31 protein-coding genes and 3 tRNA genes are annotated in these 43,383 nt (G+C 57.0%); 23 read left to right on the top strand and 11 right to left on the bottom strand.

What is annotated here, in order from left to right:
- From ABG996_RS03105 to ABG996_RS03090, 4 genes are all read left to right on the top strand, one after another.
- The coding region (locus ABG996_RS03105; RefSeq protein ID WP_347500966.1) for an IS3 family transposase at positions 1–227 on the top strand (227 nt) is incomplete at its 5' end.
- Positions 228–734: 507 nt separating this feature from the next.
- The gene (gene rho, locus ABG996_RS03100) at positions 735–3,290 is read left to right on the top strand and encodes a transcription termination factor Rho (protein ID WP_347479439.1); all 2,556 of its coding nucleotides are present in this window, start codon (positions 735–737) and stop codon (positions 3,288–3,290) included.
- 313 nt (positions 3,291–3,603) lie between these two features.
- The gene (locus ABG996_RS03095) at positions 3,604–5,004 is read left to right on the top strand and encodes a hypothetical protein (RefSeq protein ID WP_347479437.1); all 1,401 of its coding nucleotides are present in this window, start codon (positions 3,604–3,606) and stop codon (positions 5,002–5,004) included.
- Between the two features lie 7 nt (positions 5,005–5,011).
- Positions 5,012–5,461 (top strand): VanZ family protein, encoded by a 450-nt coding sequence (locus ABG996_RS03090; RefSeq protein WP_347479435.1) that lies wholly within the window; start codon positions 5,012–5,014, stop codon positions 5,459–5,461.
- Between the two features lie 114 nt (positions 5,462–5,575).
- Here ABG996_RS03090 and ABG996_RS03085 read toward each other — a convergent pair whose 3' ends face one another.
- A complete protein-coding gene (locus ABG996_RS03085; RefSeq protein WP_117746673.1) occupies positions 5,576–6,466 on the bottom strand; it encodes an ROK family protein in 891 nt (296 codons plus the stop codon).
- A 141-nt stretch (positions 6,467–6,607) separates the two neighbouring features.
- The gene (locus ABG996_RS03080) at positions 6,608–7,789 is read right to left on the bottom strand and encodes a pyridoxal phosphate-dependent aminotransferase (protein WP_347479431.1); all 1,182 of its coding nucleotides are present in this window, start codon (positions 7,787–7,789) and stop codon (positions 6,608–6,610) included.
- Positions 7,790–7,954: 165 nt separating this feature from the next.
- On the opposite strand from ABG996_RS03080, the gene ABG996_RS03075 reads away from it, so the two are divergent.
- The 3 genes from ABG996_RS03075 to ABG996_RS03065 all read left to right on the top strand — a co-directional run bounded on the left by ABG996_RS03075 (position 7,955) and on the right by ABG996_RS03065 (position 8,248).
- Positions 7,955–8,031: transfer RNA gene (locus ABG996_RS03075), tRNA-His, on the top strand.
- Between the two features lie 22 nt (positions 8,032–8,053).
- Positions 8,054–8,129 (top strand) — tRNA-Lys (locus tag ABG996_RS03070).
- A 43-nt stretch (positions 8,130–8,172) separates the two neighbouring features.
- Positions 8,173–8,248: transfer RNA gene (locus ABG996_RS03065), tRNA-Lys, on the top strand.
- A gap of 391 nt (positions 8,249–8,639) precedes the next feature.
- Here ABG996_RS03065 and ABG996_RS03060 read toward each other — a convergent pair.
- The 3 genes from ABG996_RS03060 to ABG996_RS03050 form a co-directional block, all read right to left on the bottom strand.
- Entirely contained in the window at positions 8,640–10,166 is a 1,527-nt protein-coding gene (locus ABG996_RS03060; RefSeq protein ID WP_347479429.1) for an FAD-dependent oxidoreductase, read from the bottom strand.
- 256 nt (positions 10,167–10,422) lie between these two features.
- Positions 10,423–11,427 carry a GGGtGRT protein gene (locus tag ABG996_RS03055; protein WP_006235553.1) on the bottom strand — a complete coding sequence of 335 codons (1,005 nt, stop codon included), beginning with the start codon at positions 11,425–11,427 and terminating at the stop codon, positions 10,423–10,425.
- A gap of 18 nt (positions 11,428–11,445) precedes the next feature.
- On the bottom strand, positions 11,446–12,180 hold the full coding sequence (locus ABG996_RS03050; protein WP_006235554.1) for an iron-sulfur cluster assembly scaffold protein: 735 nt from the start codon (positions 12,178–12,180) through the stop codon (positions 11,446–11,448).
- A gap of 404 nt (positions 12,181–12,584) precedes the next feature.
- Between ABG996_RS03050 and ABG996_RS03045 the strand changes: the two genes are divergently transcribed.
- On the top strand, positions 12,585–13,397 hold the full coding sequence (locus ABG996_RS03045) for a transposase (protein WP_347479426.1): 813 nt from the start codon (positions 12,585–12,587) through the stop codon (positions 13,395–13,397).
- A gap of 660 nt (positions 13,398–14,057) precedes the next feature.
- Here the strand turns inward: ABG996_RS03045 and sufU are convergent.
- From sufU to sufC, 5 genes are read right to left on the bottom strand one after another with little or no spacing between them, the layout of a single operon-like run.
- On the bottom strand, positions 14,058–14,492 hold the full coding sequence (gene sufU, locus ABG996_RS03040) for a Fe-S cluster assembly sulfur transfer protein SufU (RefSeq protein ID WP_347479424.1): 435 nt from the start codon (positions 14,490–14,492) through the stop codon (positions 14,058–14,060).
- The gene (locus ABG996_RS03035; protein ID WP_347479422.1) at positions 14,485–15,810 is read right to left on the bottom strand and encodes an aminotransferase class V-fold PLP-dependent enzyme; all 1,326 of its coding nucleotides are present in this window, start codon (positions 15,808–15,810) and stop codon (positions 14,485–14,487) included. Before ABG996_RS03035 ends, sufU begins: the two co-directional genes overlap by 8 nt.
- Positions 15,807–17,078: a SufB/SufD family protein gene (locus tag ABG996_RS03030; protein WP_347479421.1), complete on the bottom strand. Its 1,272-nt coding sequence runs from the start codon at positions 17,076–17,078 to the stop codon at positions 15,807–15,809. Before ABG996_RS03030 ends, ABG996_RS03035 begins: the two co-directional genes overlap by 4 nt.
- Positions 17,078–18,490, bottom strand: a complete 1,413-nt coding sequence (sufB, locus tag ABG996_RS03025; protein ID WP_022094821.1) for a Fe-S cluster assembly protein SufB — start codon at positions 18,488–18,490, stop codon at positions 17,078–17,080. Before sufB ends, ABG996_RS03030 begins: the two co-directional genes overlap by 1 nt.
- Positions 18,491–18,502: 12 nt before the next feature.
- Positions 18,503–19,303 carry a Fe-S cluster assembly ATPase SufC gene (gene sufC, locus ABG996_RS03020; protein ID WP_347479419.1) on the bottom strand — a complete coding sequence of 267 codons (801 nt, stop codon included), beginning with the start codon at positions 19,301–19,303 and terminating at the stop codon, positions 18,503–18,505.
- Positions 19,304–19,525: 222 nt separating this feature from the next.
- Between sufC and ABG996_RS03015 the strand changes: the two genes are divergently transcribed.
- From ABG996_RS03015 to ABG996_RS03005, 3 genes are all read left to right on the top strand, one after another.
- Positions 19,526–19,957, top strand: a complete 432-nt coding sequence (locus ABG996_RS03015; protein ID WP_022094822.1) for an RrF2 family transcriptional regulator — start codon at positions 19,526–19,528, stop codon at positions 19,955–19,957.
- A gap of 139 nt (positions 19,958–20,096) precedes the next feature.
- A complete protein-coding gene (locus ABG996_RS03010; protein WP_347479417.1) occupies positions 20,097–21,884 on the top strand; it encodes a VgrG-related protein in 1,788 nt (595 codons plus the stop codon).
- A 202-nt stretch (positions 21,885–22,086) separates the two neighbouring features.
- Positions 22,087–23,883: an AAA family ATPase gene (locus ABG996_RS03005; protein WP_347479416.1), complete on the top strand. Its 1,797-nt coding sequence runs from the start codon at positions 22,087–22,089 to the stop codon at positions 23,881–23,883.
- Positions 23,884–23,907: 24 nt separating this feature from the next.
- Here the strand turns inward: ABG996_RS03005 and ABG996_RS03000 are convergent, their stop codons facing one another.
- Positions 23,908–24,927: a glycosyltransferase gene (locus tag ABG996_RS03000; RefSeq protein WP_347479415.1), complete on the bottom strand. Its 1,020-nt coding sequence runs from the start codon at positions 24,925–24,927 to the stop codon at positions 23,908–23,910.
- 256 nt (positions 24,928–25,183) lie between these two features.
- Between ABG996_RS03000 and ABG996_RS02995 the strand changes: the two genes are divergently transcribed.
- The 12 genes from ABG996_RS02995 to ABG996_RS02935 all read left to right on the top strand — a co-directional run.
- Positions 25,184–26,287, top strand: a complete 1,104-nt coding sequence (locus ABG996_RS02995) for a glycosyltransferase family 2 protein (protein ID WP_347479413.1) — start codon at positions 25,184–25,186, stop codon at positions 26,285–26,287.
- A 6-nt stretch (positions 26,288–26,293) separates the two neighbouring features.
- Entirely contained in the window at positions 26,294–27,334 is a 1,041-nt protein-coding gene (locus ABG996_RS02990) for a glycosyltransferase family 2 protein (protein ID WP_347479412.1), read from the top strand.
- Positions 27,335–27,408: 74 nt separating this feature from the next.
- Positions 27,409–28,527, top strand: coding sequence for a glycosyltransferase family 2 protein (locus ABG996_RS02985; RefSeq protein WP_347479410.1), 1,119 nt, complete (start codon positions 27,409–27,411; stop codon positions 28,525–28,527).
- 12 nt (positions 28,528–28,539) lie between these two features.
- A complete protein-coding gene (locus ABG996_RS02980; protein WP_347479408.1) occupies positions 28,540–29,607 on the top strand; it encodes a glycosyltransferase family 2 protein in 1,068 nt (355 codons plus the stop codon).
- Positions 29,608–32,094 carry a glycosyltransferase family 2 protein gene (locus tag ABG996_RS02975; RefSeq protein ID WP_347479407.1) on the top strand — a complete coding sequence of 829 codons (2,487 nt, stop codon included), beginning with the start codon at positions 29,608–29,610 and terminating at the stop codon, positions 32,092–32,094.
- Positions 32,095–32,303: 209 nt separating this feature from the next.
- Positions 32,304–33,407 (top strand): ATP-binding protein, encoded by a 1,104-nt coding sequence (locus ABG996_RS02970; RefSeq protein ID WP_347479405.1) that lies wholly within the window; start codon positions 32,304–32,306, stop codon positions 33,405–33,407.
- Between the two features lie 1,356 nt (positions 33,408–34,763).
- Positions 34,764–35,609, top strand: coding sequence for a DUF2971 domain-containing protein (locus ABG996_RS02965; protein ID WP_347479403.1), 846 nt, complete (start codon positions 34,764–34,766; stop codon positions 35,607–35,609).
- Positions 35,610–35,752: 143 nt separating this feature from the next.
- Positions 35,753–36,394 carry a hypothetical protein gene (locus ABG996_RS02960; protein ID WP_022094837.1) on the top strand — a complete coding sequence of 214 codons (642 nt, stop codon included), beginning with the start codon at positions 35,753–35,755 and terminating at the stop codon, positions 36,392–36,394.
- 615 nt (positions 36,395–37,009) lie between these two features.
- A complete protein-coding gene (locus ABG996_RS02955; RefSeq protein WP_347479401.1) occupies positions 37,010–37,936 on the top strand; it encodes a DUF4365 domain-containing protein in 927 nt (308 codons plus the stop codon).
- A gap of 578 nt (positions 37,937–38,514) precedes the next feature.
- Entirely contained in the window at positions 38,515–39,825 is a 1,311-nt protein-coding gene (locus ABG996_RS10815; protein WP_430733164.1) for a hypothetical protein, read from the top strand.
- 59 nt (positions 39,826–39,884) lie between these two features.
- Positions 39,885–42,116 (top strand): N-acetylmuramoyl-L-alanine amidase family protein, encoded by a 2,232-nt coding sequence (locus ABG996_RS02940; protein WP_347479399.1) that lies wholly within the window; start codon positions 39,885–39,887, stop codon positions 42,114–42,116.
- Positions 42,117–42,380: 264 nt separating this feature from the next.
- On the top strand, positions 42,381–43,383 hold a 1,003-nt coding region (locus ABG996_RS02935), incomplete at its 3' end, for a glycoside hydrolase family 25 protein (protein ID WP_347483873.1).

Genomic DNA, 43,383 nt, shown 5'->3' with positions numbered 1-43,383 from the left:
TCGTCCAGAGCATGTCCAGGAAGGCGAACTGCATCGACAATGCCGCCACCGAGCAGCTCTTCGGCCACGTCAAGGACGAGTTCTACAGGGGCCGCGAGTGGAAGACGTTCGAGGATTTCAAACGCGACCTGGAGGAATACATAGTCCACTGGAACACGAGCCGGAGGCAGGTAAGATTGAAGGGCCTGACCCCGGAGGAGTTCCGGAATCAGGCCCTCGCGGCCTAGTCGCTATTTAGGGCGTCCAAGATTTGGGACGTAGTTCACACGGAGGTCGGGCTTTTTGCAAACGCCGACGTATTGACGAATTTGGAACTGCTGGAAATACGAAACTATGCCGGTTTACTACGATGAAATGAGAAATTCCAACTACGCCGGCTTTTCGCAAAAAAGTGCAAGGCATCTACCTGCGGTTTTAGTTCAACAAGTTTCGGAGTGATCGCGGTTGAGCGATTCATCGTAGTAAACCGCCACAGTTTTGGCGGAGGCAGTCAGATTTGTGGGTGTTAAACCAAAGATTGTCCCTTTTGACTAGTCGTTTAAGAACGTCCTCAATGACTAAGTTGCAGGTGGTTGCGGTTGTGTTACACTAACGCTGCGTATATGACGCAAATATCTCGATACAGATCAATGATGTCCGTCGGTATTTGACGGAGCTAGACTGTTTAGCCGCCCTGAAGGTTTATGCAGGGAGCATGTGATCACAGGGCTTGAAAAGAAAGTTGAGCAAACACTGTGTCTGATCAACAGCAAGAAAACGAAATAACGACGACGCAAGCCGCTCCCGCTGCACCGGTTGCGTTGGACCAGGTCGCGGCGCCCGCGCAAGCCTCGGCTCCTGAGACGCCTAAGGCTGCTTCGACGCCTACGCCTTCAGCGGCTGAGAAGGCCGTGCCTGCAACTGGTGAGGAGGCTGCTCCGGCAAAGCCCAAGCGTACGCGCCGCACGGCCAAGTCTGCTGCTGACGGCGAGGAGGTCACCAAGCCCAAGCGCCGTACCACGCGCACGACGCGCGTCAAGCGCACCGTTGCAGCTGACTCCTCGGAGCCGATTTCCGATGAGGTCGCGCAGGCGCGTGCGTTGGCGCAGATTAGCGAGGCTCAGGTGGTGCGCGCCCGCCGTCGTGCTGCCGAGCGCGAGGCCGCGGCTCTGACCGAGCTTGCAGCTCCGTCTGTGCCCGAGACACCTGCCGCCGACCTGCCGACCGAGAAGCCGGCAACGCGCACACGCCGTCGCACGGCTGTTAAGGCCGAGCAGGTTGCTGAACAGGTAACCCCCGAGCTCACTGAGGCTTCGTTCCGTTCCACGGCAGGGGAGGGCGCATCGCCTGCTGAGCACGCTGCGTCTGTCGAGGCCAGCGAAGTTCCCGTTGTCGATCCGGCTTTGCGCCCGCACCGTCGCGGTCGCAAGCCCAAGGCCTTCGTCGAGGCAGAGAAGGCCGCAGCCGCAGCCGCAGCTGCTCGGGATGCTGCGGCGACCGCCGAGTCTGCAACTGCTGCCGATGCACCCGTTCAGGATGCTACGACTTCCGAGGCCGCTCCCGCCGATGCCGAGCCCGCCGACGTCCGTCCTGGTCGCAGCCATCGTACTGCTGCTAAGCGCACGTCCAAGGCCAAGGCTGCCAAGAAGGGTGCGTCCGAGGATTCCGCCGAGACGACCGCCGATGCATCGACTGATGCCGCCGAGCCCCAAGACGTCGAACAGTCTGCGTTCGAGAAGCCCAAGCGCGGTCGTAAGAAGTCCGTTAAGGCCAAGGCGTCCGAGCAGCAGGCTGATGCCGAGCTGCAGGGCGATTCCAAGGCCGAGGCCAGCGATGATACTGCGGCTAACGCCGATGCCGCCGCAAACGATGGCGCCGCGCCCGCCGAGGGCGAAGACGGCACTCGTCCCAACCGTCGCCAGCACAAGCGCAACGACGTGCGCAATGAGCGCAAGGACGAGCGCAACAACGACCGTCGCAACCGCCAGCGCGATCGCAAACAGCGCAACAAGGAGCGCAACGCCGCTCCCACCGAACCCACGCTTTCGCGTGAGGAGCTCGCTGCCATGAAGGTCGCCGAACTGCGCGAGAAGGCCAAGGAGTTCGAGATCGAGACGACCGGCAAGAAGAAAGCCGAGCTCGTCGAGGAGATCTACGTCACCGCCGCGAAGGCCGAGGGCTTCCGCGATATCAAGGGCATTCTGCAGATTCGCCCGGACAGCTCCGGCATCATCCATGCCCACGGCTACATGAAGTCCAGCGACGACGCCTTTGTTCCCGCCTACCTCATCCGCTCCGCGCGTCTGCGCACGGGCGACGTCATCGAGGGCTCGCTGCGTCCTTCGCGCGGCGGCGACAAGCGCGCCGGCCTCGCCAAAATTACGACCGTCAACGGTCTGGACCCCGAGCAGATTCGCAACCGCCCCAAGTTCGGCGATCTCACCCCGGTCTATCCCAACGAGCCGCTGCGCATGGAGCACGGCAAGGACTCCATTACCGGTCGCGCCATCGACATCGTGTCGCCGATCGGCAAGGGTCAGCGTGGCCTGATCGTGTCTCCGCCCAAGGCCGGCAAGACCACGATCCTCAAGAAGATCTGCCAGTCTATCTCGATTAACAACCCCGAGGTGCATCTCATCTGCCTGCTCGTCGACGAGCGCCCCGAAGAGGTCACCGATATGCAGCGTTCCATCAAGGGCGAGGTTGTGGCGTCGACCTTCGATATGCCCGCCGACAACCACACTCGCGTGGCAGAGCTCGTCATCGAGCGCGCCAAGCGCATCGTGGAGCTGGGCGGCGATGTCGTGGTGGTGCTCGACTCCATCACGCGTCTTGCCCGCGCCTACAACTTGGCGGCGCCCGCCTCGGGCCGCATCCTTTCGGGCGGCGTCGATTCGGCGGCCCTGTATCCGCCCAAGCGCTTCCTGGGCGCAGCCCGTAATATCGAGAACGGTGGCTCGCTCACCATCCTGGCCTCTGCCCTCATCGACACCGGTTCCAAGATGGACGAGGTCATCTTTGAGGAGTTCAAGGGCACCGGCAACATGGAACTTAAGCTCGACCGCGACCTGGCCGATCGTCGCATCTTCCCGGCTATCGACCCCGTTGCCTCCGGTACGCGTAACGAGGACCTGTTGGTCGACGAGCAGATGCGTCCGTTTGTTTTTGGCCTGCGTCGCATTCTTGCCGGCATGAACAACACCGAGCGCGCAGCCGCATCGTTTATCAAGGGTCTTAAGGGCACCAACACCAACCAAGAGTTCCTGGTGCGTTCGGCCAAAAAGCACAGTGACTACGAGCAGACGTTCTAGGTTGTCATCCACGCGCAGCGATAGTCATCAATTCGATAAAGGGTCGGGGCTTTGAGCCTCGGCCCTTTTTCATATCGTCGCTCCGCGCTTATTTTTAACCATAAGACCGACGAGCAGCAGGTTTCCCGTTTCAATCCGACATCGTCGCTTGCAATCGACGGGGCGGTTTCGCATAATAGCTTTTAAGCTTCGCGACGGAAAACGCAGATGAAACGAACCATATACCGTTGCTTTGGGGCATAGCCCCGCTTCATCTTCTCTCGCGCAGCCAACTGAATGATGCGATTTGGGTGCTGGAAGATGGGGAGAGCTCATGGCTTCTTCTGATGCAACACAACGAGCAGTCCTTGCCGGACTTTCGTGCGGGATCGGCCTTGCCGCTCCCGTGGTTATGTATGCCGCGACGCTGCCGTTTTCGTCTGTGAACGAGACGGTCGTGGCGGGTGCGGTTCCCTTCGCCGTGGGCGCGGTGGCGGGCGTGGGTATCTATGCCGCCTCGCTGGGTATCTCCGAGTATCGTGCGCAGCGTGAAGAGCGTCTGTTCCAGCCCGATGCCATGGGCGGTGCCGCCAATCTCAATCAGCATCAAAGTGAGTTCAAGACCGCCTCGATTCCAGCTCAGCAGCAGGATGCGACTCCTTACGCTGTGGCTTCCGCTTCTCAGGCTCAGGCGGAGCAGTCTACCTCGGCATTCCTTTCCGGCCTGACTGGTGCGTTCCAGCGCCGTCATGCCGATGATGGTGTCCCTACCATCGCTCGAGCCGCAGATGCTATGGACGAGGCCGAGGCTTGGTCCATGATCGACAGTATGCTCGACGACGATTCGCCGGTGAGCTGCGACCCTGCACACTCGCGCGACGTCTATCAAGTCGCCATCGACGAGCTCACCAACGGCGGGCAGACCGGCTCCTTCAATCGCGACGACATCGCCGCCGCGGCACGCGCCGTGTCTGGCTCCCAGGCCGCCCCTGCGGGCAGCACGGCGGCTTTCGTGGCACTCGTCGCCAACGCGGCAGCCAATAACGCCTACAGCGCTACCTCGGCGGACGCGAACGCTTCTGCCGATAATTCGTACGTTGATGAAGCCATTACTGCGGACGAGGAGGCCGTTGCCGCCCGCCGTGCCGCCGAAAGCTCGCTGTGGGGCGCTCCTGCCCAGCAGCAGGCGGCTGAGGCTGCGCCGTACAATGCAAACCTCGCCAGCATGCCTATCATCTCCGGTGCCGCGGACATCGATCTCGATGACCTCGATGAGCCTGCAGCCATCACCGCATCTATTGAAGCCCAGGATCGCATCGACACCGGCGACCTTCCGGACGCCTCGCTCGAGGTTGATGTCCCCATGGCCGATTATTCGGGCCACGAGGACATGTGGGCCGCCGCCACCGCGATTCTGGATGAGATTGACGAGCCCGCTCCTGTTGTAGCGCCCGCTCCCGTCGCTGCCCCTCAGCCTGCTGCCCCCGCCTATGTCGGCCGTCACAGCGCTGTGTTCCCCGAGGATACCGCCCGCATCTCGCGCGAGAGCATCGAGCGGGCCGAGGCTATTGCCGCCGGCATTATGGAAAATCGTCGTCACGAGCGCGTCAATCAGATCCTCGAGGAAGAGATCGAGCGCCTGCAGTCCTCTACCGCCAAGCGTACGGGCCGTGCCTATCTGAGCGTTATCGAGGGCGGTACCGCCAGCTTTGCGCCGCTCCGCGCGGAGGCATAACTTCTGCATGGTTAAGATCAATCGAAAATGGGCGGTCGTGACCTGCCTGATGGCGCTCTTGATCTGGGGCAATTCGCTGGTTCCCGGCTCGGGGTCGGGCTCGCTGAGCCTAACGGTCATGGAAGCTATCCGCAGTTTCTTGCACGGCGTGGGACTTCCATATGAATGGGTGACCAATTTTGTTGTTCGCAAGTGCGCGCATTTTACCGAGTATATGGTGCTCGGCATCCTGGCAACGCACGCTTTTGATTTTGAGGGCCGGCGCACCTTTGACGTGCTGCTGCCCACGGCGGTGTTCCTGCTGCTGATTCCCTCGATCGACGAGACGATTCAGCTCTTTGTGCCGGGACGCGCCGGCATGATCACCGATGTGATGATCGACTGCTGTGGAGCGGCAACGGGCGTTGTGCTCCGATATCTCTTACGGTCGCTGATGTACGCCAAAAAAGCCGCCTAGGACGTATTGTTTGGTCCTAGGCGGCCTTTTTTATTTGAGGGCTTATATGGGGCGTGGTGGCGTCGTTCCGTAGGTTGGATTTGCCGAGCGCGCCACGCCCTGTGGGTGCGTCTGCTACTGAAGCGCCTGTGCGCCCAGGGCCAGGCAGCCCATGATGCCCTGCTTGCCCTCGAGGCTGTTGTTGACGATGTAGTTATCGATGTCGTTGACCTCGGGCGTGACGATATAGCCGTTGAGCATCTCGGCGCACTTCTTGCGTGCGAGCGGGACGATGGGGGTGTGGTCGGCCACGCCGCCGCCGATGATGATCTTTTGCGGCGCGTAGCACAGCGTGTAGGTCATGAGTGCCTGTGCCAGATAGCCGGCGAGCAGGTCCATGGCCTCCGGGTCATCGGCCATGTCTCCGGCGCTCTTGCCATCCCAGCGCTTTTTAACGCCGGGGCCGGCGATGAGGCCCTCGAGACAGTTGTCGTGGAAGGGGCAGGCGCTGTGCTCGCCAATGGTGTCGCGCGGGTCGCGCGTGACCAGGATATGGCCAGCCTCGGGATGCATCATGCCGTGCACGAGCTTACCGCCCGAGAGCACGCCGGCGCCCACGCCGGTACCGATGGTCAGGTAGACCACGTCGGTGAGGCCCTTGGCGCAACCAAACGTGACCTCGCCCAGGCAGGCGACGTTGACGTCGGTATCGTAGCCGCAGGGGATATTGAGCTCGTTTTGGATAGTGCCCAGCAGGTCAAAGTAGCGCCATGCCGTTTTGGGCGTCTCCAGGATCTTGCCGTATTGGGGCGAAGCGGGGTTGACTGCGGTGGGGCCAAATGCGCCGATGCCCAGCGCGGCGATGCCCTTGTCGGCAAACCATGCGTTGACGGCCTCAACGGTCTCCTGCGGGGTCGTGGTCGCGATCTGCTCGCGCTCTAGGACCGTACCGTCCGCATAGCCCGTGGCGCAGACCATCTTGGTGCCACCGGCCTCGAGCGCTCCGATAAGCTGCTGCTCTGCCATAGTATTCCTCTCTCTGGGACGAGTTGCTCCGTGACTAAAGTATAGAGCTCTAAACCATTTAAGAAAGCGCTATAGAAAGAAGCCTCGCAACGCGGCGGGCGGTGCGAGGCTTCTTTGGTTGCTTTAGTTGCCGGGCCGTCCTTACCCGCGCGGCTTGATTTTATCACGTAGCGACTTGAGGTTCTCCAGCGCCGCGTTAAGCGTCTCGTCTCGCTTGGCAAAGTGGAAACGAATCAGATGGTTGACGGGCTCGCGGAAGAAGCTCGAGCCGGGCACGGCGCCCACACCCACTTTAGACGCGAGGTCTTCACAGAACTCGAGGTCGCTGTCATAGCCAAACTCTGAGATGTCCATCATGACGTAGTAGGCGCCCTGCGGCACGTTGTGCTCAAGACCGATGCTGTCGAGTCCCTGGCAGAACAGGTCGCGTTTGGCGGTATAGAGGTCGAGGACCTCATCGTAATAGCTGTCGTCGAAATTGAGGGCGGTGACGACGGCTTCCTGCAGGGGGGCGGCGGCGCCCACGGTGAGAAAGTCGTGGACCTTTTTGATGCGCTCGGTGATTTCGGCAGGGGCGATAGTGTAGCCCAGACGCCAGCCGGTGATGGAGTAGGTCTTGGACAGCGAGCTGCAGCTGATGGTGCGCTCAAACATGCCGGGCAGCGTGGCCATATAGACGTGCTCGTGGGGCGCGTAGACGATGTGCTCGTAGACCTCGTCGGTGATGCAGTAGGTGTCGTACTTTTTGCAGAGATCGGCGATAAAGGTGAGCTCATCGCGTGTAAAGACCTTGCCGCAGGGGTTGGAAGGGTTGCACAGGACGATGGCCTTGGGGTCGTTGTCGCGGAAGGCCGCCTCGAGTGTCTCGCGGTCAAAGTCGAATGTGGGCGGGTTGAGCGGCACGTAGATGGGCTCGGCACCCGAAAGGATCGTGTCGGCGCCGTAGTTCTCGTAGAACGGCGAGAAGATGACGACCTTGTCGCCGGGGTTGGTGACCGTCATCATGGCGGCCATCATGGCCTCGGTGGAGCCGCAGGTGACTACGATATTCTCGTTGGGGTTCACCGGCATGCCCATAAAGTGCTCCTGTTTGGCGGCGAGCGCCTCGCGCATGGCCTGGGAGCCCCAGGTGATGGAGTACTGGTGGTAAAGCGGCTTGGGGTCGGTGGCGATGGTGCTGAGGCTATCGAGCAGCTGCGCCGGGGGATCGAAGTCGGGGAAGCCCTGCGAGAGATTGACAGCGCCGTACTTATTGGAGATGCGTGTCATGCGGCGGATGACGGAATCGGTAAACGTTGCCGTGCGATTGGAGAGTTCTTTCATGCTTGTCCTTTCGAACATCGGGGTGGGGCAAGTTTACTCCTATGAAACCGGTGGGATTTGCTCGAAATGGATCCGAAAAACTCTTTTCAAAATTCTTGAAAATTGGGGCTTGCATCGCATGGCGTTCCTTGCAATAATAGTCGAGCGCGAAGCGCACAGGACACGGTGGGTGTAGCTCAGTTGGCTAGAGCGACGGGTTGTGGTCCCGTAGGTCGAGGGTTCGAGTCCCTTTACCCACCCCAGTTCTTGCTTCGTGTTGATATCGGGTCGTTAGCTCAGTTGGTAGAGCAGGGGACTCTTAATCCCAAGGTCCAGGGTTCGACCCCCTGACGGCCCACCACACGATATCTCCTCTAAAGTCCGCCATAACGGACTTTAGCTTTGGGTCGTTAGCTCAGTTGGTAGAGCAGGGGACTCTTAATCCCAAGGTCCAGGGTTCGACCCCCTGACGGCCCACCAAAGCATGTTAAAGCGACTGGCTCAGGCTGGTCGCTTTTTTGTTGACCTCGCATGGGGTCGAACCCGAAAGGGCGCGGAGCTGAGGAAACGCGTAAGCGTTTGCCAGCGCAGCGCGCAAGGCGCAAAGCGCCGTAGCGGCCGCCTGCAAAGCAGGCTGACCCCCTGACGGCCCACCCAAAGCATGTTAAAGCGACTGGCTCAGGCTGGCCGCTTTTTTGTTGACCTTGCATGGGGCCGAACCCGAAAGGGCGCGGAGCTGAGGAAACTGCACCGTGATTCCCTTAGGGAAACACGGCTAAAGCCCCATAAACGTGCTCTCCTTATGAGAATTATGCTCACGGGGCTCGATGCATGTTGAGAAGTTGTGATCAAACTCAAAGTGAGAATCGATTTAGTCTGCTCGATAGTGCGAACCTAAGCTTGCAGTCCGCTTACGCATGGCTTTGACCATTTCCTGTGCTAGTTGAATCTGCGATTGCAGGCGGGCGAGGGCTGCGACTTCGCTGTCCTGGGCTTTCTGTGTGCTCAAGGTCGTTGCCTCTGTCTTCAAGCCCTCAAGCTCGTGTAGTGCCTCGGATAGGCCCGTCTCGGTGCGGTTGATCATGCAATAGGTGCTCATCGTGTGCTTAAGGCTGTGTGTCAGGTGTTCGGCATCTGTTGTGGCAATGCCGTAGTGGGGGAGGGCGATATCCGCCTTCAGGGCTGTCTCAGGCTCTTTCTGCGCTGCAAGGGCTGCCGATGCGCCCGCGATGCGTCCGAACACGATGCCGTTGGCGCTTGACAAGCCACCAATGCGGTCGGCGCCGTGCATGCCGCCTGTCGCCTCGCCGCAAGCGTAGAGGCCCTCAACGCCCGTGTGCGCGGTCTTATCGATCTTGATGCCGCCGTTAGCGGCGTGGGCATACATCGCAACGCGCATCTCGTCGGTCGGCGCGATGCCGTGCTCGTCTTGCAGCCAGGTGGCAAAGTTCTGCACAAACTCTGGGACATCCTCGCGGGGGAAGTCGTAGTGGAGTGCCAGGCCTTCGACACCTGCCTGATCGATGACGAGATCGATAGAGCGGGAGGCCAAGCGTGACGTGAAGGGACCATATCCAGAGCGCTGCTCGAGCAGGTCGTCCAGCTTGTCGTCGTCAATATCTACCGGCTGGTCTACGTGCACGTAGCGCCAGGTTTTCTCATTGAAGACCAAGTTACGCCTGGGCTCGATGAAGCCGGGCATCATCTGCATGAACTCTATATTAGTAAGTGTTGCGCCGTGCGCCAGTGCGATGGCCTGCGAGGAACTGAGCACATCAGCCGACGTAAGGCTGCGCTCGAACAGGCCGCCTGTGCCACCGGCTGCGATGACCGTGGCCTTGGCAGCAAAGGGCACGATTCGATTTTCGGTAAGGTCGTAGAGTACGGTTCCGGTTATTCTGCCGTTCGTGTCCTCAACAAGGTCGATAAGCTCATGGCGGGGGAGCAGGCGAATGCCGAGCGACTCGATCTGGGCCGTACACGCGTCCTCAAGGGGCTTGCGGGTGAGGCCGCGCCACATGCGCGTCTTGTGGTCAAAGCAGGGGATAAATTGCTTTTGCTGAGCACTCTCGGCGCTTTGCGGACGCTGGAGCTCAACGCCCAGGTCTTGCTCGAGCCAGTCAATCGCTTGGGGAATGCCGTGGACGAACGTTTGGACGAGTTCGGGGTCGGCAACGCCGCCGCCGACGGTCTGGATGGTGTCGATGAGGTCCTGCTCGTCGTCTTCGTCGACGGGACCGATGAGGCCGAGGCCCCAGGTACCCGGGAAGAAGCTCGATCCACTCATGGTCTTGCCGGCGCTTGCCACAGTGACGGTTGCACCCGTGCGTGCCGCTTCGATGGCGGCGCAAAGGCCCGCAATGCCAGCTCCAATTACCAGTACATCAGTCGATTCCATCGGATTCCTTTCTCGTCCGGCGCATTGTCGCACGGGTGATCGGCAATGGGGCCGCAAAGACCCGGCAAATCGGTAAAGGGCAAATATGGCAGGTGGGTGTCATGGACGCTCTGACGCTCCATCTCATCACATCTCGTATTTCGCCCCAACTGATATATCGGCATTAGCTACCCTGTGACAGCGCAAACAAAAAGAGCCGCTACCCGGGTGGGTAGCGGCTCCAAAGCTCAACTATATGAGCATCGCGCGGGCGCGATTAGGCCTTGAGAGCCTCCTCGACGGCGACAGCGCAGGCGACGGTGGCACCGACCATGGGGTTGTTGCCCATGCCGATGAGACCCATCATGTCAACGTGCGCAGGCACGGAGGAAGAACCGGCGAACTGGGCGTCGGAGTGCATACGGCCCATGGTGTCGGTCATGCCGTAAGAGGCAGGGCCGGCGCCCATGTTGTCCGGGTGCAGGGTACGACCAGTGCCGCCACCAGAAGCGACGGAGAAGTACTTCTTGCCAGCCTCGAGGCGCTCCTTCTTGTAGGTGCCAGCGACGGGGTGCTGGAAGCGCGTGGGGTTGGTGGAGTTACCGGTGATCGAGATGTCGACGTTCTCGTGCCACATGATGGCAACGCCCTCGCGGACGTCGTCGGCGCCGTAGCAGTTGACGGCGGCGCGGGGACCATCGGAGTAGGGGATGGTCTCGACGACCTTGAGCTCGCCCGTGAAGTAGTCGAACTGGGTCTTCACGTAGGTGAAGCCGTTGATGCGGGCGATGATCTGAGCAGCGTCCTTGCCCAGACCGTTGAGGATGACGCGCAGCGGCTTCTTGCGAGCCTTGTTGGCGTTCAGAGCCAGGCCGATAGCACCCTCAGCGGCAGCGAAGGACTCGTGACCGGCCAGGAAGGCGAAGCACTCGGTGTCGTCGGAGAGCAGCATAGCGCCCAGGTTGCCGTGGCCCAGACCGACCTTGCGGTCCTCGGCGACGGAGCCGGGAACGGTGAAGGCCTGGATGCCCTCGCCGATGATGGCGGCAGCCTCAGAAGCGGACTTGGCGCCACGCTTGACAGCGAGAGCGCAACCGAGGGTGTAGGCCCACTCGGCATTCTGGAAGGCGATGGACTGGGTGTTGTTGACGATCTCACGCGGGTTGAAGCCCTTGTCGGTGCAGATCTGCAGAGCTTCCTCGAGGGAGGCGATGCCGTTGTCGGCGAGGCACTTGTTGATCTTGTCAGCGCGGCGCTCGTAACCTTCGAACGTAACAGTCATAGTTATTTCCCTCCCTTTCTACTCGTGAACCGGGAACACGCTGGCGACGGAGTGAGTCTCCTCGTCGGTGCGCGGGTCGATGTACTTGGCAGCGTTCTCCCACTGACCATAGTGGCCCATAGCGCCAGCGATGGCCTCCTCGGGGGTCTTGCCGGCCTTGACGGCGTCGGTGAACTTGCCGAGGTTCAGGAACTCGAATGCGATGATCTCGTTCTTGTCGTTGAGAGCCATGCGGGTGACGTAGCCCTGAGCGAGCTCGAGGTAACGAGCGCCCTTGGCCTTGGTGCCGAACATGGTGCCGACCTGAGAGCGAAGGCCCTTGCCGAGGTCGTCGAGGGAGGCGCCCACGGGCAGGCCGCCCTCGGAGAACGCGGTCTGGCTGCGGCCGTAAACGATCTGCAGGAAGATCTCGCGCATAGCAACGTTGATGGCGTCGCAGACGAGGTCGGTGTTGAGGGCCTCGAGGATGGTCTTACCGGGAAGGATCTCGGAAGCCATGGCGGCAGAGTGGGTCATGCCCGAGCAGCCGATGGTCTCAACGAGGGCCTCCTCGATGATGCCGTCCTTGACGTTCAGCGTGAGCTTGCAGGCGCCCTGCTGAGGTGCGCACCAACCCACACCGTGCGTAAGACCGGAGATGTCGGAAATCTCCTTAGCCTGGACCCACTTGCCCTCCTCGGGGATGGGTGCGGGGCCGTGGTATGCACCCTTGGCAACGGGGCACATGTTCTCCACTTCCTGTGAGTACTGCATGCCTCTCCTCTCTATCGTGTTGGCGTCCCGTCTGGGGGCCGTGGCTGGCGATTGCCGGGCGACCCTTCGAAAGGGACATGACATGCAGCCCCTATAATACCGCGAAATGCACGGAATATTCGGCGAACGGCTCAGTTTTCGTAGCGAGAAGTCCTGAAGTTTTTAATTGAAACGGTTTAACTCTATGTTCTGTGGTCGTGAGCTTCCGTAGAGGGGGTCCGTCTTGGGCAAGCTTTTGGTCCGCTCTTGCAAGCGTTGCAGTGGTTGACCTGTTGCAACGGTGCCGTTCGCCGCCTGTTTGCTGCCTTTGGCCGCGCGAGTGTATTGTTTTGCGTGAATGTTTTGATGGCACGCTTCAATCGTGCTGTATTGGATGGTAAGCAGATCCCGGCGAAGGGAGCGCCATGCAGCGCGTTTGGAGAACGGTTACCGGCTTTTACCATGTCTGTGCTCGCGGTGTGGGCAAACAGCTCATCTTTGAGGGCGATGAAGACCGGTGGGAGTTTTTGGAGCTGATGCGCGAGTGCTGCTGCGAGGAGGGTGTGACGGTTATCGCCTGGTGCCTTATGGACAATCACGTGCATTTGGTGCTTACAGATTACGAGGACAGGATGAGCGCGGCGATGCACCGGTTGCTTTTGACGTACGCGCGGCGGTTCAATAAACGCACGGGGCGCACGGGGCATCTGTTCCAGAACCGTTTTGACCGGCGCTCGCTCGATACCGACTGGCAGGTGATGGAGGCTATTCGCTCCGTTCACGCCGATCCGCAGGAGGCGGGCATGAGCCTAATCGAGCGTTACCCCTGGAGCAGCTTTGCGGAGCATCTGCGCGCTTACGACAGTGATGCGGCAGATGCCACGAGGGGATTTTCCGATCCTTCTTGCGTGCTTGAGCTTTTTGGCTCTGCCGAGGGCTTTATTGCCTATTCGCTTTCGACGCCCGTCGGCAGTGAGTCAGCGCTGTGCGATATGAAAGAGACGAAGTGGGAACGCCACGCCTTTGCCGACAAGATGGCGAAGGAACTCGGGGTTCCGCTTCGCGGGGTTAAAGCCGCACCACCGACGCAACGCGATACCGTTATTGTTGGATTGAACAATGCCGGCTTTACGGTGCGCCAGATTGAGCGGTATACCGGGATTGGCAAAAGTACCGTCTCTCGTATCGTGCGCGCCCGCGCGCGAACGGCGATGCGGGCTGGCGGAAACGTGATGTAAGGTCGCCTGTTCACCGCAGCTGGGGTCGTCCATACGCCGCAACCAGCGTTCAAAAGCTTGGTACGATAACTGCACTTCTTAATATGCATAGAACAATCGCCATCTTGCATAAATTAACGACTCAGTCCGGGTTTGCCCGTGCCTACCCCCGTCTGCGCCGTGCAAAAAACGGAGTTTTCAGCATCGTAGTGCTGTCGGCACCGCTGCAATCTTGCAACATACGGGTTCCGAAGCTATTGATCCCCGCCGTTGCGCCCCCGAAGCACGTGCCTGCGTCCCGTCAGACCGCGATGCTTGTTCTAAAACACAATATATATGCGCCTTAAGACGTTGATTAACGCTTTCGATGCGTATACACACAGCTTGGCGTGCTGAATACTCGCAAAAATGCACGCCGCTCCCTATGGGACCCGCCTGCGGTAGGCGCGAAGCGAGTCGGAGCTTCGCAGAACGGGGCTTGGCGCATTGCTTGGCGGGCCCGGGGTCCTGCCGCAGGCCTTTGGTGCTGTGGAAAACGCCCGTGTTCGTGTCTGGCTGTGTGGCAAATGTCAGACGGGGCGCCGGACGCGCGGACTTTGTGCGTTCGCGCTCATTAGGTAAAAACAGAGCCGCCCGTATCGGGCGGCTCGGCAATCAAAAACCTTGGATTCGGGGCATAAGCTACTGGTTTGTTTGCCCCTCGAGCATGCCGTCGAGGGTGCGCCAGGCGAGCTCGGCGCATTTGACGCGGGCGGGCATGTGCGAGATGTCCTGGAGCTGGGCGGCCTCGTCCAGGTCTTCCAGGTCTTCCTCGGAGAGCTGCTCGCCACGGATCATGGCGAGGAAAAGCCCTGCCAGACGACGTGCTTCCTCGACCGTCTCGCCGGTGATGAGGTCGGCCATGATATCGGCGCTGGCCTGGCTGATAGCGCAGCCGTGACCGGTAAAGGAGGCCTCCTCGATCACGTTGTTCTCGACACGCAGCTGCAGAGTGAGCTCATCGCCGCAGCTGGGGTTGATGCCGTCGTGCTCGTGCGTGGGGGCATCCATCTCGTACTTGTAGTCGGGGTGCGAGTTGTGCTCCATAAATGTGGTGGAGGTGTACAGATTACCCATTGAACGTGCTCCAAACGTGATGCAGGCTGGCGATGAACTTGTCGATGTCGGCCTTGTCGTTGTAGAAGGCCACGCTGGCGCGGCAGCAGGCGAGGTTCTCGACGCCCAGCCAGGTGAGCAGCGGCTGTGCACAGTGGTGACCGGCGCGAATGCAGACGCCGTCCATGTCCATGATGCTCGCGACGTCGTGCGGGTGGATGCCCTTGACGTTAAAGCTCACGACGCCGTGGTGGTTATCCCAATAGATGGAGCCGATGATCTGGACAAAGTCGAGCTGCATGAGTTCGCCCATCAGATAGTGGACGAGTGCCTGCTCGCGGGCCTGGATGTTCTCGTAGCCCACCGTGTTGACCAGGTAATCAAGGGCGGCACCCGTGGCGAAGATGCCGGCGGCGTCCTGCGTGCCGGCCTCGAATTTCTCGGGAACGGGCGCCCAGACGGCGTCCTGCTCGGTAACAGAGTCGATCATCTCGCCACCGGTGAGCATGGGCGGCATGGCGTTCAGCAGGTCCATCTTGCCCCACAGCACGCCGATGCCCATGGGGCCCATGGCCTTGTGTGCGCTAAAGGCAAAGAAGTCGGCGCCCAGGTCGGCCATATCGACCGGCATGTGCGGCAGCGACTGCGCACCGTCGACGACCAGATAGCCGCCGTACTTGTGCACGAGCTTGCCGAGGTTCTTGACCGGGTTCTCGACGCCTAGCACGTTGGAGACCTGACCCACGGCCAGGATCTTGGTCTTGGGTCCCACCTTGGCCAGAACCTCCTCGGTGGTGAGCTGGCCGGTCTTGGTGGGATAGAGGTAGACGAGCTTGGCGCCGGTCTCGCGGCAGACCTGCTGCCACGGAATCAGGTTGGAGTGGTGCTCCATGATGGTGATGACGACCTCGTCACCGGGCTCGAGCACCGTGGGTACAAAGCTCTTGGCGACCAGGTTGAGCGACTCGCTCGTGTTGCGGGTGAAGACGACCTCGTTGGCCTGTGAGGCACCGATGAGGTCGGCGATCTGCTGGCGGACTTTCGCGATGGCGTCGGTGGCCTCGACAGACAGCGAGTACAGGCCACGCAGGGGGTTGGCGTTCATGCGCTGATAGAAGTCGCGCTCGGCGTCGAGCACACAGGCAGGGCGCTGCGCGGTGGCGGCGCTATCGAGGAAGGCGATCTCGGGGTGCTGCTGGAAGAGCGGGAACTGCGCCTTGTAGGGGTTGGTCTCGATGTCTACGGTGGGCCAGCCGCGCGAAGCCTCGTCGCTGGCGTCGAGCTCCATGGGCTCGGGGGCAGTGCAGGTATCGCATTTAACGTGCTCGGTGTCGATCATGCGAGCTCCTCTTCAAAGTTGTCGATCAGGTTGTTGCCCAGGCGGACGACGGCGGCGCGGGTGCGCTCGTCGGTGGCGGAAAGCGCGGCGTCGTCCAGCTTGGCGCGGATGAACAGGTCCTCGGCGGCATTTTGGTCAAGGCCGCGGCAGGCGAGGTAGAACAGCTGCTCGTCGCGGACGTGACCGATGGTGGCGCCGTGGTTGCCGGCGACGTCGTCCTCGTCGCACAGGATGACGGGGACGGTCTTGTTGTCGACCCCCTTGTTGGCCAAAAGCACGGTCTCGCGTTCGGTGCCGGTTGCGCCCTTGCAGCCGTGCACGAGGTCGATGGTGCCGCGGTAGACCTTCTTGGACGTGCCAGTCAGCACGCCGTTGGCGTCGATCTCGCACTCGGTCTTACGACCGCGGTGGCGCAGCTCGTAGTTAAAGTCGCGCACCTGTTCGCGGGCGCCCAGGTAATCGGTATCGATGGTCACCTTGGCGGTGTCGCCCAGCAGGTCGCCGGCGAGGCCGGTGGCGCTGGCACCGGCACCCAGGACGGTGTGCTGCACGTTGACGCGCGCGCCCTCGTCTAGGAATAGACCTGTGTCATCGAGTGCGATCCAGCTGTCATCGAGCGTCTGCGTGCAGGTTACGTTGACGGTGGCGTACTCGTAAGCGCACACGCGTAGCACAGAGCCCACGACGCCCTCGCCGGCAACGGGGGAGTCCAGGGCGATCTGCAGGTCGAGCGTCGACTGGGGACGGACGACGACGTCGATGGCGGCGATGGCCGCGGCGGCATCGACACCGCTCACACGCACGGTAACCGTGGCGTGCTTGTATGCGGGCACATCGATGACGATGCGCTTGGTGGCGTGGTCGGCCAAGTAGGTGTAGGCAGCCTCGCCCATGCCGGTCTCGAAGGCTTCAGCAGGGGAGAGCTCCTCCTCGAGCTTGATGGCACCGGCCTGGTAGATGGAGGTGGCGGGCACGTCAAGCTCGGTCTCGGGCGTGATGCGGGCGCGGTCGGCGGCGTCGCCGGGGGCGGAGGCGCGGCGCCCGGGGAAGCGCTCGGCCATGGCGTCCATGGCGGCGTCGAACGCGTCTGCCACGCCGGTAAACTGCTCGTCCAAGCCCTCGACCTCAATGGTCTCGGTGGGAGCGGCGGCAAGCTCGTCAGAGAGCTCGAGCTTGGTCTGATTCATCTTCAGCCAGCCCCAAGTGGCAGCCGGCATCGCGTTGACCTGCTCGAGCGTGGTAGCAGCGGTGTTGGTTTCCTGTTTCATTATCCGATCGCTCCTTCCATCTCGAGCTTAATCAGGTTGTTCATCTCGACGGCGTACTCCAGCGGCAACTCCTTGGAGACCGGGTTGGCAAAGCCGTTGACGATCATGGTGCGGGCCTCTTCCTCCGAGATGCCGCGGCTCATCAGGTAGAACACCTTGTCGTCGCCGATACGACCGATGGTGGCCTCGTGGCCGATGTCGACGTTCTTGGCGCGGATGTCCATGGCCGGAATAGTGTCGGAGCGGCTCTGGTCGTCGAGCATCAGCGACTGGCAGCTCACGGTTGCCTTGGAGCCCTCGGCCTTGGGCGTGGCCACGATAGAGCTGCGGAAGGTCTGGATGCCGCCGCTCTTGGAGATGCCCTTGGTCTCGACGGTCGCCGAGGTCTCGGGCGCGTTGAGTACGACCTTGCAGCCGGTATCGAGGTTCTGGCCGGCGCCGGCAAAGGTGATGCCGGTAAAGCTCGAACGGGCGCGGCGGCCGTTGAGCACGCTCATGGGATAGAGGTAGCCCACGTGGCTGCCGAAGGAGCCACTGATCCACTCGATGTCGCCGTCCTCGTCCACGCGCGCACGCTTGGTGTTGAGGTTGTACATGTTCTTGGACCAGTTCTCGATGGTCGAGTAGCGCAGGTGTGCGCGTTTGCCCACAAAGAGCTCGACGGCGCCGGCGTGGAGGTTGGCTACGTTGTACTTGGGCGCGGAGCAACCCTCGATAAAGTGCAGGTCGGCGTCGTCCTCGACGATGATGAGCGTGTGCTCAAACTGGCCGGCGCCCTTGGCGTTAAGACGGAAGTAGCTCTGCAGCGGGAAGTCGAGCTTGGTGCCCTTGGGCACGTAGACAAACGAGCCGCCCGACCATACGGCGCCGTGCAGGGCCGCAAACTTGTGGTCGGTGGGCGGGATGAGCGTCATAAACTTCTCGTGGATGAGCGGTTCCCACTGCGGGTCGTGCAGGGCCTCCTCGATGCCGGAGTAGACGATGCCCATCTTGGACGCGGTGTCCTGCATGTTGTGGTAGACCAGCTCGGAGTCGTACTGCGCGCCGACGCCTGCCAGGTAGCTGCGCTCGGCCTCGGGGATGCCCAGGCGCTCAAAGGTGTTCTTGATGTCGTCGGGCACCGACTCCCAGTCGTGTTTTTGGTCGGTGTTGGGCTTGACGTAGGTGACGATGTTGTCCATGTCCAAGCCCTCGATGGAGGGGCCCCACGTCGGATCCGGGAAGCGGTTGAAAATCTCGAGGGACTTGAGGCGCAGGTCGAGCATCCACTGTGGCTCGTCCTTCTTGGCGCTGATCTCGCGCACGATGTCGGGCGTGATGCCGGCGTCGAGGCGCTCGAATCCCTCCTCGCCATAGGTGAAGTCGTAGAGGCTGCGGTCGATGTCCGCGACCTCGGTGCGGTTCTTGGTCATTGCGTCGCCCCTTTACGCCTGCTGCTCGGAAGCGGCGGCTTCGGCCTGGGCGCGCTGCTCGGCGGCCTCGCGCTCGAAGGTCTCAAAACCGTTCTTGTCGATCCAGGGAATGAGCGAGGCGTCGTCCTCGCGTACGATGTGGCCCTTGACCATAACGTGGACGCGGTCGACATCCAGGTGCTCCAGGATGCGCGTGTTGTGCGTGATGATGAGCATGGAGCCGTCGCAACTCTTGCGGTAGGCGTCCATGCCGTGGCTGACGGTTGACAGGGCGTCGACGTCCAGGCCTGAGTCGGTTTCGTCCAGGATGGCGAGCTTGGGCTGCAGCAGCAAAAGCTGGAGCATCTCGACCTTCTTCTTCTCGCCGCCCGAGAAGCCCACGCCCAGCTCACGGTTGAGGTAGGCGGTATCCATGTTGAGCTCGGCCGCGAGCTCCTTGACGCGACGGCGGAACTCCTTGCCCTTCATCTCCAGGCCGGGACGGCCGGCGATGCTGGCACGCAAAAAGCTCGACAGCGGCACGCCCGGGATCTCGACCGGAGCCTGGAAGCTCAGGAACAGGCCGGCGCGCGAGCGCTTGTCGGTGGTGAGCTCGGTGATGTCCCGGCCGTCAAAGACGATGCGGCCGTCGTTGACCGTGTAGACGGGGTCGCCCATGACCAGGTGGCCGAGGGTGGACTTGCCGGCGCCGTTGGGGCCCATCAGCACGTGGGTCTCGCCGGCGGCGACGTTGAGGTTGACATTGTGGAGGATGGTCTTCTCGTCCACGGAGGCGGTCAGACCCTCGATGGAAAGCAGCGGATTTGCGCTCATGCTGTCCCTCTCTGTATATGGTGTACTCATAGGTGTACTAAACCCTAGGAATCTTCTCGGAATAAAGTTACTATGGGTTCGGCGTTAGTCAAGGGAAAACCCGACTAATTCACTCGACTTTTTAGATGCGTGACATAATAATCAGGATTGTTTGCCCCGCGCGCATAAGATTTGGGACAAACAAGCCTGGTATTTTGTCCCAGGAACAACGGGAGGGTAGGTATGCTCATTTCTTCCAAGGGCCGCTATGCCCTCCGGTTAATGATCTATATCGCGGCGCTGGGCGACGCCGAGGGCAAGATTGCCTTGCGCGAGGTTGCCGACCGCGAGCATATCTCGCAAAAGTATCTGGAGCAGCTGGTTCGTCCGCTTATGAAGGCGGGCCTGCTTAAGAGCGTGCGCGGCAAGGGCGGCGGCTACATGATGGCCAAGGACCCGGCCGAGGTGCGCGCCGGCGACATCCTGCGTGCCGTTGAGGGCAGCACGGCTCCGGTGGCGTGCGATGGCATCGACAACAGCTGCGCCCGCAGCGACCTGTGTTCCACCGTCAAGTTCTGGCGCGGCCTGGACGAGGTCATCGAGAACTATGTTGACGGCGTGACGTTGGCCGACCTGGCCGCCGTCCCCGAGATCAACTTCGACATTAAGCTGTAGGTTGACCGCAATTCCTTAAGAATTCGCGGAGGGTTGTTGCCGTTTACCGAGGGGTTGTTGTGTAACAACGGGCGAGCTGCAATACTTATTTTTATCTTTGCAAACTGCACTTTAACTACACCAATGCAGGGAGGATCTTATGCAGCCCAAGCATTCCGCGATTGTCGCGGGCCTGACGCTGGCGCTTTCGTTTGGCGCCGTTTCCGCGCCGGCACCCGCCGCTGCCGAGGAGCCCACGCCGGGCGTTGCCTCGGATGCCACCGATATCGACAAAGGTCTCTACACCCAGCAGTCTTTCTCGGGCGTGCTGAGGTCGGTCCAGGGCGTTTCGTTTGTCAACGTGACTCCCGAGATGAAGTACTTTACCAAGTACGAGAGCCATGGTAATTACAACCAGGGCTTTTCGTATGGCGACGGTTATAACGCGCTGGGCTATTACCAGTTCGACCGTCGTTGGTCGCTCATCCCGTTTATGAAGCAGGCCTACAACTACAACCCCGAAAAATACTGCATGCTCAAGGATGCGATTGATCGCGGCAGCGAGATTTCCAACACGAGCAATGCCATGTACGAGAACGGTCAGCTCACCGAGTTGGGCCGTATTGCGCAGGAGGCCTTCCAGGGCGCTCACAACATCGACCCTGCTGAGTTTTCGGCTCTGCAGGATGCGTATGCGTACAACTCGTACTATGCGGTGACCGAGGCGTGGCTCAAGAGCGGCCTGGGTATTGATATTTCGGGCCGCGCCGATTGCGTCAAGGGCATGGTGTGGAGCATTACCAACATGTGCGGCACTGGTGGCTGCAGGGACTTTTTCCGCTGGGCGAATCTTTCTAACGATATGTCCGACCGCGAGTTTGTGACGGCGCTTTCCAACAGCTTGGTCAATAACGTGGCGACCAAGTATGCAAGCCAGCCCCAGTACCACGAGGGCTGGAAGAACCGCTACCGCAACGAGCTAAAGGACTGCCTGGTCTATATCGCCGAGGACGAGGCTGCCGCTGCGAAGGACAACAAGCCCGAGCAGCCCGAGCCTACGCCGGCGCCCTCGCCGACACCTGATTCGAATGACGACTCGAGTGACGATGCCAACGATGACAGGATGGATGCGCCCTCGACCGATGCTGACGGTAATGGCTCTGCTGGTGGCACTACCAACGACGGCTCTACCTCGAACGGCTCCGATTCGAACGGCTCTGCTGCGGGCGATTTGCCTTCAAGCTCTGCCGGCAATACGGACAGCGACGCTTCTGGTTCGACCGGCGCTGACACCTCTAACTCATCTACCGGCTCGAGCGATTCGTCCGTTGACACCGGCTCTAACAACGGCTCCGGCTCTGACACGACCCCTGATTCCGATGCTTCCAAGGACGACTCGAATAAGGCGCCGGACGCTCCCGTTGCTTCGCCGGACAAGAAGCCTTCTTTCTCCGAGCAGCTTGGTTCTACGCTGGGTTCTTCGCTGATGGCTGGCGTCAATAACGGCTCGGCCCAGAACAAGGACAACTCTGATCAGGTTTCCACGGAAAAGACCGAGGCCGCAAAGGGCGACTCCAAGGACAAGGCTTCCGAGAAGACCGAATCTGATAAGGGTTCTAGCTCTGAGGAGAAGGACGACAAATCTGCTCAGAAGAAGGACGAGAGCAAGACCGAGGGCGAAAAGAAACAGCCCGAAGACGACGACAAGAGCGGTGCTGACAACCAGGCCCAAGAGCAAAATGACTCCAAGACGGTGACCACTACAACCACGACGACTACAACGACCAAGTCATCTGGCGGTAACATGCCCAAGACGGGCGACCTTATCGTTATGGCGAGCCTTGCCAGTGCAAGCTTGGCCACACTGGGCGCTACGTCTATCGTAAGTGGTAAGCATAAGCTCGATCAGCAGAAGAAAGCTTCTGGGGAGGACGGCTCGGAGGAGTAGCCTCTTGGTTGCTAGATAACTAAAGAGTTGGGACGGGGTCCGGTGCGAATACATTGGGCCCCGTTTTGTTGTGCAACGATTAGTTATGCCCCCTCATACCTCTTGTTGCTACCGTTGCCCGATATGTTCGCGCGGCGTCGTCGGTACATGCGATGCGGTCATTACAATTGGCATCGTGCTGCGATTTAGGGGGAACGTTTTGGTGTCTGAACAGGCAAATGTTGATTGTGCTGCTGGCTTTGGCGTGCGTTTGATCGGCTGTGCCGACGATGCGGCTTTGCCCATTGGCATGCACGACTATGCGGAGGCTCTTGGTTGCTGCACGCTGGTCGACAAGACCATGTTTATTGCCGATGTGTTGGACTGCGACGCGTCCGTTGTGGTGTGCTGTCGACCCGAGGGTTTTGGCAAAAGCATGAACTTGTCGACGCTCAGGGCTTTTCTGGAGCGTCCAGCGGTTGGTCGCGCTGATCAGCGTTTGTTTGCCAATGCTCAGATTTGGGATGCGGACGGTGGGCGCTATCGGGATGAATATGCTTGCTATCCGGTGATATCGCTGGACTTTTCTGGCGCTGCGAGGCGTGGTGCCGCTATTGCCGACGTCGTGCGCGATGCCCTTTCGGGCGAGTGCGCTCGCTTGTTGGCGCTCTTGGAGGCTCCTGATTTAGCTCGAGATAAGGTGCGTCACATCGAACGTGTTGCGCGTGGCGTGGCGAGCGCGGACGAGGTTGACTCGGTGCTCGGTGTGCTCATTGAGCTGCTGGAGATGGCCAGCGATGAGCAGGTTGTATTGCTCGTTGATGGGTACGATGCGGCGTGGTCTCGCCGTGCGAGCGCGAGGGACGCTTCCGACGCCGATCCGGCAGAACTACTTGACCGTGTGCTGTTTGACGCCATTGCCACTGCGCGCGATTCGTTGCGGCTGACGTGTCTGATGGGGGAGTGTCCCGGTCCTGCCGAAGCGGCGCTTTCTTCGCGCGGCTGCTCGTATTGTCTGACGACGCCGCTGTCGGCGTGGTGTGACCGATGTTTCGGTTTTTCGGATGCCGAGGTCGAGGCTCTTTTGAATCATGCTGGGCGCGAGGAATACCTGGATGATGCGCGTGAATGGCTCGAGGGGTATCGGTTTGGCAGGGCCTATTGCTCGAGTCCAGAGCGTGTGATCGGTTTTCTTGGCCGAGGCTGCACGGCGCCTGTGCGTGCCGATCTGTATGGATATGCCGATTGCCTGAGTAGGGTAGTTGCCGGGTGGAATCTCGACCGCCTTTCGGTCTTGTTTGATTTGCTCGAGGCCCATGGGTGCGCTGAGGTCTCGCTTTGTTTGGGCACTGCAGAGCCAGATGTCTCGCCTGACGATGGCATGTGGACAGCGCTGTATCTGTCCGGTTTTCTCACGACGGATATGACTGAGGAGCCAGAGCATGGCAATCGCCTCCGTGCTTTGCGATTGCCCAATAACGAGCTTCGACAGGCCTTGCGTCTAGTGATTGTTGAGTGGTTTGAGTGCGCTGCCGAAGACATTCGAGACGTCGATGCGTTTCGCGACGGGCTGTGCCGTGGGAACGAGGATACCGTGAGGCGGGCGCTAAGCCGCATCCTGGGGGATGCGGGAATCGGTGAGACCGACCCAGATAAGCCGCTGCCATATCATCTGCTCTTGCAGGGGCTCTGCTTTGGCTTACCGGGCTATGCCAATCCTGCCTCGAGGCGAAAGTGTGGCGCAGGTCGCTGGGACATCCAGGTTTTCCCTACGGGTGCTGTGTTCGACGTAGCAGATACGATTGGCATGCTGGACGAGCGCCCGCTGATAACGATTAACTTGATGTATGACCCCGGAGTGGATGCGTTGGGCCTGGAATTGCTGGCCGTGCAGGCGCTGCTCGACATAGAGCGCGACGGTATCGACGAAATCCGTGTGCCGCGACCCGGCGTTGGCCGCATGCGCTGGGGGTTTGGGTTTGATGGGCAGCATGTGGCTACGGTGTGCCAGCGGCTTTAAGCGCCGAGGTGTTTCCGGCTTCCGTTACTCGGTGTCCTTCATGGGCGGCATGGGCTTCCAGTTGGGATCCTTGATGATCTTGCGGGCGTCCTTCATGCCGCGCCGCAGCGCCGGAATGCCGGTCTTAAAGCACTTATCGACCGCAGCCAGGCGAATGAATTCCTTGCAGAAGGTCGCGGCATTGCCCAGACGGAACAGCACGGGGTGATAGTCGCCGTAGATTTGCATGTAGCGGGCCAGATAACCGCGGTTGCGCATGATGTAGTAGCGGTTGGTGTCGCTCGTGGAGTTGAGCTGGCGCTTGCCGGCAATATCCCAGTTAGAGACGGCGCGGGCGCGCTTAAGCACCACGTCGGCAACAACGGCGGCGGGGAAGTGCTGGCTGGCCACGTAGCCATAGCAGGCATCGTCGCCGTAGATAAAGAAGCGCGCGTCGGGCAGGCCAATCTTGTCGACCACGCGGCGCGAGAACATTCCGCCCTCAAAGCACAGCTGGTTCATAGTGCGGTAGCCCTCGGGACCCAGATCCCACTTGGCGATGGGGTTGGGAATGCCGAGTGAAAGGATGAGCTGGTACTGCCAAAAGAAGGCGCCGCCGTCAAAGTCCAGGCGCGAACCCTGGATGACATCGTAGCGGTCGGTCCACTTGGCAAGACGCTCGATGCCTTCGGGGATGACGAACACGTCATCGTCCATTACCCAGAACCACTGGGCGCCTAGGTCGTAGGCGCACTTGGTGCCGGCGGAGAAGCCGCCCGCACCACCGCCGTTTTCGAGCTGCGGGGCGTAGATCACACGGTCGGTGCCGCCCTTTGCGTCGGGCTGCTCGGTGTCGGTGCCCCACAGGTTGGCCAAGCGCTCGTTGAATGCGGTGCACATGGCCTCGGTCTCGCGCGAATTCTCGTTATCGACAATCACGATGCGCCAGGGCGTTGCCGTGAGCTCGGTCATAGAGTCGAACAAGTTGGCCAGGAGTTCCTGACGCTTGTACGTAACGACGACGATGGCGAGCTTATCGATGGGGGCGGGAAGGGTGGAAGACATGGGGCAATATATCCTTTCACGCGCGGCGCGCATGCGCTGCACGGAAGCTATCGAATACGTCCTTGGGACTGTCCTATTGTAAAGGCTCGGCGCACCTTGGCGGCAAGCTTTGAATAAAACGCAGGAACCTGCCATGGGCCCGCCGCATGACGTGGGGCTGCTTTGCCCGCAAGAGGCTCCATAGATTATATAAACGCCCGCTGGCGTGCTGACCCTTTGATACCATGAAACGACAGGTATTTCCTAAGGAGCACATTTGTCTACTAACGCCTCTGGCAGCCCTGTTCTGTCGCTGCTTATTCCCATTTACAATGTTCAGCGCTACCTGCGCGAGTGCCTCGATTCCGCCCTGGCGCAGACGCTCAAGGATATTGAGATCATCTGCATTAACGACGGGTCGACCGACAACTCGCCGGCGATTATCCGCGAGTATATGGAGCGCGATGGGCGCGTCAAGATGATCGACAAGGTCAACAGTGGCTACGGCGACTCGATGAACCACGGTCTGGAGATGGCGCGTGGCAAGTACGTTGGCATCTTGGAGTCCGATGACTTTATGGCGCCCGACGCACTCGAAAAGCTTGTCTCGGCCGCCGATAGCAATAATGCCGACTTTGCGAAGGCGAACTTTGATTTCTACTGGTCTAAGCCCGAGGAGCGCCGTTCGCTGCACGAGATGTTTAAGGCCAAGGACTGCGGCAAGCCGGTGCACCCGAGCGACACGACGCAGTTCTTTAAGCAAAAGCCGTCGATTTGGTCGGCCGTGTACCGTCGCGATTTTCTTGAGCGCAACGGCATTACGTTCCTGCCGACTCCGGGGGCATCCTTTCAGGACACGTCATTCGCCTTTAAGGTGATCGCGTGCGCCGATAAGGCTGTTTACCTGCATGATGCTGTTTTGTCGTATCGACAGGACAACGAGAATTCCTCGGTCAATTCTTCGGCTAAGGTCTTTTGCGTCAATACCGAGTATGCCGAGATTGAGCGTTGGATTCGAGAGGATTATGCCCGCGGCCACGCAAGCGGCGATGTCGCGCGCATGCTCAAGTTCAACCAGCTCATTAAGTACGATTCGTACATGTGGAACTACGTGCGCCTGGCGCCCAAGTTCTATAAGGAGTTCCTGGTTCAGATGGCCAAGGAATTTCAGGCGGCCTTGGACGCGGGGGAGTTTTCGCTTGACGACCTCAAGCCGTGGAAACGCGCGAATCTCGCTGCCATCCTCAAAGATCCTGAGGGCTGGGTTGACGAGCATCCGAGTTTTGCGACGGATGGTGCCTTGGGGCGTGCTAAGTATTACGCCTCGGTTGGAGGCCCGGGCGTGGTCGCCGCCTTCCTCATCGAATCGCTGAGGGGGTAGGTCGGCATGGGAGAGGCCTCGTGTCCTAAAGCTACGATTGTCGTCCCCGTTTACAACTCTGCGCGCTCCATTCAGCGATGCGTCGATTCGCTGTTGGCCCAGTCCGAGCGCTCGATTCAGGTTGTTTGCGTCAATGACGGTTCGACTGATGATTCGTTGAACGTGTTGCACCGGATCGCGCAGGCCGACGATCGCGTACTGGTGATTGACCAGGAAAACGCGGGCGTCTCGTGCGCTCGAAATGCCGGTATCGATGCCGCCGAGGGCGAGACCGTCTTCTTTGTGGACGCTGACGATTACATTGATGCCCAGACGGTCGAGCGCGTGCTGCATGCCATGGAGTCTGCAGATGCCGAGGCCGCCGTTTTTGGCGGCGTCTGTGAACCTGCCGACGCCGCCCCCAAACGCGTCCAGCAACTCATGAGCCCCAAAGCCGGTACCTTCGGCGCCCGTGATCCCCAACTGCTGTTCCATTCGAATGCGCAGCCCTATGCCTGCCGTGCGGCTTTTTCGTGCGAGCTGCTCAATCGCGAAGGCATTCGCTTCGCCCCCAGTTTGGCTTTGGGCGAGGACGTCGTCTTCCAATTTGCGGCTTATGCGCTTGCCCGCAAGACCGTCGTCATGCCGGACAGGTTCTACCACTACGTGATGGAGAGCGAATCAGCGACGCACGAGTTCAACAGTGCCGAGGCTCGCGCCAAAAAGCTTGACGCCCACATGAGGATGCTCGAGGAGGTCTTGGAGGACTGGGCGGCCTACGGTCTTTTGGACCTGTGCCCCGGCGAGCTGATAACTTGGTTTTTAGACCTAATTGTGTTCGACCTGGCGCGCTTGGATTCCGATGACTTCCATCGCGTGGCGGCTCGCGTCAACATGGACCTCACGACGTTTTTGGGAACGGAGTGGGCGGATATGCCTGCTAAGGGCGCCGTTCGCCGTGTTGCCCACAAGCTTGTTGCGGCGACCTCGGGCGTTTCGATGGCAGACGCCACACTGTTCTATCTTTCGACTCGCGGTCTCAAAGCCTGCCTGGAGCGTTTTATCTAATTCCAGGCGCTGCCGCCCGCCGCAACTCGGCTGCTAAAATAACCCTGTTACACGCTATTCAACAGGAGGTTCTCTTGCAGAACTCTGATACCCCTAAAGTTTCGCTGCTCGTCCCCATTTGCAATGTCGAACGCTACCTGCGTGAGTGCCTCGATTCCGCCGTGGCGCAGACGCTCAAAGACATTGAGATCATTTGCATTAACGACGGTTCTACCGATAGTTCGCCAGATATCATCCGCGAGTACATGGAGCGCGACCCCCGTGTAAAGATGATCGACAAAGCCAACAGCGGCTACGGCGACTCGATGAACCGCGGCCTGGAGATGGCGCGCGGTGAGTACGTGGGCATCCTTGAGTCCGACGACTTTATGTTTGAGGATTCGCTCCAAAAGCTGGTCGCCAAGGCCGATACTGAGCATGCCGATGTGGTAAAGGGCGACTTTTACCTATATTGGTCCACGCCCAGCGAACGCCGTGAGCTGTTTGGGATCATCGACGAGCACATGACGGGCGCCGCGTATCGCCCCGTCGATCGCCCGGGCATCTTCTACCGCAAACCTTCCATTTGGTCGGCTATCTATCGGCGCGAGTTCCTCAACGACAATCAGATTCGGTTCCTTCCCACGCCGGGCGCCTCGTATCAGGACGCAGGCTTTAACTTTAAGGTTTGGGCTTGCGCCGAGCGTGCCGCGTTTATTACGGACCCCATTTTGTGCTATCGCCAGGATAACGAGAAGAGCTCTGTTAATTCGCCCAACAAGGTGTTTTGCGTGTGCGATGAATATGCCGAGATGCAACGATTTTTGACCGAGCGTCCCGAGCTCAAGGCTCGGCTCCAGGGCATTTTAATGCGCATGAAGGTCGATACGTACCGTTGGAATGATGAGCGTCTGGTCGATGAACTGCGTGAGCAGTTTTGGAAGAAGGCATCTTCCGAGCTCAAGGCCGACTGGGATGCCGGTCGCTTTGACCTGTCGCTGTTTGATCCGCGTGGCGAGACCGACTTGCGCCTGATGGTCAAGTCGCCCCGCGCCTATATCGATTCGCGCTTTGACTTTAAGAAGCCGGGCAAGCTCAATACGTTTAAGCATTACTTTAAGATTGGCGGCCTGCCGCTGGTGTGGCGCGTGCTGACGTATCAGCGCACCTACGGCGACAACCCGCACCCTGATGACGTTCCCGCCGCACAGTAGGAGCGAGTGATTATGACTACCCCCAAGATTTCCGTTGTCGTTCCCATCTATAAAGTGGAGGAGTGCCTGGCCTGGTGCCTGGACTCTCTGCTTGCGCAGGACATGCCCGATTGGGAAGGCGTGCTGGTCAACGATGGCTCGCCGGACGGCTCGCGCGATATTGCGGTTGCCTATTGCGAAAAGGACGCGCGCTTTACGCTGGTCGATAAGCCCAACGGTGGTTTGTCGAGCGCCCGCAATGCGGGTATTACCGCGTCCTCGGCTCCTATCGTCGCGTTCTTGGATTCCGACGACCGCTTTACGCCCGATGCGTGTCGTGTAATCGTCGATGCTTTTGAGCGTGAGGATTGCGACGTTTTGACCTTTGGCGCGAATCCGTATCCGCTGGAGGCGGGGTATCCGTGGCTTAACTATGTGCTGAGCCCGCGCGATGTATCGTTTGAAGGCTATAGCTCTGACCTGCTGTTTAAGGAAGCATCTCGCCCCTTTGCATGGCGCACCGCCTGCAAGCGTGAGTTTTTGCTGGGCAACGGGATCGTGTTCGACGAAACCGTTAAGTATGGCGAGGACCAGGTCTTCGATTTTGCCGTGTACGGTCGTTCGCATAAGACCGCGCTTATCTCGAACAAGCTGTATGACTACCGCGTGGCGCGCAAGGGTTCGCTCATGGACACCATGCGCTACGACGACGAGACACGTCTGCTGGAGCACGTGAAGATTTACTCTGCGGTGCTTGCTGACTGGCAGCGTGACGGTCTCGATGCACAACATGCCGATGACCTTGCGTACTTCCTGTGTGATCTGGTGCTGTATGACGCGCTCAGGTTGCTTGGTTCGGACTGCGGCAAGGTGTTTGCTGCCGTTGCCACGGCGCTTGATGGCTTCGCTGTTGGCAGCGATGCTGCGCTCGCACAATGCGCTCCTTCTGTTGCTGCTATGGTGCGTGCAGCGCTTACCAGCAAGACCCCCAATGCCCGTGAGTGCAAAAAGCTCATGTTCGATTACGACGTCTTGAGGTTTGGGCGCTTGGGCGCCTGCAAACGCATGACAGCGAACGCCCTGGGAAAGCGAGAAGTGTAGATGAGTATCAAGCGTTTGGCACTTTGCCGCAGCCAGGGCCGTCTTTTTGTGCTGCTTCGTTTTGCCGGTCAGGATGTTGCCGCGCTTATTGAGCGGGAGGGTTCTCAAGCGTTTGCCCATGCGACGACGAGCGGCTCTTGTGTGCCGTCGCTGGTGCTCCCGGTCGATCACGGCCGCGTGCTGGCGCTTTGCCCTTCCGTTTCCGATTACGAGCGCGAGCTCGCCGTCTTGGTGCTTCCGTTTTTGGATGGCTCGTCGATGAATGTCGTTTTTGCATCCGGTGGCCAAAGGTTGGGCTCCATTCGCCTCGATAGCCGCGTGGCCAAGCTGGAATCCAAGATTAACTACAAAGCAAAGCCTGCGCTGTGCGCACTTATCCGCGATGCGCAGCGTGGTGAACACTGCGGTCGCTACGAGATCGATGCCATTCGCTATTTGCCGGCAGACGCCGGCGCGGTGTGGCGCTATGAGGTTACCTGGGCGGGAGACTCCCAGTGCGTGCCTGAGCTTCAGATCTTCGATACGCATATGAATGCCATCGATGCTACCGTGCATGTGTTTGAATCGCAGGTCGATGTGCCGCAGCAGAATGGATGCCGTGTCAATAAAACGTATCTGAGCGTTGAGATGCCTCAAGATATACGAGATTTTGTCGCGATTGTGAGCGATTCCACAGAGCAGATCCAGAGCGGGTTTTGCGCCATGGATGGTCGCCTGTACAACGGCATGGTCGACGACAGCTGGAACCGCATGAAGGATGCACGCGCTGATGACGCAGCTTATCGACGTTGGTTTGAGCAACATCGCGCAAAGCCGGGCGATTTGGCGTGCCAGCGTGTCGCTTCGGCGGCCTTTGCCTATAGGCCGCTCGTGAGCATTGTGGTGCCGTGTTACAAGACTGATCGGGTTTACCTGCGCGAGCTGCTGGACTCGGTGATAGCCCAGAGCTATGACAACTGGGAATTGCTGTTCATGGACGCCTCGCCCGAATGGGATGCGGTGACCAATCTTGCGGCAAGTGCCAACGACGAGCGCGTTCGTCGCATTGGGCTGCCCGGCAACGGCGGCATTGTGGTCAACACCAACGCAGGTATTGAGCAAGCGACAGGCGACTACATCGCTTTCTTGGACCACGATGACATTCTGGAACCGGACGCGTTATTCCAGTATGTTTCCGCACTGAACAAGGCGGCCGAGGGCGAGCGCCCCCAGGTCCTGTTCTGCGACGAGGACATGTTCCAGAAAACGGGGGAGTGGGGCCAGCCGGTCTTTAAGACCAGGCTCAACGTCGACCTGCTCTATAGCCATAACTGCGTGACGCATTTTCTAATGGTGGAGAAGGCGCTCATCGATCGCATTGGCATGTCGCCAGAAGATGTTGCGGGTGCCCAGGATTACGACCTGACGCTCCGCTGCCTTGCGGCAGGTGCGCGTTTTGAGCACGTTGCGCACGTGCTGTATCACTGGCGCGTGCACCCTGGCTCTACCGCCGACGGTTCTGCCGATAGCAAGCCATATGCTATCGAGGCCGGACGTCTGGCTCTGCAGCGCCACTTTGACTCACTGGGTGTTCATGGAACGGTCGAGGAGTCCGAGACACCGTTTGTCTACCGCATGCGCTATTCGCTGCCAGAGCCTGCGCCGTTGGTGAGCATTGTGATTCCCACCAAGGACCACGTCGAGACGCTCGACGCCTGCGTGATGTCGATCGCACGGAAGGCCACGTATGCCAACTACGAGATCGTCTTGGTGGAGAACAACAGCGAAGACCCGGAGACGTTTGCGTATTATGAAACCCTGCCGGCGCGCGTAGCCGCTGCGTCTGATGGCAAGGGTGCAGCGCGCGTTGAGTGGTGGCCGGGCGAGTTTAATTACTCCCAGATCATCAACTTTGGCGTTGAGCATTCCAAGGGCGACTATCTGCTGCTGTTGAACAACGATACCGAGGTCATAAGCCCCGGCTTTATTGAAGAGATGATGGGCTATCTGCAGCGTCCCGATGCGGGCGTGGTGGGGGCCAAGCTCTATTTTGCCGATCATTTGGTACAGCATGCCGGCATTTTGGTTGGCGTGCGCGGTGCGCTTGCCCATGCCAACCAGGACTTCTCGGCAAAGCGCGAGGGATACCTTGCCCGCGCTGTGCGTTCCGGCAACTTTAGCGCCGTAACGGGCGCCTGCCAGATGGTTCGTCGCGACGTGTTTGAGCAGGTCGGAGGCTACAACGAGGAGTTCGCCGTCGGCTTTAACGACGCGGACTTTTGCCTACGCGTGTGGGGGGCGGGCTACCGCGCCATCTTTACGCCCTATGCCGAGCTGTATCACTACGAGTTCACCTCGCGCGGCAGGGAAGAGGCCAACGAGGAAAAGCTGCGCCGCTGGAAGCGTGAGCAAGCACTGTTCATGCAGCGCTGGCCGGAGTTCTTCCTCAGCGGCGATCCGTGGTTGGGGCCAAACCTATCTGCCGAGAGCGAGTATTTCTCGTATTAAGGCAATGGGTTTAGGAAGTCCTGAACTTTCTTTCGCTATGAGCTTGGAAGAAAGCAATGGTGGACTATTAACTAAGTCATATTACGAAAGCTCGATACTTCCGCGATAAGTTTATACAGCCTTATATAACTCGATATTATTCGATATAGTCTGCGATAATTATTTAACCGATGATTGGCTGTTAATCGATTCCCTAGAAAGGCAAACAAGTGAGCGCCACAGCATTCCATAATCCGTTTCGTCCCACTGCCGGCGCTGAGCCTCCGCGCATAATTGGTCGTGATGATATTGCCCTTGAGTTTACCGAGAGCTTGAATGCGGGAATTGGTGCACCTGCGAGGCTCATGCGCATTGCTGGACCGAGGGGCTCCGGAAAAACTGTTTTGCTCTGCGATCTTAGGGATCGTGCTCGAGAGCTTGGATGGAAGACCGCTATTGTCTCTGCTGGCCCTAACTTATTGCTGGACTTGTGGGATCAGGTTGCTGATTCTTCCCTTGCGGCCAATGCTTCGGTCGGCGTAAACGCCGGCTTTGTTTCCGCGAAAGTTGACGTTGCGCTCAAAGAGCCGAGCCTTAGAAAGTTACTGAGTTCGGCAGCGAAGTCATCCAAGGGTCTTTTTATTGCCATCGATGAAGTTCAGGACGCTCCGATTGACGATATGCGTGCCATTGCGTCTACGGTTCAGCTTTTGATAGGGGAAAAAGTAGATATCGCACTTGCCTTTGCCGGGTTACCCGCCGGTGTTATGGATCTTATTAACGGCAAGGCGCTTACGTTCTTGCGTCGTGCCCTCCCCGAAGATCTGGCGCCTATCAACCAGGTGGAGGTAGCGCTCTCTATGGGCGATAGCTTTGTCGCGACTGGCTTGACCATAGAGGACAATCTCCTGTCGAGAGCCGCTAAGGCCACTAAGGGCTATGCCTATCTGGTGCAACTGGTCGGTTATTCCATTTGGCAGCGCGCCAACTTGCATCGTGCCAAAAGTGCCATTGTGAGCGAGCGCGACGTCACTGAAGGCATTGCGCTGGCAGAGGCTCGTTTTCACGATGTTGTTCACGAGCCCGCGATTTCTGGACTGGGGCTCAACGATATCAAATACCTTTTGGCCATGTGCGAGGATAAACAACAGTCCAAATCATCCGAGATTGCTAAGCGCATGGGTAAAAAGACCAATGAGGTCAGCTCCATTAGGGCAAAATTGCTACAAAGAGAGGTTATTCAGGCACCACAGAGGGGCTACGTGCAGTTTGCCGTGCCGGACCTAGATATCTATCTGCGAGAGAACGCCGAGGAGATTCTCGAACGGTTCTAGGTCGAGTGAGGGCGACGTCATGTTCTTTAAGACTGCTATCAGCGTCGATTGCCATATCGGGTTTTTCTGGGGCGGCAGTCCCCGTGATAATAGAGATGTGGCATTCATCGTCGCCCGCTAATCAGATTTCGTCTATCTATAACATTGCGTGTTTTAATTTGCAGGAACAAAGATATCATTCGCAAAGCGTGAGGGTTATCTTGCCCGTGCACAACTGTTTTCGTTGCTATATACCAAACGCAACCCTTTTAGTTGCAAGAGACAAAATGCAACGGTTTTCGTTGCCTGATGCCAAACGCAACTCTTATTAAGTAGTTGTTAGCTTTCTCACATACATTCATTTACAACAGGCATCTACGAATTCAGCCGTCTCATATATTCCTAATAAGGCATGAGAAAATGAACCCGATACATGGTATTCAGCGCTAAAAGAGACGAAATGGACATACCGTCTCTATGCTGCCGATACGGCATCGCGAACAACCCCTTCGCGCGGTTGCCCTTGCCCTTGAGCGACTCAGGGAAGTAGATCTCGTCGAGCTCGCCGCCGCAGCCCCGCCCGGCCCTGAATGGGGGCAGTGGGCCGAGAGGCGCTCGATCAGCCTATGGCGCATGGCGTAGGCGGTCTTGAGGCAGACGCGGCTGCGCTCGACCTCGTAGGCGGAGCCGGCCGTGTCGTCGAACGCCGCCGCGCGGATCACGTCCCTGACGGACTCAATCGCGCGGCGGCGCTCGGTCCCGCTCAGCTTCGCCATGTCCCGTTTGAAGGCGATTACCAGGTCCTCGGCGTTCATGCTGCCCCGCGGTCTACGAGGCTAACGATATGGCGCCGTGGGGACAGATGTGTGTCAATCCTGGTCTAACAGAGCTTTTTTAATTGACGCGCCCATATAAATCTTTTCTGCATACTCGACTGCTTCTGCAGCCTCTGCGGCGCTCCGTAATTGGTAAAGCGACCTGACAGAGAGTGGAATTCGATGTCATAGCTGGCGTCTTCATCGGAGGACAAGACTGCTTGATGACTATATGTTTTCATCTCTAGCCATCTCAGGCTATTATAAATATATCCGTTGGCAGCTTTTACGATTTCCGGTACGTTCCAATCGGAATCATTTTTTGGTAGTTGATAGACATGACTTCTGCTTCGTATGTGCATTCAGTATTTTTGCACTGGATAAAATCAACTGCATCTAATTTAGCTAGATCGGGAAGCGATATTGCATGGCGCTAAGCTTGACACAGAAAGAAACATATCGGGAGACGCTGGCTAATCTCGTTGCCAAGCAAAACGATGGCGCCTCCATTGTTTCCGCAAAGAAGGAGCTGGAAGCGCTATCGACTTCTCTCGTCCCGTGAATGCTTTACCGCTATCGACCTCCAAGTGAATACGCTTTTGCCGATCTAGAAAACGCGACTGTTACATTTTCTCATCCAAAGGTTTTCAGCGATCAGTGCGACTCGGTACCGATCTATAACTGGAATGGTATAGATGAAATCGAAAGTAATCTCAATGATGATGAACAAGCGTTAAAGATAATAAATCAAATTGATTTTAGACGACTTGCGTTTGTTTTAGGGGTTCTGGGGGCTCCTTTTAATCCAGCAAGAATAGATGAGTTCGAGATACTATCCGATGAGGGAAAAGTTAGTCTTTTTCGCTCGGCTGTTAAAAACTTGCGCTTATTTGTTGGAGGATTTGTTGCCCCAGTTCATCAGAATAGCTGCCGAAATTGTTGTCGCATTTTGTGCCTAACGGACAATCCTAGCGATTCGAATATGTGGAATGTATATTCCGAAAGCCAAGCGGGTTTCGTTCTTGCTTACGACAGAGAAGCTATTCGCAATTGCAACATAGCTAACGGAATGCGCACTGAATTATTACCAATTTTATATGATGACGAACCATTTAATTGCGACCCTCAAATTGCTTGGACTGCTGCTAGGATGCTTGGTCTTAATGTGAGCAGTGATGACATGCTTAGTGATCTACGGGCAATTTACAGAAAGGGCAGTGTGTTTGAGCGGGAGAACGAATATCGTGCCCGTCTTGTACCAGAGCCAGATGAGCTTGAGATGAATTATGTACAACGCCCATGCAAGCCGTTGCGAGTTATTCTTGGGAGCAGGATGACTCAAGAGGATAAAGAGCTTTGCATTTGCGCGGCGAATAAACTGGATATTCCTGTAGATGAACAGTGCTAGTTATCCTTTAATAGTGCCGTATAGTCAATTATTTGTCAGCTGAATCGGGCGTCAGTAGACTTCTGAGCTGGCGATTGCTATATCTAGGGGGGCATTTCGAAAGATAATTTGGTGTAATTTACGTTAACGGGAGTTGCTTGTCTATGAGTTTATCTTTATCAAATTGGGATTACTACTTGGTTCTTGAAAGAGAGCTTGTTAATTCCTTTAATTATGTTGAGCTGAGCAACGATAATTTCTCAACTTATTCAGTTGAATTTGCAAAGATGCTTTTATCGATTTGTTCTGAATTTGATTCGGTTTTTAAAGATTATGTCGAACTTCGATCCGGAAATAGACCATCTAATATCAAGGAAGCATTCGAGTGCCTGTCTGCTTTGAATGATATTGCCTTTGTAAATGAGGTAGTTGACATTGCGATTAACCAGAGTATTTCACTCAAACCTTTTAATGCGTGGATAAATGGAATGTATGCAAAATTAACTTGGTGGGATAGCTATAACGCTGTGAAACATGATCGTGGTACGTATTTTAGAAAAGCTAATTTGGAGAACTGTTTGAATTCACTGGCAGCTTTATTATGTATCGAAATTGTCAGTTTGAAATGTTTTGGAGTTAAGCGTTTGACTCCAGTTAATCGATTGTTTCGTATACCTAACAAACAACTTTGCCGATCATTGCCGGGCCAAAATGGACAATGGGATTTGGTTATCGATTCTAAGGAGCTGAATGAAACATCAAATATGAGACCTGCAAATTTGATGATAGTGAAGAGCGTGAGCTAGCGATACTTTGGATCGCACAAAAAATAGATGGCGTAAGCGTGGGGGGGTGATGACGTCTGCCTGACGCAAAACGGCTTTCGCACTAGAATCTGAAATAACCACAAGGAAGGTTCTTGAGAAGGATGAGGACCGCAATGTAGATCTTAGCGGACGCCGCGCCCGACATGTTCGCTGAGCCCCACCTCAGCGACGGGACGATCGACAGCTGGTGCTTATCCGCAGGCTCTCCGATCAGGTGCTTAATTCGATCATAGAAGCCGAGGCCGGTCAGCTTCACTGCAGTGGCGTGAACAGCCGGAACATCTATTGCGAATGTATTCTTAAGACCTGCAGCGTCGACATTGTCGTTGCTCTCTACTATGAAGTGACTCAAGTGGTCACCGGGAATTGAGCCCGTGAGCACGAAATACTGAGCAGTTTAATCAAGAGGGCCGCTTCCCGGGGACTGGGGGCGCAGCTCTCGGCCAATGGTTTCACCGGGTGGTTACTCTGACGTGCTCGAGCAGGAAGGATGGAGGAGATGGTCCATGCCCCTGGACACAGTGAGTGCTATTGTTTTATTGGTTATTGTGTCCTTAACCGCTTATTCGATGTCAACTGACATGCAGTCTAATTATGTTGGTTGTTATCTTTATTTTGTCGTTATTAGGTGCTCTTGCGCTAAGGCTGATGGAGCTGATTATTATGGCATATCCTCCGAAACGTCCAAATAGCCACATAATTGATACAGAGGCATGCTCTTTCGTCACCTCCCTTATGCCTTCTGAAAACTGGGTTGTTCGAGACTTAACAGAACGTGATTTTGGAATCGATAAAATTATTGAGCGCTTTGAAAACGGATTCGCTACTGGTGAATTAATGGCAATTCAGGTGAAGGGAACAAACAAGCCACTCGAAGATAAACCTGAAATTCCATTTTCCATTGATACGAAGACGCTTTTATACGCTGAAATGTTTGCAATACCTTTTCTTTTAATTAGATGTTCTTTAGCGGATGATGGAGCGTGCTATTTTGTCTGGTTGCAAGAGTATATTCGTGTTCGATTGAATTTCGATAATTCGTCTTGGCGAAAGCAAAGGTCAAATACTATTTTAATTCCAACTTCTAATAGATTGGGCGATACCTCTGCTGAAAGTCGGTTAATCCATATCTCTCGGTTTCCAAAAATGAAAGAGTCATGGATCAAATATTATATAAATACATGTGATTTAGCGTATCGACTTCCGAATTATATTGAGGATGATACCGTCACATTAGATTTCGCAATACAATACGTTTTGCCTGTTCTTGATAGCCTTGAGAAGGCTAATAACATGCTTGGTTTAATTTCCAACCACTTTGTCGCTACTAAATTGAGCCAAGCTATTGAGCTTGGAAAACGTATATGCGACAAAGAGTTTGAAAGCGAATTAACTGATTCGTTTTTTAAATTCGTTTGCCTGTGTTCTGATGTACGCAAATCTATAGATGTGCTATCACTTAGATTCGATGTCGATCATATGAGGTTTTTATATGAGTCCGAAGGCATGGCGGAGTATTAGTGCTCTGTTTTTTCTGCGGGTTGAATGTAATGCGGGATTTCTTGTCGGATACTTTAATCTACTGCTTATCTTCAAGAAAGACCTGAAAGGTATTTTGTTTGACTACGTTTGTGCCTAAAGTTGCTTTGAAAGCATGGTTTTTAGAGAATAATCCCCGAGCCTTGCTCCGTGTGGCGGCACGTAAGAGTTGTACTGTGCTTGGGCAGGTAAAAGTCCAAGACGATTAGATATCCGAGAGGATATCGAGCCCGCGTCGGGGAGATAAGGTGAGTCCGCGCCGGGGACTTTAATTCCGGCGGCAATTAGGTTTCCGAAAGGATGCCGTGGCTGGCAGCCAGCAGAAAACCGCTCTACACACTCCTTCCGCGTGCCGCCTGCTCAAACGATTTGCGCCGAAAAGGATATCCGGTTTGTGCCATAAGACGTTGCTGTCGACAATGCACGGGACGGCAAGGACGTGGCGGCTCTCATCAAATTGCAGTCACAAAGATACCTTTTATCGATTTCCTGTTGAAAAACTAAATTGATAGTCTGAGAATAACTTAAGAGAGCCTTAAATCTCGGAGAAAGGATGTCGTATGAATAACCTTCGAGAAAGATGGCGAGGACTAACAGCGCTGGGAGTTGCTGTATTTGCCGCCGCCTGCATGACGGTTGCCCCGGCGCCCTCATTTGCTGATATTGATTCTCTCGTTGGTCTTCAATATATTGATCATAGCGAGTCTCGCAATTTGACAGGTTTCTCTGTTTCTCGTCCTGCTGGAACGTATTATTTCGACAACGATGGCTCGATGCAGACCGGACTCGTTCGGTGCGAGGACGGCAACCTTCGCTATTTCGATCCCGAGACTGGCGTCATGGTCACGAACCAGTGGTATAACGATTACGAAGCCGTTTGGTACTATTTTGGCGCTGACGGGACCGCGGTGTCGAACTGGCAGCTTATCGGCGGGGATTGGTACTACTTCTATCCCGAAAACCACGATATGGCATACGGCCGAGTTCAGATTGATGGCAAAAACTACTTCCTGAACACCCCTGGCGCCAATGCTGATGGCCGCATGCAGCATAGTGGCTGGATTTATGACTCCATCTATGGAAAGTGGCTCTATGCGACTTCCAGCGGCGAGCTGTTGACCGGTTGGCATAATATCGGTGGAACTTGGTACTATTTCAATGAGTACGGTGTCATGCTAACTGGCTGGATCAACGATTCGGGCACCTGGTACTACGCCAACGCCTCCGGCGCGATGGCCACTGGCTGGCTCAACATCGGCGGTACGTGGTTCTATCTCGACGGCTCGGGCGCCATGGTTGCTAACGGCTGGCGCAGCCTGGGCGGCTCTTGGTACTGGTTCAGCGACTCCGGCGCGATGGCTACCGGCTGGTTCCAGGTGGGTGACTCTTGGTACTACGCCAACGCCTCCGGCGCTATGGCCACTGGCTGGCTCAACATCGGCGGTGCGTGGTTCTATCTCGACGGCTCGGGCGCCATGGTCGCTAACGGCTGGCGCAGCCTGGGTGGCTCTTGGTACTGGTTCGACGATTCCGGTGCGATGGCCACCGGCTGGCGTCAGGTCGGCGGCGCCTGGTACTACTTTAGCGGTTCCGGCGCTATGGCCCACGACGCCTGGGTCGGCGACTACTACCTCCAGTCTTCCGGCGCCATGGCTACGAATGCCTGGGTTGGCTCCTACTATGTCGGCGAGGACGGCAAGTGGATTCCGGACTACGGTTTAGTTTGGTATAAGAGCGGTAGCGATGTTTACCATACGCATAAGTGTCGTACCGTTGGCAAGGACGCAAAGGGCTATTCGCAGATCTCTATCCAGGAGGCCCGGAAGCGCGGTGCTTTACGAGAGTGCAAGAACTGCCAACAAATTGGCTAACGCATTATTGAGCTAGTTTTGATTGAGGCCCCGTTGCCCTGAGGTGACGGGGTCGCTGCGTGATTGGATACCGTGCTGCTATGAAGAAATGCTCATTCGGGGTGTTGGTCTTTTCGGGCCTTGTTTCTTTGGGACTCCTTTTGGGTTCGCCCTCGATGTTATACGCCCTTGATTCGAATAACACTGACGAAGGTCCCGCATCTAACGTTGCTATTGCTTCTGTCGAGTCAGGCGTTGATGCTCAGCGCGAATCGACCTTCGCTGTCGAGCAGAACTCTCAGGTTGATAATGAGACCCCTTCTGAGGTTTCGAATCAAATTGTTTGGCATCAGGGGTGGATATCACCCGAAGAAGGGGCTGGTTATTGGCGTTGGGGCTTGTCCGACGGAACAATCGCTGTTTCTTCTTGGAGACACATAAACGGTAGCTGGTACTGGTTCGACGACGAAGGTCGAATGGCTCAGGATGGATTGGTTCAAGTCGGGGGTGCAACTTATGGATTCTCCTCTTCGGGTGCAATGCGTGTCGGCTGGTACCTAGATTCTACAGGCCCCACTTCTGCTTGGCGTTATTTCTCCGGTTCTGGCGCCATGGTAAAAGGCTGGCTTTCAGACGGCAGCAACTGGTATTGGCTGGATGATGAGGGCAAGATGGTCCACGATACAATGCTGCAGATCGGGGAAGCCACGTATGGATTCTCCTCTTCTGGCGCAATGCTTATCGGATGGCACCTTGATGCTTCCGTCTGGCATTATTTCTCCGGCTCTGGTGCCATGGTGAAAGGCTGGCTCTCGGATGGGGGTCGTTGGTACTGGCTTGATCCTGCAGACGGTTCTATGGCCACCGGGTTGAAAGAATGTAATGGCACTTCTTATAGCTTTAACAGCTCAGGGGCCATGCTCTCCTCCCAGTGGGCTCTTATTGACAACAACTGGTATTACGCTGACTCCAACGGCTTACTGCATGGAGGCTGGTTACTTCTAGGGAATTCTTGGTATTACCTGGATCCAGGAAGCCATATTATGCTCACGGGCTTTATGCAAGTGGAGTCGTCCACCTATTTCCTTACGAGTTCAGGCGCCATGGCAACAGGCTGGGCACTTGTTGATGGTACTTGGTATTACGCCGCATCAAATGGAGCTATTCAACGAGGACGATGGATAAAGTTCGGAAGCGCCTGGTATTACCTTGATGATGTATCCGGCGCAATGTGTACTGGTGAATTCGCGGTAGGAAACACGCGCTATTTTTCTTATGATTCCGGTGCGATGGCATCTTCGTGCTGGATTAACTTGAGCGACGGTATGGCATGGGCGAATTCGTCTGGAGCACTGAGCGAGCCGTTGCCTACTTCATCTGATGGATCTCCCGTAGTCGCTGATCGTGCTGACTCGTCTTCATTGCCAGGTGTGATTCATATTGGAGACGCGGTTTTCTATGCGGATGCAAACGGTGCCGTCAATGTAGCATCTGGTTGGATTATGTCGAAAGACGCTTCTGACGAAAGCGGCAATACTTGGTATTACGCATCTTCCAATGGTGTCCTTAAGTCTGGTTGGCAATATGTTAACGGTGCGTGGTATTGGATGGATCCTTCCACCTACAAGATGAAGACCGGATGGCTCAATGACCGCGGCACGTGGTACTGGCTTCAGCCTTCGGGCGCTATGTTTGCTAACGGGTGGCTGAAAATCGATGGCGTCGACTACTACTTCAATGCAAGTGGTGCATGGTTGAATACGTCTGGTTCTGTTTTGGGGGTTAATAGGTCCAGCCTGGTCAATTGGCTTATGAGCCACGAAAACGATGGCTATTACCGTGGAACACCCTACGATACGCATCTTAGCCAAGAAACATGCATGTATCCAAAGGGTGATCCTCGTTGGGATGGGTATACCGGTATGAACTGCGGCGGATTTGTATCGCATGCGTATATGAAAGCGGGCGGTAATTTAGCTCCCATTGCCGCCGAGCAGAGCCATTCCCCTTGGAGTGGAGGTCCCGGAAGGGGCGGCTGCGTTAACGCTTATCGTTGGTACGGCTACGCTATCGATACGTGCGCGAACGTGACTTATTTCAACTCTATTGATGAGTTGTTGCGCAGTGGCTTGGCTCGTAAGGGGGACATTGTGTTCTTCAATCCTTACAACCCATATGCCGACGATAGCCACATTGGCTTTTTCTGGGGCAATTCGCCGAGCGAAAATTTGTTCTGGCATAGTGATGGTTATGGAAACCGCATCTCCGGTTTGACCGCTTTGGGTCCATCGAAAGTAATATTGATTCGTTAGAATTCTGAGTTGTAGGGGACTCTCTGGGTCCCCTACCTTTTTGACATCTAGTTTGAAAGTTTATTTGAAGTCGGCATTCTTTGGGGCTAAGAGTAGGGACTAGGAGTCCTTGGTTTCACCCTGCTGGGAAGTTCTTGTTTACATTGTGGTATTGCGTGCAGTTATTTGTCGTCCTAGATGGCATCTTGTCCAGTTGGATGTTCGCAAATCTTTCACAGCCATGCTGTAAGCTAAACGCAAAAAAGAACGAATGACGAGGTTTACATGAGCAAACATCTTAAGTTATTTTCGGCATTGTTGGTGCTGATGGTCCTTGCGCCCATTTCTGTGTTTGTTTTCCCCTCGAACGCGGAAGCTGCGCGGTCCCTAGTTGAGAATTCCTGGCGTTATGAGGATGGGCAATTGGTCGCAGAGGATGCTTCTTCCGAAGAAGATGGAATAGCCTTATTGTCCATGGACATTCTTCCCGATGGGGCTACGGCGCAGGGCATCGATGTCAGTGAGCATCAAGGACGTATTGACTGGAATGCTGTTAAGGCTTCTGGTATCGATTTCGCTATTCTGCGTGTTGGATTTGGCGCTCCATCTTGGGGCGGTCGAGTTGACTATCAATTTAATCGAAATATTTCTGAGTGCGAGCGACTCGGAATTCCCTACGGCGTCTATATCTATTCATATGCTTTTGATAATCAGCAGGCAGCTGATGAGGCATCAATGGTGATCAATTGCCTTTCTGGGCATAATCCAAGATTGCCGGTGTATTACGATCTTGAGGATAACTCGATAATTGCAAATGGACGTCAAACCGGAATTGCATCGAGGGCGCAGGTTTTTTGTAATAGGATTTCTGCCGCAGGATATGAGCCTGGTATTTATGCAAATTTAAATTGGTTTAACAACATTTTGACTGACTCTGTATTTAAGAGTAGCTCTTGGGATCATTGGATTGCTCAATATAACTCGCAATGTGACTATACCGGCAATTACAGTTTTTGGCAGTATAAGAGCAACGGAAAAGTCCCTGGAATCAACGGCAACGTTGATATGAACTACGCGTATGTTGATGTCTCCCTTTATCATTGGCAACTAATTGACAGCACCTGGTATTATGCAGCCTCCAACGGCAAGGCGTATACCGGATGGTTGTTTCAGAGTGGCACGTGGTACTGGCTTGAGCCCGACGCGGGCGGTGCCATGGCTACCGGCCTTCACGAGTGCAACGGCTCCCTGTACTGGTTTAATTCGTCCGGCGCGATGGCGACCGGGT

The sequence above is a fragment of the Collinsella aerofaciens genome (genome assembly GCF_039836695.1).
GTDB classification, from domain to species: domain Bacteria; phylum Actinomycetota; class Coriobacteriia; order Coriobacteriales; family Coriobacteriaceae; genus Collinsella; species Collinsella aerofaciens_BD.
This window is presented reverse-complemented; position numbering and strand designations above follow the sequence as displayed.

Bases quoted from the DNA above. Each gene is read 5' to 3' on its own strand.
- ABG996_RS03095 (WP_347479437.1), top strand. From the start codon at position 3,604: ATGGCTTCTTCTGATGCAACACAACGAGCAGTCCTTGCCGGACTTTCG.
- ABG996_RS03090 (WP_347479435.1), top strand. From the start codon at position 5,012: ATGGTTAAGATCAATCGAAAATGGGCGGTCGTGACCTGCCTGATGGCG.
- ABG996_RS03085 (WP_117746673.1), bottom strand. From the start codon at position 6,466: ATGGCAGAGCAGCAGCTTATCGGAGCGCTCGAGGCCGGTGGCACCAAG.
- ABG996_RS03080 (WP_347479431.1), bottom strand. From the start codon at position 7,789: ATGAAAGAACTCTCCAATCGCACGGCAACGTTTACCGATTCCGTCATC.
- ABG996_RS03060 (WP_347479429.1), bottom strand. From the start codon at position 10,166: ATGGAATCGACTGATGTACTGGTAATTGGAGCTGGCATTGCGGGCCTT.
- ABG996_RS03055 (WP_006235553.1), bottom strand. From the start codon at position 11,427: ATGACTGTTACGTTCGAAGGTTACGAGCGCCGCGCTGACAAGATCAAC.
- ABG996_RS03050 (WP_006235554.1), bottom strand. From the start codon at position 12,180: ATGCAGTACTCACAGGAAGTGGAGAACATGTGCCCCGTTGCCAAGGGT.
- ABG996_RS03045 (WP_347479426.1), top strand. From the start codon at position 12,585: ATGCAGCGCGTTTGGAGAACGGTTACCGGCTTTTACCATGTCTGTGCT.
- sufU (WP_347479424.1), bottom strand. From the start codon at position 14,492: ATGGGTAATCTGTACACCTCCACCACATTTATGGAGCACAACTCGCAC.
- ABG996_RS03035 (WP_347479422.1), bottom strand. From the start codon at position 15,810: ATGATCGACACCGAGCACGTTAAATGCGATACCTGCACTGCCCCCGAG.
- ABG996_RS03030 (WP_347479421.1), bottom strand. From the start codon at position 17,078: ATGAAACAGGAAACCAACACCGCTGCTACCACGCTCGAGCAGGTCAAC.
- sufB (WP_022094821.1), bottom strand. From the start codon at position 18,490: ATGACCAAGAACCGCACCGAGGTCGCGGACATCGACCGCAGCCTCTAC.
- sufC (WP_347479419.1), bottom strand. From the start codon at position 19,303: ATGAGCGCAAATCCGCTGCTTTCCATCGAGGGTCTGACCGCCTCCGTG.
- ABG996_RS03015 (WP_022094822.1), top strand. From the start codon at position 19,526: ATGCTCATTTCTTCCAAGGGCCGCTATGCCCTCCGGTTAATGATCTAT.
- ABG996_RS03010 (WP_347479417.1), top strand. From the start codon at position 20,097: ATGCAGCCCAAGCATTCCGCGATTGTCGCGGGCCTGACGCTGGCGCTT.
- ABG996_RS03000 (WP_347479415.1), bottom strand. From the start codon at position 24,927: ATGTCTTCCACCCTTCCCGCCCCCATCGATAAGCTCGCCATCGTCGTC.
- ABG996_RS02990 (WP_347479412.1), top strand. From the start codon at position 26,294: ATGGGAGAGGCCTCGTGTCCTAAAGCTACGATTGTCGTCCCCGTTTAC.
- ABG996_RS02980 (WP_347479408.1), top strand. From the start codon at position 28,540: ATGACTACCCCCAAGATTTCCGTTGTCGTTCCCATCTATAAAGTGGAG.
- ABG996_RS02975 (WP_347479407.1), top strand. From the start codon at position 29,608: ATGAGTATCAAGCGTTTGGCACTTTGCCGCAGCCAGGGCCGTCTTTTT.
- ABG996_RS02965 (WP_347479403.1), top strand. From the start codon at position 34,764: ATGCTTTACCGCTATCGACCTCCAAGTGAATACGCTTTTGCCGATCTA.
- ABG996_RS02960 (WP_022094837.1), top strand. From the start codon at position 35,753: ATGAGTTTATCTTTATCAAATTGGGATTACTACTTGGTTCTTGAAAGA.
- ABG996_RS02955 (WP_347479401.1), top strand. From the start codon at position 37,010: ATGTTGGTTGTTATCTTTATTTTGTCGTTATTAGGTGCTCTTGCGCTA.
- ABG996_RS10815 (WP_430733164.1), top strand. From the start codon at position 38,515: ATGAATAACCTTCGAGAAAGATGGCGAGGACTAACAGCGCTGGGAGTT.